The 55844-nt window shown below is 56.4% G+C and carries 57 protein-coding genes (1 of these 57 running past the window's edge); 29 read left to right on the forward strand and 28 right to left on the reverse strand.

Annotation, left to right across the window (positions count from 1 at the left end):
* The coding region (locus A3OI_RS20575) for a DUF6691 family protein (protein ID WP_018405287.1) at positions 1-307 on the reverse strand (307 nt) is incomplete at its 3' end.
* Positions 308-473: 166 nt separating this feature from the next.
* Here A3OI_RS20575 and A3OI_RS23460 point away from each other — a divergent pair.
* Positions 474-953: a type 1 glutamine amidotransferase family protein gene (locus tag A3OI_RS23460; protein ID WP_218185844.1), complete on the forward strand. Its 480-nt coding sequence runs from the start codon at positions 474-476 to the stop codon at positions 951-953.
* Positions 908-1258, forward strand: coding sequence for a helix-turn-helix domain-containing protein (locus tag A3OI_RS23465; protein ID WP_218185845.1), 351 nt, complete (start codon positions 908-910; stop codon positions 1256-1258). The genes A3OI_RS23460 and A3OI_RS23465 overlap by 46 nt, the downstream gene beginning before the upstream one ends.
* Positions 1259-1264: 6 nt before the next feature.
* Here A3OI_RS23465 and A3OI_RS0116185 read toward each other — a convergent pair whose 3' ends face one another.
* Both A3OI_RS0116185 and A3OI_RS0116190 read right to left on the reverse strand, forming a co-directional pair.
* The gene (locus tag A3OI_RS0116185; protein ID WP_018405288.1) at positions 1265-2491 is read right to left on the reverse strand and encodes a TauD/TfdA family dioxygenase; all 1227 of its coding nucleotides are present in this window, start codon (positions 2489-2491) and stop codon (positions 1265-1267) included.
* Positions 2492-2608: 117 nt separating this feature from the next.
* Positions 2609-3562, reverse strand: a complete 954-nt coding sequence (locus A3OI_RS0116190) for a GlxA family transcriptional regulator (RefSeq protein ID WP_026224253.1) — start codon at positions 3560-3562, stop codon at positions 2609-2611.
* Positions 3563-3797: 235 nt separating this feature from the next.
* Between A3OI_RS0116190 and A3OI_RS0116195 the strand changes: the two genes are divergently transcribed.
* On the forward strand, positions 3798-4754 hold the full coding sequence (locus A3OI_RS0116195; RefSeq protein ID WP_018405290.1) for a GlxA family transcriptional regulator: 957 nt from the start codon (positions 3798-3800) through the stop codon (positions 4752-4754).
* Positions 4755-4875: 121 nt separating this feature from the next.
* Here A3OI_RS0116195 and A3OI_RS0116200 read toward each other — a convergent pair whose 3' ends face one another.
* The 3 genes from A3OI_RS0116200 to A3OI_RS0116210 are packed head-to-tail and all read right to left on the reverse strand — an operon-like array spanning position 4876 to position 7210.
* Entirely contained in the window at positions 4876-5337 is a 462-nt protein-coding gene (locus A3OI_RS0116200) for a thioesterase family protein (protein WP_018405291.1), read from the reverse strand.
* The gene (locus A3OI_RS0116205) at positions 5337-6293 is read right to left on the reverse strand and encodes an L-carnitine dehydrogenase (protein ID WP_018405292.1); all 957 of its coding nucleotides are present in this window, start codon (positions 6291-6293) and stop codon (positions 5337-5339) included. Before A3OI_RS0116205 ends, A3OI_RS0116200 begins: the two co-directional genes overlap by 1 nt.
* Positions 6290-7210, reverse strand: a complete 921-nt coding sequence (locus A3OI_RS0116210) for a BKACE family enzyme (RefSeq protein WP_018405293.1) — start codon at positions 7208-7210, stop codon at positions 6290-6292. Before A3OI_RS0116210 ends, A3OI_RS0116205 begins: the two co-directional genes overlap by 4 nt.
* A gap of 191 nt (positions 7211-7401) precedes the next feature.
* Here A3OI_RS0116210 and A3OI_RS20585 point away from each other — a divergent pair, with 191 nt between their 5' ends.
* The 4 genes from A3OI_RS20585 (at position 7402) to A3OI_RS0116230 (ending at position 12507) form a co-directional block, all read left to right on the forward strand.
* Positions 7402-8286, forward strand: a complete 885-nt coding sequence (locus A3OI_RS20585; RefSeq protein ID WP_018405294.1) for a quaternary amine ABC transporter ATP-binding protein — start codon at positions 7402-7404, stop codon at positions 8284-8286.
* 10 nt (positions 8287-8296) lie between these two features.
* On the forward strand, positions 8297-9037 hold the full coding sequence (locus A3OI_RS0116220; protein ID WP_218185846.1) for an ABC transporter permease: 741 nt from the start codon (positions 8297-8299) through the stop codon (positions 9035-9037).
* 523 nt (positions 9038-9560) lie between these two features.
* Positions 9561-11162: a type I restriction-modification system subunit M gene (locus A3OI_RS0116225; protein ID WP_018405296.1), complete on the forward strand. Its 1602-nt coding sequence runs from the start codon at positions 9561-9563 to the stop codon at positions 11160-11162.
* 16 nt (positions 11163-11178) lie between these two features.
* Positions 11179-12507 (forward strand): restriction endonuclease subunit S, encoded by a 1329-nt coding sequence (locus A3OI_RS0116230; RefSeq protein ID WP_228703015.1) that lies wholly within the window; start codon positions 11179-11181, stop codon positions 12505-12507.
* An 85-nt stretch (positions 12508-12592) separates the two neighbouring features.
* Here A3OI_RS0116230 and A3OI_RS0116235 read toward each other — a convergent pair whose 3' ends face one another.
* Positions 12593-12868, reverse strand: coding sequence for a type II toxin-antitoxin system RelE/ParE family toxin (locus A3OI_RS0116235; RefSeq protein ID WP_018405298.1), 276 nt, complete (start codon positions 12866-12868; stop codon positions 12593-12595).
* Positions 12846-13046, reverse strand: coding sequence for a type II toxin-antitoxin system RelB family antitoxin (relB, locus tag A3OI_RS0116240; RefSeq protein WP_018405299.1), 201 nt, complete (start codon positions 13044-13046; stop codon positions 12846-12848). The genes A3OI_RS0116235 and relB overlap by 23 nt, the downstream gene beginning before the upstream one ends.
* A 41-nt stretch (positions 13047-13087) precedes the next feature.
* Between relB and A3OI_RS22265 the strand changes: the two genes are divergently transcribed.
* Positions 13088-13180, forward strand: a complete 93-nt coding sequence (locus tag A3OI_RS22265; protein ID WP_081622962.1) for a type II toxin-antitoxin system HigB family toxin — start codon at positions 13088-13090, stop codon at positions 13178-13180.
* Between the two features lie 154 nt (positions 13181-13334).
* Positions 13335-16574: a type I restriction endonuclease subunit R gene (locus A3OI_RS0116245; RefSeq protein WP_018405300.1), complete on the forward strand. Its 3240-nt coding sequence runs from the start codon at positions 13335-13337 to the stop codon at positions 16572-16574.
* A 72-nt stretch (positions 16575-16646) separates the two neighbouring features.
* Here A3OI_RS0116245 and A3OI_RS0116250 read toward each other — a convergent pair whose 3' ends face one another.
* The 3 genes from A3OI_RS0116250 to cobS form a co-directional block, all read right to left on the reverse strand.
* A complete protein-coding gene (locus A3OI_RS0116250; RefSeq protein WP_040475146.1) occupies positions 16647-17495 on the reverse strand; it encodes a DUF3037 domain-containing protein in 849 nt (282 codons plus the stop codon).
* Positions 17492-18244, reverse strand: a complete 753-nt coding sequence (locus A3OI_RS0116255; protein ID WP_018405302.1) for a HipA family kinase — start codon at positions 18242-18244, stop codon at positions 17492-17494. The genes A3OI_RS0116250 and A3OI_RS0116255 overlap by 4 nt, the downstream gene beginning before the upstream one ends.
* Positions 18245-18324: 80 nt before the next feature.
* Positions 18325-19110, reverse strand: a complete 786-nt coding sequence (gene cobS, locus A3OI_RS0116260) for an adenosylcobinamide-GDP ribazoletransferase (RefSeq protein ID WP_018405303.1) — start codon at positions 19108-19110, stop codon at positions 18325-18327.
* Between the two features lie 199 nt (positions 19111-19309).
* Here cobS and A3OI_RS0116265 point away from each other — a divergent pair, with 199 nt between their 5' ends.
* Positions 19310-20158, forward strand: coding sequence for a transporter substrate-binding domain-containing protein (locus A3OI_RS0116265; protein WP_018405304.1), 849 nt, complete (start codon positions 19310-19312; stop codon positions 20156-20158).
* Positions 20159-20194: 36 nt separating this feature from the next.
* Here A3OI_RS0116265 and ehuA read toward each other — a convergent pair whose 3' ends face one another.
* From ehuA to ehuC, 3 genes are all read right to left on the reverse strand, one after another.
* The gene (ehuA, locus tag A3OI_RS0116270) at positions 20195-20959 is read right to left on the reverse strand and encodes an ectoine/hydroxyectoine ABC transporter ATP-binding protein EhuA (RefSeq protein ID WP_018405305.1); all 765 of its coding nucleotides are present in this window, start codon (positions 20957-20959) and stop codon (positions 20195-20197) included.
* 62 nt (positions 20960-21021) lie between these two features.
* A complete protein-coding gene (gene ehuD, locus A3OI_RS0116275) occupies positions 21022-21693 on the reverse strand; it encodes an ectoine/hydroxyectoine ABC transporter permease subunit EhuD (RefSeq protein ID WP_018405306.1) in 672 nt (223 codons plus the stop codon).
* A gap of 3 nt (positions 21694-21696) precedes the next feature.
* Entirely contained in the window at positions 21697-22341 is a 645-nt protein-coding gene (gene ehuC / locus A3OI_RS0116280; protein WP_018405307.1) for an ectoine/hydroxyectoine ABC transporter permease subunit EhuC, read from the reverse strand.
* A gap of 269 nt (positions 22342-22610) precedes the next feature.
* On the opposite strand from ehuC, the gene A3OI_RS0116285 reads away from it, so the two are divergent.
* The 3 genes from A3OI_RS0116285 to A3OI_RS0116295 all read left to right on the forward strand — a co-directional run bounded on the left by A3OI_RS0116285 (position 22611) and on the right by A3OI_RS0116295 (position 25696).
* Entirely contained in the window at positions 22611-23483 is an 873-nt protein-coding gene (locus A3OI_RS0116285; protein ID WP_018405308.1) for an MBL fold metallo-hydrolase, read from the forward strand.
* A gap of 7 nt (positions 23484-23490) precedes the next feature.
* Positions 23491-25218, forward strand: coding sequence for a SulP family inorganic anion transporter (locus A3OI_RS0116290; protein WP_018405309.1), 1728 nt, complete (start codon positions 23491-23493; stop codon positions 25216-25218).
* A 61-nt stretch (positions 25219-25279) separates the two neighbouring features.
* Positions 25280-25696, forward strand: coding sequence for an energy-coupling factor ABC transporter permease (locus A3OI_RS0116295; protein ID WP_018405310.1), 417 nt, complete (start codon positions 25280-25282; stop codon positions 25694-25696).
* Between the two features lie 34 nt (positions 25697-25730).
* Here the strand turns inward: A3OI_RS0116295 and A3OI_RS0116300 are convergent, their stop codons facing one another.
* From A3OI_RS0116300 to A3OI_RS24070, 3 genes are all read right to left on the reverse strand, one after another.
* On the reverse strand, positions 25731-26264 hold the full coding sequence (locus A3OI_RS0116300) for a response regulator transcription factor (RefSeq protein WP_018405311.1): 534 nt from the start codon (positions 26262-26264) through the stop codon (positions 25731-25733).
* Between the two features lie 22 nt (positions 26265-26286).
* Positions 26287-27570: a sensor histidine kinase gene (locus A3OI_RS0116305; protein ID WP_018405312.1), complete on the reverse strand. Its 1284-nt coding sequence runs from the start codon at positions 27568-27570 to the stop codon at positions 26287-26289.
* A gap of 160 nt (positions 27571-27730) precedes the next feature.
* Entirely contained in the window at positions 27731-27820 is a 90-nt protein-coding gene (locus A3OI_RS24070) for a hypothetical protein (protein WP_228703016.1), read from the reverse strand.
* Positions 27821-28026: 206 nt separating this feature from the next.
* Between A3OI_RS24070 and A3OI_RS0116310 the strand changes: the two genes are divergently transcribed.
* Entirely contained in the window at positions 28027-30024 is a 1998-nt protein-coding gene (locus tag A3OI_RS0116310) for a TonB-dependent receptor domain-containing protein (protein ID WP_018405313.1), read from the forward strand.
* A gap of 25 nt (positions 30025-30049) precedes the next feature.
* On the opposite strand, the gene A3OI_RS22875 is transcribed toward A3OI_RS0116310, so the two are convergent.
* Positions 30050-30271 (reverse strand): hypothetical protein, encoded by a 222-nt coding sequence (locus tag A3OI_RS22875; RefSeq protein ID WP_018405314.1) that lies wholly within the window; start codon positions 30269-30271, stop codon positions 30050-30052.
* 118 nt (positions 30272-30389) lie between these two features.
* Between A3OI_RS22875 and A3OI_RS0116320 the strand changes: the two genes are divergently transcribed.
* From A3OI_RS0116320 to A3OI_RS0116350, 8 genes are read left to right on the forward strand one after another with little or no spacing between them, the layout of a single operon-like run.
* Positions 30390-31481: an efflux RND transporter periplasmic adaptor subunit gene (locus tag A3OI_RS0116320; protein WP_018405315.1), complete on the forward strand. Its 1092-nt coding sequence runs from the start codon at positions 30390-30392 to the stop codon at positions 31479-31481.
* Positions 31478-34843 carry an efflux RND transporter permease subunit gene (locus A3OI_RS0116325; RefSeq protein WP_018405316.1) on the forward strand — a complete coding sequence of 1122 codons (3366 nt, stop codon included), beginning with the start codon at positions 31478-31480 and terminating at the stop codon, positions 34841-34843. Before A3OI_RS0116320 ends, A3OI_RS0116325 begins: the two co-directional genes overlap by 4 nt.
* 17 nt (positions 34844-34860) lie before the next feature.
* Positions 34861-36090, forward strand: a complete 1230-nt coding sequence (locus A3OI_RS0116330; protein ID WP_018405317.1) for an efflux RND transporter periplasmic adaptor subunit — start codon at positions 34861-34863, stop codon at positions 36088-36090.
* Entirely contained in the window at positions 36087-39284 is a 3198-nt protein-coding gene (locus tag A3OI_RS0116335) for an efflux RND transporter permease subunit (protein WP_018405318.1), read from the forward strand. The genes A3OI_RS0116330 and A3OI_RS0116335 overlap by 4 nt, the downstream gene beginning before the upstream one ends.
* Positions 39281-39958 (forward strand): ABC transporter ATP-binding protein, encoded by a 678-nt coding sequence (locus A3OI_RS0116340; RefSeq protein WP_018405319.1) that lies wholly within the window; start codon positions 39281-39283, stop codon positions 39956-39958. Before A3OI_RS0116335 ends, A3OI_RS0116340 begins: the two co-directional genes overlap by 4 nt.
* A gap of 5 nt (positions 39959-39963) precedes the next feature.
* Positions 39964-41100, forward strand: coding sequence for an FtsX-like permease family protein (locus A3OI_RS24075; protein ID WP_228703017.1), 1137 nt, complete (start codon positions 39964-39966; stop codon positions 41098-41100).
* A gap of 37 nt (positions 41101-41137) precedes the next feature.
* Positions 41138-41878: an FtsX-like permease family protein gene (locus A3OI_RS24080; protein ID WP_228703018.1), complete on the forward strand. Its 741-nt coding sequence runs from the start codon at positions 41138-41140 to the stop codon at positions 41876-41878.
* A complete protein-coding gene (locus A3OI_RS0116350) occupies positions 41875-42999 on the forward strand; it encodes a lipocalin-like domain-containing protein (protein ID WP_018405320.1) in 1125 nt (374 codons plus the stop codon). The genes A3OI_RS24080 and A3OI_RS0116350 overlap by 4 nt, the downstream gene beginning before the upstream one ends.
* Positions 43000-43008: 9 nt before the next feature.
* Here A3OI_RS0116350 and A3OI_RS0116355 read toward each other — a convergent pair whose 3' ends face one another.
* The 5 genes from A3OI_RS0116355 to A3OI_RS0116375 form a co-directional block, all read right to left on the reverse strand.
* Positions 43009-43407 (reverse strand): YkvA family protein, encoded by a 399-nt coding sequence (locus A3OI_RS0116355; RefSeq protein WP_018405321.1) that lies wholly within the window; start codon positions 43405-43407, stop codon positions 43009-43011.
* A gap of 27 nt (positions 43408-43434) precedes the next feature.
* On the reverse strand, positions 43435-43728 hold the full coding sequence (locus A3OI_RS0116360) for a deoxyribodipyrimidine photo-lyase (RefSeq protein WP_018405322.1): 294 nt from the start codon (positions 43726-43728) through the stop codon (positions 43435-43437).
* A gap of 119 nt (positions 43729-43847) precedes the next feature.
* Positions 43848-44597, reverse strand: a complete 750-nt coding sequence (locus tag A3OI_RS0116365; RefSeq protein ID WP_018405323.1) for an SDR family oxidoreductase — start codon at positions 44595-44597, stop codon at positions 43848-43850.
* Between the two features lie 33 nt (positions 44598-44630).
* Positions 44631-45758, reverse strand: coding sequence for an alkene reductase (locus A3OI_RS0116370; RefSeq protein WP_018405324.1), 1128 nt, complete (start codon positions 45756-45758; stop codon positions 44631-44633).
* Positions 45759-45826: 68 nt separating this feature from the next.
* On the reverse strand, positions 45827-46414 hold the full coding sequence (locus A3OI_RS0116375; protein ID WP_018405325.1) for a TetR/AcrR family transcriptional regulator: 588 nt from the start codon (positions 46412-46414) through the stop codon (positions 45827-45829).
* Positions 46415-46528: 114 nt separating this feature from the next.
* Here A3OI_RS0116375 and A3OI_RS0116380 point away from each other — a divergent pair, with 114 nt between their 5' ends.
* A complete protein-coding gene (locus A3OI_RS0116380) occupies positions 46529-47641 on the forward strand; it encodes an S-(hydroxymethyl)glutathione dehydrogenase/class III alcohol dehydrogenase (protein ID WP_018405326.1) in 1113 nt (370 codons plus the stop codon).
* Between the two features lie 103 nt (positions 47642-47744).
* Here the strand turns inward: A3OI_RS0116380 and A3OI_RS0116385 are convergent, their stop codons facing one another.
* The 3 genes from A3OI_RS0116385 to A3OI_RS0116395 form a co-directional block, all read right to left on the reverse strand.
* Positions 47745-48791 carry a peptidoglycan -binding protein gene (locus tag A3OI_RS0116385; RefSeq protein WP_018405327.1) on the reverse strand — a complete coding sequence of 349 codons (1047 nt, stop codon included), beginning with the start codon at positions 48789-48791 and terminating at the stop codon, positions 47745-47747.
* A complete protein-coding gene (locus A3OI_RS0116390; RefSeq protein WP_018405328.1) occupies positions 48788-49516 on the reverse strand; it encodes a MotA/TolQ/ExbB proton channel family protein in 729 nt (242 codons plus the stop codon). Before A3OI_RS0116390 ends, A3OI_RS0116385 begins: the two co-directional genes overlap by 4 nt.
* Positions 49517-49655: 139 nt before the next feature.
* Entirely contained in the window at positions 49656-50339 is a 684-nt protein-coding gene (locus A3OI_RS0116395; RefSeq protein WP_018405329.1) for a type 1 glutamine amidotransferase domain-containing protein, read from the reverse strand.
* A gap of 103 nt (positions 50340-50442) precedes the next feature.
* Between A3OI_RS0116395 and A3OI_RS20600 the strand changes: the two genes are divergently transcribed.
* Positions 50443-51210, forward strand: a complete 768-nt coding sequence (locus A3OI_RS20600) for an MBL fold metallo-hydrolase RNA specificity domain-containing protein (RefSeq protein ID WP_020561380.1) — start codon at positions 50443-50445, stop codon at positions 51208-51210.
* A gap of 100 nt (positions 51211-51310) precedes the next feature.
* Positions 51311-51736, forward strand: coding sequence for a hotdog fold thioesterase (locus tag A3OI_RS0116405; RefSeq protein ID WP_007349024.1), 426 nt, complete (start codon positions 51311-51313; stop codon positions 51734-51736).
* Between the two features lie 39 nt (positions 51737-51775).
* Here A3OI_RS0116405 and A3OI_RS0116410 read toward each other — a convergent pair whose 3' ends face one another.
* A complete protein-coding gene (locus A3OI_RS0116410) occupies positions 51776-52156 on the reverse strand; it encodes a rhodanese-like domain-containing protein (protein WP_018405330.1) in 381 nt (126 codons plus the stop codon).
* Positions 52157-52466: 310 nt separating this feature from the next.
* Here A3OI_RS0116410 and A3OI_RS0116420 point away from each other — a divergent pair, with 310 nt between their 5' ends.
* The 3 genes from A3OI_RS0116420 to A3OI_RS20605 all read left to right on the forward strand — a co-directional run bounded on the left by A3OI_RS0116420 (position 52467) and on the right by A3OI_RS20605 (position 55152).
* On the forward strand, positions 52467-53189 hold the full coding sequence (locus A3OI_RS0116420) for a DUF2235 domain-containing protein (RefSeq protein WP_018405332.1): 723 nt from the start codon (positions 52467-52469) through the stop codon (positions 53187-53189).
* Positions 53190-53251: 62 nt separating this feature from the next.
* Positions 53252-54316: a TRAP transporter substrate-binding protein gene (locus A3OI_RS0116425; RefSeq protein ID WP_018405333.1), complete on the forward strand. Its 1065-nt coding sequence runs from the start codon at positions 53252-53254 to the stop codon at positions 54314-54316.
* A 146-nt stretch (positions 54317-54462) separates the two neighbouring features.
* A complete protein-coding gene (locus A3OI_RS20605) occupies positions 54463-55152 on the forward strand; it encodes a hypothetical protein (protein ID WP_018405334.1) in 690 nt (229 codons plus the stop codon).
* 53 nt (positions 55153-55205) lie between these two features.
* Here A3OI_RS20605 and A3OI_RS0116435 read toward each other — a convergent pair whose 3' ends face one another.
* Positions 55206-55673, reverse strand: a complete 468-nt coding sequence (locus tag A3OI_RS0116435; protein WP_018405335.1) for a hypothetical protein — start codon at positions 55671-55673, stop codon at positions 55206-55208.
* A 129-nt stretch (positions 55674-55802) separates the two neighbouring features.
* Here A3OI_RS0116435 and A3OI_RS0116440 point away from each other — a divergent pair, with 129 nt between their 5' ends.
* Positions 55803-55844, forward strand: the start of a protein-coding gene (locus A3OI_RS0116440; RefSeq protein ID WP_228703019.1) for an extracellular solute-binding protein. Its footprint extends 354 nt past the window's final position; 42 of the gene's 396 nt are visible here — the first part of the coding sequence; its start codon is at positions 55803-55805; its stop codon lies off the right edge, out of view.

A 55844-nucleotide genomic window follows, 5' to 3' on the forward strand; every position in this document is an offset into this window, starting at 1 on the left:
CGACAAAGACGATAGCTTTGGTTTCACCGGCCCCGAAAGCGACCAGTGCGGGGCCGGGACAAAAGCCGGCCAGCCCCCATCCAACACCGAAACCAATACTGCCAATAAACAACCGCTTGTCGATTGCGGTTGTTTTTGGCAGTTTCATATCAAAACCGAGCACAGACACAGTCTGTTTTTTGACAAAGCTGAAGGCAACCAGGCCAACCAGAATGGCGCCACCCATAACCAATGCCAGGGATGGGTCCCAGGTGCCGGCAACATCAAGAAAACCAAGTACTTTGGCTGGGTTAGCCAGCTTCGGCATGCCAAATCTCTGGTTTTATGAAGAGATGAAATTGGTGGATATGGCGAGTACACAGACAGGGGTTTGTGTCTCAGTGATCTGAGATAGTTGTTTACATGAGCCGTATACGAGGCCCGTACGTACGGTTCTGTGAGAGGGATGGGGCGGTGACGCCTCACCCTACTCGATGTTGATCATTCTGGCCATGAATGACGTTGTCGACACTCTATGGCCCTATCCGCGACCCGATTCGCCGCCGCTGCTCACTCCTGAGCAGGCGCAACACACCCTGGACGTCTGGCTGCTACCCAACTTTTCGATGTTGACTTTGTTTTGCATGCTGGAGCCGTTGCGGGTGGCCAATCGCTTCGGCAGCGATCTCTTTGCCTGGCGTCTGCGCTCGCTGGACGGTAAGGGCATAGTGGCCAGCAATGGAGTGAGTATCGAGGTGAATGCTGATCTGTCTGGAGTACCTGATGACGCCAGCCTGATGGTGGTGTCGTCCTATCAGCCAGAGGCCGACGTCAGCGCCCAGGATCATGCGGTGTTACGCCGTATTGCAGCCCATGGGGGTTGGCTGGGGGGGGCTGGAAACAGCGCCTTTCATCCTGGCGCGCGCCGGTGGATCTCGACGTGCGCTATGCCCGCCTGCCGCGCAGCGTGGTGAAGAGCTTGGCGGTGATGGAGGCTAATCTGGCCAAGGCGCTGCCGATCCCCGAGGTCTGCCGGTTGGCAGGCCAGTCCCAGCGCCAGCTCACGCGGCTGTTCACCATGCATTTCGGCGAGACCCCTAAGCAGTGCTATCTGGGGATGCGGCTGGACCGCGCCCAGCAGCTGCTCGCCGGCAGCGGCTGTCGGACTACCGAGGCGGCGCTGGCCACCGGCTTCCAGCACCTGGCGCACTTCTCGCGGGCCTATCGGGCGCGCTTTGCCGAATCCCCCCGGGAAACGGCGGCTCGAGACGCGGACTGAGCGCTATCAGGTCTCGGCAGTGAGCTGCCGCTGACGGCGCGCGCGCTGGATCATGCGATAGCGCGAACGCACCTCGTCGCGCTCCATGTAGCAGCCCTGCAGCCAGCGGTGGCCGGTGCTGTCCTCGAAGGCGTCCCGGGCATGCAGCAGACGGCGGTTGTCGAAGATCACCAAGTCGCCGGGGCGGTAAGTGAAGCGGATGGCGAAGGCCGGATCGCGCAACAGCCGCTGCAGGATCATCAGCGCCTCATAGGCCGGTTCGACGTCCTCGAAAGCGGTTTGTAGAGGGCCGCGCAGGAAGTCGGCGATGCGCACCTCGAGCAGCTCGCCCCGGGCGTCGAGGCGGATCATCGGCTCAAACCAGACGTAGTCGGTAGTGCGGGCGGTGTTGGCATAGCACCAGCGCACCCGGGTCAGCGTCGCCCAAGCCTCGGGGTGGCGGTCGCGCAGAGCCTCGGCCACGGCGAAGCCGTCCATCATCACCGCCTGGCCGTCTTCCACACTGTTCTCCAAGCAGTGAAGCATCTGCAGTCCGGGGTGGTATTCGCGAGTCGGTAGATCGACGTGGGGGGGCAGGGCGAGGGACGTATAGGCGTTGGAGTCGGGATCGGGCTTGGCCTTGACGTTGAATAGCTGGCCGAAGTTGGTGGGGCGAACGGGGCCGATGCGCCGAGCGATGCTTTCGAGCGAGCCGGGCTCGGTGGGCAGGCCGCGTAGCCGCACCAGCCCCTTGCAGAGCACGCTTTCCAATGTCGGGGCAAGGATCGCCTCCTCGGCATCGCTGTCAGGTGCGGTATCGAGCAGGCCGCTGGCATCCAGGGTGTCGGGAGCGACCTCGGGGCCGCCCAGCCAGGTATTCATCGGCACTAGCGGCGTCTCGGAGTCGGTGGCATTGTCATAGTCGTGAGCCCGCAGCCAGCCGGGATGAAAGCGCAGGCGACGGTTCTCTGGGGCGAAAGTCACGCACAGAGCGCCAGCGGCGTCGATCTTGGCGGCGTCGATTTCTGGCCAGGCTGCCAGGGTGGACAGATCCAGGATGCGCTCCCGAGTTGCCGGGTTGACGGTGGTCTCATCGGGGGCGTTCTCGCGCAGCCAGATGCTGTGGTAGCGGCTGAAGCGTCCGTCGCTCCAGCGCACCGTGACGAGGCGCGGCGTAAACGAAACGTCGGCGATGTCGGTGTCGATCGGCCAAGCATCATAATCGGGCGTAAGAGGCAGTTTGTTCAGTGACATGAGAGCTCCTGAGCGTTATGGGAAGACACTCAGAATGCCAGCGATAGGAGGCCGTCTCACTACAGAATTCGACGCTGACTGTGCATAGTTCGACAGGTGCAGCGGCGCATCGGCAAATCAGGAACGCCGACGCCATTCGCTTGGGGTGAGGCCATGCCGACGGCGGAAGGCGCGGGTGAAGCTTGACGCGGAGGCGAAACCGCAGGCCAAGGCAATATCTATCACGCTGTGGCGGGTCTCGCGCAGCAGCCGATGAGCGTGATCCAGTCGCATATCGAGATAGACGCGCTGGGGCGACATACCCATATGACGAGCGAAGAGCCTCTCCAGGCCTCTCCAGGAGAGGCTGAGCCTAGCAGCCAGTTCGCCGATACCAAACGGCGTCTCCAGGTTAGCCTCCATCAAGTCGATGATTTTTTGCAAGCCCGGTTCGTCAGGAATGACGGGATCGCGCTGACGACTGGCTGGTCGTCGCCCAGGGTCATGAATCAGCTGGTCTCGGACGCGCTTGACAAGATTATCGCCATGGCGGCGGCGGATCAGGTCGAGGCTCATATCGATGGCGGCGCTGCCTCCGGCGCATGAGAAGCCTTCGGGCGTTACTTCGTAGATCGATTCGACGGCGTCAACGCGTGGAAAACGGGAGCGAAATTCGGGTAGAGACTCCCAGTGTAGGGTTACCGTCTGGTCGTCAAGCAAACCGGCCGCGGCCAGTGCGAAGCAGCCGGTGTCTATGCCACCTAGCACGCATCCTGAGGCGGCGCGTTCGCGTAGCCAGTCGAGTAGTGAGTCATTGACGCTGTCCTCGGGGTCGAAGCTGGCACACACTGCCAGGCTCGGTACTACAGGTGCCTGGGCGATCGCGCAGGTGGCGTCCAACGTCATGCCGTTAGAGGCGTTAACCGGGCCACCGTCTTTGCTGATCACATCCCATTCGAAAAGTGAACGCCCGCTGATGCGGTTGGCAATGCGCAGCGGTTCTATGGCCGAGAAGAAAGCCATCATCGCAAAGCGCGGTAGCAGCAAGAAACCGATTCGCTCCGGAACGCGGATGGGGGGCTGGAGTCTCATGGGCTTCGGGTCGATATCGGGGAGGGGCACCGCGTCCGGTTTGGCATCGTGGTTTCGTTGTGTTGATTGTAAAGGCTGCGCGGCTGGTTACCAAGTGTCGAGGCTAAGGATAATGGAAGCCCCGCTATTGAAGTCGTGAAGGCCTATTTCGACTAACCCCCGGCATCCTTTACTTGTCGAGGCGACGAGGGTCGGCCATGATGCTTAGCCCACGTCCTTTCTGACATTTTGCCCCATGCGCCTCAACTATTCCGGCCCCACTCCCGAGCTAATCGGTTTTCTTCTGCTGCCACGCTTCTCGATGATGGCCTTCTTCTCGGCTGTCGAGCCGCTGCGAATCGCCAACCGTATCAGTGGCCGACCGCTCTTTGAATGGATGCTGATCAGCGAGAACGGAGGCTCTGTGACCGCTTCCAACGGTATGACACTGCTCGCCGATCAGACCATCGAAGCGGTGCATCATCTGCCATCGTTGGCTTTATGCAGCGGCTTCGATCCCGAACGTTATCTGAGCCCCGCCCTGGTACGCTGGCTGCGCCGACTGTCCGCTGCCGGCTGCGTGCTGGGCGGGCTCGATACCGGTTGTTTCGTGCTGGCTGCGGCGGGGCTGTTGAATGGCGAGCGAGTCACTCTTCACTGGGAGAGCCTGCCGTCATTTAAGGAACGCTTTCCAGCGATCGCCACCTCAAACGAACTTTTTGAACTCGGGGCGCGGCGTTTCTCATGTGCCGGGGGCACAGCAGCCATGGACATGGCGCTAGACGTTATCGCTCGTCGCCATGGGCAGCGTTTAGCCATCGACGTTTCCGAGCAGTTGGTCCATGAGCGTATGCGCACGCGTCACGATCAGCAGCGTATGACATTGGCACGACGGCTTGACACCCACAACGCTCGACTGGTGGAGGCTGTTGATCTGATGGAACGTCATTTGGAGACGCCGCTATCGCTTGCCGACGTTGCACGGCGCAGCGGGGTCTCGCTGCGCCAGTTGCAACGTATTTTTGAGCACGAGTTGAGAAGTTCGCCTCGCGATTGGTATCTGGGACTGCGCCTGGAACGAGCTTACCACCTGTTAACAGAAACCGATCTTGATGTGCTGGTGGTGGGCTTAGCTTGCGGCTTCGCTTCGAGCCCCAGCTTCTCAAGGGCTTTCCGCCAGCGCTATGGTAGCTCGCCCAGGCAAGTCCGATAAGTGTGAAGAATAGTCCAGTTATACGGTAAGTGAATTATACGTCTACCGCCCACACTGCCAAGCCGCAAGGCAGATGGGCGGCAGAATTCAGTTTGAGAAAGGTCTGCATTCACATGCTGCGTCAGTCCCGATTCGGCAGTCCAATGCGGCGCCCGGCAAGCTGCGGCCAAGCATTGACGGCGAGATTCGGCAGCTTGCTAATGGCTGTCGCGACGGGCGGTGGGAAGGGCGCTGGCCGGCCGGCCTCGCTGTCGATGCCCATCAGCATCTGCTCGCTGGTGGCTAGCAGACTGCGCTCGGCGTCACGCATTTCGAAAAATACATGCAAACGTTTAGCGTCGCTGTCGAGCACCGTCGCCTCGACGTTGAGCGGCTGATGCTCGTGAGCTTCGCGACGATAGCAAAGGTGGGTCTCTAACGTGTAGATGGTGTAGCCGTGGCGACGCCGTCCGGCATCGTCTAGTCCGATAGCATCTAGTAGCGCTTCGACACTCAAGGAGAATACTCGGGCATATTCGGCGTCGTTCATGTGGCCGTTGTAGTCGACCCATTCCGGGGCAACGCGGGTTTCGAGTAATGCCATCAGATGCGCCCCTTGAGCCCCTCGGCTTCGGGCCAGTACTTTTGTACCAGATCGAGCAATTCAACCAGGAAATCATCTCGACGCCGGTCGAGCTCGGCGACGGACCGGCCAGCGGCCTGGAATTCAGAGCCTTTGACGACCTTTTCGATCAGTTCATCGGTGAGCTCCGGAGCCTCGAGCTTAGTCCAGGGTAGCTTCAGTGCCGGACCGAACTGCTCAAGCATATGGCGCATACCCGACTCGCCGCCGGCCAGGTGGAAGGTCATGAAAGTGCCCATCAGTGCCCAGCGCAAGCCACATCCGTAAACCACGGCGGCGTCTATCTCCTCTGTGGTGGCTACGCCGTCGTTGACCAAGTGCAGCGCCTCGCGCCACAGCGCCTCCATCAGCCGGTCGGCAATATGCCCCTCGATTTCGCGACGCACGATCAGTGGCCGCATGGCCAGAGACTGGTAGAGTTTTTGAGCGATGCCGGTCTGTTCGGTGCTGGTGGCTTCACCGCCAACCAGCTCCACCAGCGGCAGCAGGTAAACCGGGTTGAAGGGGTGGGCGACGATCACGCGTCCCGGCGCTTGCCGGCAGTCCCGCTGTAGATCGCTGGGTTTGAAACCAGACGTGGACGAGCCAATAATCACGCTTGGTGAGGCAGCGGCATCGATCGCAGAGAGAATTTCACGTTTGAGCTCAAGACGTTCGGGGACGTTCTCCTGAATTAGGTCGGCACCCTTGACGGCCGTCTCCAGGCTGTCAGTGAAGGTCAGCCGCGCGGGATCGGCGCTCTCGGCCAGCCCCAGTTTCTCAAGCGACGGCCAGGCACTCGTGACGAAGTCGCGAGTGCGAACTTCAGCGTCTTCAGCCGGATCGAAGGCGACCACATCCCAGCCTTGGGCCAGCGCCCGGGCGATCCAGCCGTTACCGATGACGCCGGTGCCGATGACGGTTAGTTGCTGATTCATGCACCACCTCCTGCAGCTGTCTCGACGATCAAGCCGCTGGCCGGGTCGCGCAGTTTGAGATGGGCGCGGGTCTCGGCAGGCGTCATGATGCGGCCGCCGAGCGCATCGATGATGCCGCCGGCCTTCTCAACCAGACTGCCGTTGGTGGCCAGCACGCCTTTCTCAAGAAGCAGATTATCTTCTAGTCCGACCCGGACGTGGCCGCCGAGCAACATTGCTTGGGCAACCATGGGCATCTGGTGGCGGCCGATGCCGAAGGCGGCCCAATTGGCGTCTTTTGGCAGCTTGTTGCGCATTGCCAGCATGGTCTCGGTATCGGCCTCAGCGCCCCAGGGGATGCCCAGGCACAGCTGAAAGAGCGGGTCACCGTCGATCAGGCCTTCTTGCTGCAACTGGCGGGCAAACCAGACGTGGCCCAGATCGAAGCACTCCAGCTCCGGCTTGACGCCGGCGGCCTGTACCAGGCGGGCGTGCTCGCGTAGCCAGTCAGCGGTGTTGACGTAGACCATATTGTCGAAGTTGAGGCTGCCACAGTCTAGGGTGCAGAGTTCCGGAAGTAGCTCGGCCACCGGTTCGTGACGCTGGGCCGGGGTCTGCATGTCGGTGCCTGGGCCGCCGCGGGTAGGGTCCTCGACGTCCGGAATCCAGTCGCCGCCGCCGCCGGCGGTGATGTTCATGACGATGTCGGTATCCGCCTCACGAACCCGGTCCATCACCTCGCGGTAGTGCTCGAGCGAATGGCTGATGCCGCCGGTTACGGGGTCGCGCACGTGGATGTGCGCCACACTGGCACCGGCTCGAGCGGCCTCGATGCAGCTGTCGGCGATCTGTTTGGGGGTGATTGGTACGTGGGGGCTTTTGCCGGTGGTATCGCCGGCGCCAGTGATGGCGCAGGTCAGAATGACATTACGGTTCATGGGATCTCCTTGTAAAACGTTACAAGGAGTGTCACCTAAATGCGCAGCAAGAAGTGTACAAAAGGCGACAAATAGTTGTCGAAAGCCGTCAAAACAGCAGTTTCCTGAGTACGTGAGCATGAAACAGCTAGGAGTCCGACAGGCTTCTAGTCTGGTTGTCGATCAGAGCTACACGGTCCAGCAAGCCTGCAATGCAAGATGATAATAAGCGAAACGTGAAGATTCGGGTTCGTAACCTGAGCAAAGTCTTCGGCAACCGGCCCAAGCAGGCGCTGGAACTTCGTGATAATGGACTCAAACGTCCCGAAATATTCGAGAAAACGGGTCAGACACTGGCCCTGTCCAATATCAATTTCGATGTCTATGAAGGCGAATTGTTGGTCATCATGGGGCTATCCGGCTCCGGCAAGTCCACCCTGGTCCGTTGCCTCAACCGCCTGATCGAGCCTACCGAAGGCGAAATTGTCATCGATGACGAAGACATTCTGAGCCTCAGCGCCAAAGAACTGCTGGAAGCCCGTCGCCGTCATTTCTCCATGGTATTCCAGAACTTCGCTCTCTTCCCTCATCGTACCGTGCAACAAAATGCCGAATTCGGCCTCGAAATCCGCGGTGTGGCAAAGCAGCAGCGCCGCGATACTGCTCTCAAGATTCTCAAGCAGGTGGGGCTGGATGGCTGGGAAGGGGCCTATCCCAACCAGCTCTCCGGCGGCATGCAGCAGCGGGTGGGGTTGGCCCGGGCGTTGGCTAACGACGGCACGGTGCTACTGATGGACGAAGCCTTCTCGGCGCTGGACCCGCTGATCCGTGGTGACATGCAGCAGGAGCTGCAAGAATTGCAGCACCGCACACAGAAAACCACTGTTTTCATCACCCACGACCTCGACGAGGCCATCAACATCGGCGATCGTATCGTGCTGCTCAAGGACGGCGAGGTCGTACAGATCGGTACCCCAGAGGAGATTCTCACCAAGCCTGCCGACGACTATGTAAAGCGCTTCGTCGAAGGGGTAGACATGTCCAAGAATTCCGCTGGGCGACTGGATCGAGGGCGGTCTCGACTGGCTGACCAGTGAGTTTTCCAACGTGACACGCAGTATTTCGCAAGTTACACAGAACGGTATTGACGGCCTCAACGACGCCCTGATGTGGTTGCCACCCTGGGCGCTGCTATTGATCATCGTCGGCATTTGCTGGAGGGTCTCCAATTACCGTCTGGCCATCGGTGCCCTCCTGGGAATGGCACTAGTCTGGAACATGAACTTATGGAGTCCGATGATCGAGACTCTGACGCTAGTGGTGATCGCCACCCTGTTGGCCATCGTCATCGCCGCAGCACTCTCCGATCGGCTGTATCGCGTCATCATGCCGGCGCTGGACTTCATGCAGACCCTGCCGGCCTTCGTCTACCTGATTCCGGCGATTCCCTTCTTCGGCATCGGTTCGGTGTCGGCGATTTTTGCCACGGTGATTTTCTCCATGCCGCCAGCCATTCGTTTCACCACCCTGGGGATTCGACAGGTACCGGAGGAGCTGATCGAGGCGTCCGACGCCTATGGTGCCACCCGCAGCCAGAAACTGTTCAAGGTGCAACTGCCGATGTCCCTGCCCACTGTGATGGCGGGCATCAACCAAACCATCATGCTGGCGCTGTCTATGGTGGTGATTGCCGCGATGATCGGTGCCGGCGGCCTGGGAAGCGAGGTGTGGCGTGCTATTCAACGCCTGCAGCCGGGTGCCGGCTTTGAGGCTGGCATCGCCGTGGTTATCCTGGCCATGCTGTTGGATCGCATCACCCAGTCGTTGGGCAAGAGCCGTAAGTCGTAATCTACTGTTAGCCCGTGAAGTCATAAACGGATATGATCAAGATGTTAAAGTAAATTTTATGGCTTCACGCTTCCCGTATTTAGAATTTGTTGTAGAGGTTCATGTGCAGTCAGGATCTTACGGGTTAACGCACCTGCAAGTGATCGGGCTGTGCTGAATAGCCCCGCTTTTATGGTGTCGTTCTGCGGTCGCTCGCTCAATAGACATATTAGAGTATAGTTTGATTCGGCGGTACCAAACGGTCAGCCGCCTCAGCAAAAAGCTACCTGATTACTCATGTTGATCAGCCACCATCCCGCTAGCCTGGTCTATACTGATGTTATATCCAGTATTAGAGGCGGCTAAGCTATAGCGCGTAGGCAAGGCTGCGGGTGGTCTCCTCATCCGCGGACTTGTTTCTCGATTGCCAGCGGCGAGTTCAGCAGAGAGTTAGGCCAAACTCCCGGTAAGCGCTATCATATTGCCCACTATTCGAACCGTTGCTACCGGGTCCTAATACCGCGTCCGTAAATAAAGGCAGTTCATGAGCAAGCAGTCTTCCTCCGTAAAAAAGAACACCCGCACCTTCGAACAAAGCCTCTGGGACACCGCCGACAAGCTACGCGGCACGGTGGAGTCGTCGGAATACAAGCACGTAGTGCTGAGCCTGATCTTCCTCAAATTCGTCAGTGATAAGTTCGAAGCCCGCAAGCAGGCGCTGATTGCTGAGGGGCAAGAAGCCTACGTAGACATGGTGGAGTTCTACACCATGAAAAACGTGTTTTACCTGCCGGAGCACGCCCGCTGGAACACCCTGCAAAAACAGGCCAAGCAAGACGACATCGCGATAAAAATCGACACTGCGCTCTATGCGATAGAAAAGCTGAACCCGTCATTAAAAGGTGCACTGCCGGATAACTACTTTTCCCGCATGGGGCTGGAAGTCAGCAAGCTGGCGGCGCTGATTGATTCTATCAATAACATCGCCACTGTGAGTGACCAAAGCAGTGCCGGGCCAGAGGGTAATGAAGAAGACCTGGTGGGTAGGGTGTACGAATACTTCCTCGGCAAATTCGCGGCCACCGAAGGCAAGGGCGGCGGCGAATTTTATACCCCCAAGTGCATTGTTAATCTGCTGGCGGAAATGATCGAGCCTTATCAGGGCAAAATTTACGACCCCTGTTGCGGTTCCGGCGGCATGTTTGTGCAGTCCGTGAAGTTTTTGCGCAACCACGAGGGCAACCAGAAAGACATCTCCATATACGGCCAGGAATACACCGCTACTACCTACAAACTGGCGAAAATGAACCTGGCCATTCGCGGCATTGCCAGCAACCTCGGTGATGTTCCAGCGGACACCTTCTTCAAAGACCAGCACCCGGATTTAAAAGCCGACTTCATCATGGCGAACCCGCCCTTCAACATGAAAGCCTGGCGCGGCGCAGACGAGCTCAGCACCGACCCGCGCTGGGCTGGTTACGATGCGCCGCCCACGGGTAACGCCAACTACGCGTGGATACTGCACATGGTGTCCAAGTTGTCTGCCCAGGGTACCGCCGGTTTTGTGATGGCCAACGGTTCCATGTCGACCAACACCAGCGGCGAAGGCGTCATTCGCCAGAAGCTGATTGAAAACGACCTGGTGGACTGCATGATCGCCCTGCCGGGCCAACTGTTCTACACCACCCAGATTCCGGTGTGCCTGTGGTTTGTTACCAAGAACAAAAAGGCACAGACCATTGCCGGCCACAGCGACAGCAACCACCGTAACCGCGAAGGCGAAACCCTGTTCATCGACGCCCGCAATATGGGCTCTATGATTAGCCGCACCCACAAAGAACTCACTGCCGACGACATTGCTGAAATTACCCGCACTTACCACACCTGGCGCGGCGAAGCCAAAGGCGGTGGTTATGAAGACGTACCCGGTTTCTGCAAAGCCACCACTCTGGCTGACATCAAAGCTAACGATTATGTGCTCACCCCTGGCCGCTATGTGGGCGCAGCTGCGATTGAAGATGACGGCATTCCCTTTGAAGTGAAAATGACCGAGTTGAGCCAAACCCTATACCAGCAGATGGCGGAAGCGGAACGGCTGGACGCGGTGATTCGGAGTAATTTGGAGGGGTTGGGTTATGGGGAGTGAGTGGCCTGAGGTTTTGTTGGAGGACATCGCCTCTGAAGTTACGGTAGGTTTTGTTGGATCTATGACTTCCGAATATGTCGATTCGGGAGTTCCATTTTTGCGCTCGAAAAATATAGATCACCTGACCATAAACGCCGAAGACCTGAAATATATCTCTCGTGAATTTAACGAAAAGGTCAGAAAGTCTAAGCTTGCCCCGGGTGACGTAGTCATTGTGCGGACAGGGAAGCCAGGAACATGTGCTGTTATTCCTGAATGGCTTGAAGAGGCAAACTGCTCGGACCTGGTGATAGTGCGATGCGGACCAGAAGTGAACTGTCATTTTTTAGCCTACTACATCAATACATCAGCGAGTAGCCATGTTTCAGCTCATCTAGTCGGTGCGGTCCAGCAGCACTTCAATGTTGGCGCTGCGAAAAAGATGAAAGTTCTTTTGCCTTCAATAATAGAGCAAGAAGGAATTGTCGGGATTTTGGGAGCTCTCGACGACAAAATTGACCTCAACCGCCAAATGAACACCACCCTAGAAACCATGGCCCAAGCCCTGTTCAAAAGTTGGTTCGTCGATTTCGACCCGGTGATCGACAACGCCCTGGCTGCTGGCAATCCCATCCCCGAACTTCTCCACGCCCGCGCCGAGGCCCGTAAAGCTCTGGGCGACCAGCGCGAGCGCCTGCCTGTCGGTATTCAGCAGAAGTTCCCGGATCAGTTTGTGTTTACCGAGGAAATGGGATGGGTGCCTGAGGGGTGGGAGGTTAGTGCTGTCGGCGAGCAAGTCGAGATAATGGGGGGCGGCACTCCCAGCACTAAAAACCCCGTTTTCTGGGATGACGGCGTTCATGCGTTCTGCACTCCAAAAGACATGTCGAGACTCGACTCGATTGTCGTGACGCGTACAGAGCGCTATTTGACCGACGCTGGCGTTCAAAAGATCACATCTGGCCAGCTGCCCGCTGGCGTAGTGCTAATGTCGTCAAGGGCGCCTATTGGTTATTTGGCTATCAGCAATATTCCAGTTTCCGTGAATCAGGGAATTATCGCTATGTTGCCGAATGACAGTTACGGTGCCATGTATCTGCTTTCATGGGCCCATTTTAACATGGGGCAGATAACGGATCGCGCCAACGGAAGTACCTTTATGGAAATCAGCAAAAAGAACTTTCGGCCGATTCCATTTCTGGTACCGAACTCGGGAGTACTGAACACCTTTAACCAACAAGCAAAAGCGGTATATTCAAAGGTGCTGTCCGTCTCTGAGAATATCGAAAAGGTTACAAAGCTCCGCGACACCCTCCTCCCCAAACTCCTCTCCGGCGAACTCCGCATCCCCGAAGGCGAGCAGTAAATCGCCGAGGTGCTCTGATTTCATAACTAGGTTCATGGATGAGCCAAAGGGGGTGGCTTGCGAGCGCCTATAGGGCGGGGAACGCCTAAGGGTATTCCTGCCGTGCGTGCAGAATTCGCAGGATATCGACGAACTCGACGCCCGCCTGATAGACCACAAGATAATTCGGGTGGACAACCGCCTCGCGAGTGCCGGCTACTCGCCCGCCTCTGAAGATCAGAGGCGCCGCCGGAAGGCTTTCTACGGTGCGCAATATTTCAGAGTGTAAAGACAGCGCCGCAATGGGGTTACGCTGGTCGATGTAATCGATGATTTCAATAAGGTCGCTGGTGGCTTCCTCAGACCAGCGGACGGTTAGCACGGGCTTTCCTGCGTTCTTCAAGTTCAGCCCGCACCTTCGACATGGCGTCGTCATGTGCCAGTTTTGGCTTTGTGCTGCTCATCGCTTCCTGCACTTTGGCGCGGAACCAGAGATCATAGCTGGCCGCTTGTTCCTCGGTCTCGAATTCGGACACGATCGGTGATAATTGAGCGCTCATGTTTTGTCTCCTCTTCTCAAAGCAGTATACAGTATCGGTTGATGGTTTGGATTAACTACCCATATCGAGTGGTTTACATCCGTTTTGTCGGTACCCATCGGCAGTACGACGAAATCGATGTACAGACAATCTGAGGTGAATTATGGACATTCGTCCCATTAAATCGGACACAGACTATAGTGAGACGCTTAAAGAAATTGAGTCTCTGATGATGGCGGAGGCAAACTCGCCGAAAGCCTGATAAAACACTCGACTCATCGCAACGGCCAAACAGCGTAGGGGCAAATAATGAGCTTTAATGAGGCACGGCTGGAACAGGCCATCATCGAACTGCTGCAGGCTCAGGGTTACCCCTATTGCCCCGGCCCTTCGCTGGTGCGTGAACCCTCCGATGTGCTGATTAAAGCCGATTTAACGGTGTTTCTGACACAGCGTTACGCAGCCGATCACATTACCGGGGCGGAGGTCGCTTCTATCATTCGCCGGCTGGAAAGCCTGCCTGCGCTGGACTTGTACGAATCCAACAAAGCCATTCACAAGATGGTCGCCGACGGCTTCTTGTTGAAACGGGAAGACCGCAGCCGCAAAGATCTGTATATCCAGTTGATTGATTACCAGGGCCTGGCCGAGATGCGCCTGCCCCGTGAGGGGGAAGTGCTCACGCTGGCGGCGGAAGTGCCGGAAAACTACGGTGGCCCGCGGAATATTTACAAGCTGGTGAATCAAATGGAGATCACCGGCAGCGAGAAGCGCATTCCCGATGCGGTTCTTTACATTAACGGCCTGCCGCTGGTGGTGTTCGAGTTCAAGAGCGCGGTGCGGGAAGAAGCCACCCTTCACGACGCCTACGTGCAGCTGACCACCCGCTACACCCGGGATATTCCCCAGTTGATGCAATACAACGCCCTGTGCGTGATCAGCGACGGGGTTAACAGCAAAATGGGCTCGTTGTTTGCGCCTTATGAGTTTTTCTATACCTGGCGCAAGGTAACCGGCAACGAAACCATTGGGCAGGATGGCATCAATAGCCTGCACACCATGATTGAGGGCTTGTTCAATCAGGATCGGCTGCGCCAGGTGATTCGTCACTTTATCTACTTTCCGGATGTGTCCAAGCAGGAAGTAAAAGTGGTGTGCCGTTACCCGCAGTTTTACGCCGCGAATAAGCTGTATGCCAATATCCTGCAACACCGAAAGCCCGAAGGCGACGGCAAGGGCGGCACCTATTTTGGTGCAACCGGTTGCGGCAAAAGCTTTACCATGCTGTTTCTGGCGCGCTTGTTGATGAAGAGTCTGGCCTTTGAAAGCCCCACGCTTGTGCTGATTACCGACCGCACCGATTTGGACGACCAGCTGTCCCGCGAGTTTATCAACGCCAAAAACTACGTTGGCGACCAAGCCGTTGTGAGTGTGGAAAGTCGCGCCAATTTGCGCGAGCTGCTTGGGGGCCGCAGCAGTGGCGGGGTGTTTCTGACCACCATTCATAAATTTACCGAAGATACCCAATTACTCACGGATCGCACCAACGTTATTGTGATTTCCGACGAGGCTCACCGCAGCCAGATCAACCTGGATCAGAAAGTACGCGTAACCGAGAAAGGCGTGCAGCGTACCTACGGCTTCGCCAAATATCTGCACGACTCTTTGCCCAACGCGACCTACGTGGGGTTCACCGGCACTCCCATTGACGCCACCCTGGACGTGTTCGGCGAGGTAGTGGACAGCTACACCATGACCGAGTCGGTACACGACGAGATCACCGTGCGCATTGTGTACGAAGGCCGTGCGGCCAAGGTGATTCTGGATAACAGCAAGCTGGAAGAAATCGAAGCCTATTACGCGCGCTGTGCCGACGACGGCGCCAGTGATTATCAGATCGAGGAAAGCAAGAAGGCCAGCGCGCAGATGAACGCCATTCTGGGCGACCCGGACCGGCTGCGGGCCTTGGCACGGGATTTTGTGAGCCATTATGATAGGCGAGTGGAAGAAGGGTCATCGGTCAAGGGCAAGGCGATGTTTGTGTGCAGCAAACGGGGTATTGCCTGGGCGTTGTTTCAGGAAGTGATTGCCTTACGGCCCCATTGGAACGATGTACTGGTGTGTGAAGCTGGAGCAGATTTGAGTGACCAGGCAAGAAAAGCGCTCAAACCTCTGGAGCGGGTCAAAATGATCATGACTCGGGGCCAGGATGACGAAAAAGAGCTTTACGACCTGCTGGGGAGCAAAGACTACCGCAAGGATCTGGCCACTCAGTTCAAAGACGCCAAATCCAACTTCAAAATCGCCATTGTGGTGGATATGTGGCTGACCGGGTTCGATGTGCCGTTTCTGGACACCTTGTACATTGATAAGCCCATTCAACGCCACAACCTGATCCAGACTATCTCCAGGGTGAACCGCAAGTTTGAGGGCAAGGATAAGGGCCTGGTGGTGGATTACATTGGCATCAAAAAGCAGATGAATCTGGCACTGGCGCACTACAACAAAGCGGATCAGCAGAATATCGAAGAGATCAACCAGTCCATTGTGGTGGTGAAAGACCATCTCGATCTACTCAACAAACTGTTTCACTCGTTCGACAGTCAGCCTTATTACAACGGCAGCCCGGTGGCGCAGCTTCACTGCCTGAACAGGGCGGCCGAGTTTGCCCAGGGCACAGACAAGTTTGAAAAACGCTTTATGCACTTGGTGAAGCGCCTGAAAGCAGCCTACGATATTTGCAGCGGCTCGGAAGGTATCAGCCAGGGTGAGCGTGACCAGATTCATTTTTACCTGGCGGTGCGTGCCATTGTGTTCAAACTGACCCGTGGCAATGCGCCGGACAGCGCTCAGATGAATGCCAAAGTGCGGCAGATGGTCGCCGAAGCGCTGAAAAGTGACGGTGTGGAAGAAATCTTCAAAATGGGCAGTGAGAGCGAGGGCGAGACCGATATTTTTGATGACGATTACCTGGCCAAGATCGACAAGATCAAACTGCCAAATACCAAGATCAAGTTGCTGCAACAGTTGTTGGCGAAAGCCATTGATGACTTCAAAAAGGTAAACAAAACCAAAGGCGTAGATTTCTCCAAGAAGCTTAAGGCGTTGGTGGAGCACTATAACGAACGCAAGGAAGACGATGTGTTAGTCAGCACTGTGCTGGACGATTTCACCGATAACATCATCGACCGCTACATGGATTTGATTCAGGCGCTGAAGCAGGAACTCGGTTCTTTTGAGGAACTGGGCATTGATCTTGAAGAGAAAGCCTTTTACGACATTTTGAAAGATCTGGCCATCAAGTACGACTTCAGCTATGCCGAAGACAAGCTGTTACCCTTGGCGAAAGCGGTGAAAGTGGTGGTGCAGGAAAAGGTGAAGTACACCGATTGGAACCAGCGCGAGGACATCAAGGCGGAATTGAAAGTTGGCTTGATTCTGCTGCTGGCAAAACACGGCTACCCGCCGGTGGATCGTGACGAGGTGTACAAAGAGATTTTTGAGCAGGCGGAAAATTTCAAGCAGCACCAGGCCAGCGGCGGATCTTGAAGTGAGTGAATGCTGGAGCTGCCGGTTGCAGCTGCGGGCATACCGTTGAGTGGTTGAAGTGGCGCTTAACGACTAATGAGCGGCGAACTCCAGAATTCTGGCTTTTTCAGTGTATAGCACCACCTCAATGGCATCGTCCGCCAGAGAATCCCGTGCTTCTTCGAATGCCTGAAACCTGATGTCTGAAGGGGGAACGTCTTCAGGCCCTTTAACCGGGAATAAAACCGGGCCATGAAGCAAGTTACGCTTCCTCAGCTGGTTTACCTTTAGCTTCCAGTGCCCGCCGTGCTCGATAATTGCTGTAGAGTCCGCCTGCCCGAGAAACAGCGGTTTTATAACCTTAATCGCTTTATCGTCGTCTTGTTCGACAAAGGGGAATGTGACGCTGTACAGACGATCTTCAACTTTCCGTTTTGAAAAGTGGCGAGCCAGGTTGCTTTGTTCAAGTAGTTTTTTGATACCTTTTTCCAGAATAGTTTCCTGGTATTCCCTGGTTACAAAGTTCCGGCCAACGTAATAGTCGAATAACTCTTGCAGGGTTTTTTGTGGATCTTCAGAAAGAATGCTACGCCGCTCGCTGAATCGCGCGATGGTTTCTCTGGGGCGAATCAGCTCGTCGAATATGCCGTTATGGAAGCCGTATTCCATGCCGTCACCACTAAATTCGGTGGTTTTTTTGTGAAACAGCATGCTTTGAACTCTAAGCAGTTCTGCCTCTATATTAGCCATGGTTTTCAGGTAAACGGCTTTGTCCAACTCTTCAAAAAACTGGGTAATCCGGGCGTATTTTCGACGCAATAACTTGAAGCTCAAGTGACGTGTTTTTGGTATCCACAACAATACACCGACATTGGCAAACTCGCCGGTTTCGATGTAAGGCATAAATCGCACTATGGCGTATTGACACGCGAACCTAGTCATTTCCTGCTCCAGAAGTCCCCGTTGTTGAAGCGTTGAAGGTTTTCAAGCAGTGAGTCCAGATTCAGGTTGGTTTTCATCGTCATTTCCTGGTCGCTATAGAGCCATTCTTCTGGAATACGATTCACAATAGACTGCCAGTTGTGAAGAGCCTGCTCTGCTCTCAAAGTATAGTGGTCTCGTTCTAATAAGTCATCGAAGATACCCGGTGCGCAATCTTTAAATATATGAAGTTTAAAGAAATCTTCGTTAGAGAACTCTGAATCAAAAGCTTGGTTATGATCAATGACCACTAAGCGCTGGGTATCGGGCCCCCAAAAAAGGTTCGGATTTCCCCCGCTCTCTGTCAGCATGCGATCTGCATTGAAAATCCACCAGTCAAAAAACAGGACGGCGCGCCTAACCTCCGGGCAGATGCTGCTAATTTGAGAGTACGACAATTCCGTCACCATTTGCTCAACTGAGCCGAAAGCTGGCCCAGTACCAAGATCACGAGCATGTTCGACTGAAAGTAATTCGATTAATTCTTCAGACACGTAAACGATGCTAAATGGCGCTACGGGTATACCAAAGGTTAGCGCAAGATTGCCCGCGATCCATTCCTTGATCTGACTGTCTCTGCCTGCACCAACCCCTTTTACGAAATACGAATTATCGTCGTCACCCCGACAAATAAATGGATGAGTCACACCTTGCTCTGAGCGACGGATAACCTCGACTATCTCGACGACGGATTTTTCTGGAGGCGACACAGGTTAGTTGATTCCTTTCTCTTGTCCCTGTTAAAAGTCATTCTACTATAAGGGCGTGATATTGGGAGTCAATGCGGTGTTCACATCCCCAATAGCAACACCAGCTCACAAAATACCACGCTGGCCCCCAGCGCATCGCCGGTGTAGCCGCCTAGCTGGCGCTTCAGATACCAACCCCACAGCAGAGCAACCCCAACCACCGCAACCGGTGCCAGCAGCCATAAGCCTGGCAGCCAGGCGCTGAACACCAATGCCACCAGCAGGGTAAACCCACTGCTGTACCAGAGCCGTCGGCGGGAAAAGCCTTCGGCCACCGGTTTGCTTTTGCTTTTGTCGGGATCGGTCACGTAATTCAGGAATGACATCAACAAAAGTGGCGTTTGCCGGCTGATAGCCGGTGCCAGAAGCAGCGCCAGCATGATGTGATGGCTTTCCACCAGCAGGGCGACCTTAAGCGCTAACGCCAGCACCAGTGCTACCGTGCCATAGGTGCCAATGCGGCTGTCTTTCATGATGTCCAGGCGCTTTGCAACGGTATAGCCGCCGCCAAATGCATCCACGCTATCCGCCAGCCCGTCTTCGTGAAACGCGCCGGTAATGAACAGATGAAAACACAGCACCAGCAGAATGCTGACCAGCGGGCTGCAGAGCAGCCCCAGTAGCGCAAACAACCCGGCGTATAAGGCGCCCAGCAACAAACCGACGAGTGGAAAGTACACGCTGCACTGGTTCATCAGTTTCTGGGAATAATCAATCGATACCAGCATCGGTATACGGGTGAGGAATCCAACGGCCAGCCAGAATGCCTGCCACTCGCGGGCAGCGGCGGTTGTGGTTTGTTTATGTGTGGGATCTGGGCCTGTCAAAGCGAACTCCGTATGTGAATCAGTCCGGGAATAATACCGGATTGGCTGCGCCGGGTGTGGCGTAACGCCAGTTGCGGCTGATGAATTGCCCCCAGCTTGAGCAGTGCAGCCTGTGCTGGCGGTGGTTAATAAATGTAGGTGCCTATATCTATGTCATAATCATCAAACTCATTAATGAGATAAAAAACGAGGCAACCCGATGATATTATTTAACAACCGATGGACAAAAACCCTGGCTTTGGCACTGGGGGTTATTGTTTCAGCCGGTTTGGCTCAGGCCGACACGCTTGAAGAACGGATCTCGGAAGGTGAGTCGATCCGCCTGGGCTTTTCTGCAGCACCGCCCTGGGCTTACGCCGGTAATGACGGCACGGCCAAAGGTTTCGTTAACGGCATCGCCATCGACGTACTCAAGCGCATGGGCTACACCAACATTGAACCTGTTCTGACCAACTGGTCCAGCCTGATTCCTAGCCTGAAAGCTGGCCGCGTGGACATAGTGACTGGCGGGATGTACATCGTTAAGGCGCGCTGTGAAAACATGGATTTTTCGGACCCGATTGGCGCTTTTGGAGATACCTTTGTGGTGCCTAAGGGCAACCCCAAAAATCTTGAAACCTATCAGGATTTGATTGATCAGAACCTGACTATGGTAGCGCCGTCCGGTTACAACACACTGGCGGATGCCAGAGACGCTGGCGTTCCCAAAAACAGCATCACGGAAGTACCGGGTACCACGGAAGCCCTGGCTGCACTGCGCACCGGCCGCACCGACGCCGTTCCTATTAACGTGCTGGAAGCAAAGCACGCCGCAGACCTGGATGAAAGCTTTGATATCTCTGACCCAGAGGTCTTTGTAGGGCGTGCAAGGCAGGTTGTTGGTATTGGTTTCCGCCCTGAAGACAGCGCTTTCCGCGCCGAATTTAACAAGGCACTCAAGGACTACATGGGTTCTGATGAAATGATGGCAACCGTAACGCCTGACGAATACATCAAGGCGTTTTTACCCGGCGCCATGACAATGGAAGACGCCTGTAAGTCTAACTAGAGCTTGGTTAGAGCATGGTGAATGTTTGGTGCCGGGTTAGTTCGCTTCTAACACAGCACTCAGGAACTGCTGGGTGCGTTCGTTCTGGGGGTTGTCCAATAGCATTTCTGGCGACCCCTGCTCTTCAATCTTCCCATCAAAGAACAGGCAGATCCGGTCCGAGATTTCCCGGGCAAAGCCAATCTGGTGCGTTACCATCAGCATGGTCAGGTTGTGCTGATCGACCAGGCCGCGTATTACGCCGGTAACTTCGCTGATAACCTCTGGGTCCAGTGCAGAAGTCACTTCGTCAAACAACATCACTTTCGGCCGCATGGCCAGCGCGCGGGCGATGGCGACACGCTGCTGTTGTCCGCCCGACAGCCGCGACGGGTGCTGGTCGCGTTTGTCAGCCATACCCACCAAATCCAGCAGTTCCAGTGCGCGCTCTTCCGCTTCCTGTTTCGACAGACCCAGAACTTGCATCGGCCCCTCAATGCAGTTGCCAAGCGCTGTCATGTGCGGGAACAGGTTGAAATGTTGGAAGCACATGCCGATTTTAGAACGGATTAACCGCAGGTGGGCCGCGTTGGCGCGTACCAGGCGACCGTTCTTTTCCATGTGGGTCAGCGGTTCGCCGTCGACATAGATCACGCCGCTGTCGATGGTTTCCAGCGTCATCAGCATCCGCAGCACGGTGGTTTTGCCCGAACCGGAAGGGCCGATGATGGTGACCATTTCGCCTTCTGCAACATCCAGATTCAGGCCGTCGAGCACGGTCAGGCTGCCATACCTTTTTGTCACATTCTGAAACCGCACCATGGGCACGTTGTCACCCTCTAGTCTTAGTGGGTATTGGCTTAGATCGTGTCTCTTGTCGTGTTTCATCTAGTCAGTCCCATTTTGCGGCGTAATGCCGTCTCGAATCGGCGGATGAGCCAGGCGGTTGGCAGTGAAATAGCCAGAAAGATAAGGCCGACGATGGTGTAAGGCTCCAGGTAGCGGAAGTTCTCCGCACCAATGGAATTGGCGGTGTGCATCAGCTCTGCCACCCCGATCACGGACAGCATTGGGGTGTCTTTGAAGATACCAACCAGATAGTTGCCCATGCCCGCAAGCGCCGGCGGCAGTGCCTGCGGAATGATGATGCGTCGATAGGTTGTGACGGTTGACAGGTTAATAGCCCTGGCAGCTTCCCACTGACCTTTTGGCACGTTTTCAATGCCGCCCCGATACACTTCGGAAAGGTAGGCGGCGTAATGCAGGCCGATAGCGATTAGCCCTGCGGCCCAGGGTGACAGGCGCAGGCCGAACTGCGGGCCCACGTAAAAGATGAAGAAGATCTGCAACAGCAATGGCGTCGAGCGGATAAACTCTACCAGCTCGCGTACGATGAAGGTCAGTGTGCGGGAACGTGTGCGTTGGGCCAGCGCAAACACCAGCCCCAGCACGACCGCCACAGCGTAACCGCCACCCGCTGCCAGCATGGTGTTGCCCGCTGCGAGTAGCAAGCGGGGCAGAATTTCCCAAGTAAAGTCCATTTTCCAGTCAAGCATGATTTACGTTCGTCCGATTTTGCGGGCCATCACCCGTTCCAGCCAGCGCATGATGGGTGTCACCATAAATCGCGCAAAAATATAGTAAATGATAAGCGCGGTACCAAAGGCTTGGGCTGACAGGTAGGTATTGTTGTTGACCTGGCGTGTTTCAAACATCAGGTCGGCGACTGAAATCAATGCCACCAGCGCGGTGCCCTTCAGGATCTCGATCATCAGGTTGCCCCAGGGTGGAAGTATGGCCACCAGCGCCTGCGGCAATATAATGCGTTGCATGCGCTTTGCCGGTGACATATTCAGTGCCAGTGCGGCTTCCCATTGGCCCCGTGGAACCGACTGGATTGCGCCGCGCACCAGTTCGGCACCGTAGGCCCCATAACACAGCCCAACGGTAAGAAAGCCTACGGTGAACTTTTCCAAGGTGAAACCGAACAGCGGCAGCACGAAATAAAACCAATAAAGCTGCACCAGAAGCGACGTGCCGCGGAAAATCTCGATATAAATAATAGCGATAGCACGCATGGTTTTTGAATGCGCCATTTTCATTAGTCCCGAAATCAATGCGGCGACAATGGCGACCAAAGCGGCTAGCCCAAACTGACCCAGTGTGATCAGCGTACCGTCGATGAAACGGCTGCTGTAGGTCATGAGAAAATCTAGATAGGGCATCGTTAGATATGGCCTCGGGCACGTTGCGGGCTGAATGTGGGGTAGGGGTTAGGGAATTATTGTTACACAGATTCGGTGGTGGTGGTTATTGCTCTAATAATTTGATGTCAAAGTTTATAGCGCAACAACATTCTTCTGTCAGCTCGACTGCTTAGAAGAAAACAGCACTTCATTATATATTCCATCGTAGTATATGCTTAGAGCCTATTTAGAGGTTCGATATCTGCGGATTCGAAAGGAGTTTAGTAATGACCACGACCAATCCAACCGTTCAGCATTTTTTTGACGAGCCCACCAATACCTTCAGTTATGTGGTGCAAGACCCGGCGTCTAAGGCCTGTGCCATTATCGATTCGGTATTGGATTTTGATTACGCCGCGGGCAGCACTAGCACGGCCAGTGCAGACGCTATTATTGCCTATGTGCGCGAGCACAATTTACAGGTGGCGTGGATTCTGGAAACCCACGTGCACGCAGACCATTTGTCGGCGGCACCTTATCTGCACGCGCACTTGGGCGGGCAAACCGGCATTGGCGCACATATTTGCCAGGTGCAGGAGATTTTCGGCAAGGCGTTTAACGCCGGATCGGAATTCGCCCGTGACGGCAGTCAGTTCGACAGGCTGTTTAAAGACAACGACAGTTTCGCTATTGGTGGGTTGCAGGCTCAGGTCATGCACACACCCGGCCATACGCCCGCCTGCCTGACGTATGTTGTTGGCAATGCGGCGTTTGTGGGGGATACGCTGTTCATGCCGGACTACGGTACGGCGCGCTGCGATTTTCCCGGTGGCGATGCCCGCGTATTGTATCGCTCAATCCGCCGGGTTCTGGCCTTGCCAGACACAACCCGTCTGTTCCTGTGCCATGATTACACGGCGCCCGGCCGAGACAGCTACGCTCATGAAACCTCTGTTGTGGAACAGCGCGAGCACAACATCCACGTGCACGACGGGATCGGCGAAGACGCCTTCGCAACCATGCGCAACGAACGTGACGCCACCCTGGATATGCCACGGCTGATTCTGCCTTCGGTGCAGATTAATATGCGCGCCGGCGAATTGCCCCCAGCGGAAGAAAACGGCCAGGCCTACGTGAAAATCCCTTTAAATCTGTTCTGAGCCGCTGATGAACCTGTCCCGTTACCTGCCCGTATTACAGTGGAGCAGACAGTATAACCGCCAGCAAGCGGGCAGCGATCTGGTGGCCGCGCTGATTGTGACGGTAATGCTGATACCGCAGTCGTTGGCCTACGCTTTGTTGGCCGGTTTGCCCGCTCATATCGGCTTGTACGCCAGCATATTGCCGCTGGTGATATATGCGCTTTTTGGTACCAGCCGCACCCTGTCGGTAGGGCCGGTCGCCGTTGCGTCGCTGATGACGGCGGCGGCGCTTGCGCCTCTGGCGCAGGCCGGTAGTGCTGAATACATAATGGGCGCCGTTGTGCTGGCGTTGATGTCGGGGTTGATGCTGGTTTTAATGGGTGTGTTACGCCTGGGTTTTCTGGCCAACTTTCTTAGCCACCCGGTTATCTCGGGCTTTATCACGGCTTCCGGCATTGTGATCGCGGCGAGCCAGCTCAAGCACGTATTCGGGATAACCGGGTCAGGCCATAACCTGTTTGATATAGGCCGTTCGCTTTGGGCATCGGCAAGTGACATCAATCTGGCTACGTTGGCAGTGGGTGTTAGCACTCTGGTGTTTTTGGTGTTGGCGCGTACTCGCCTTAAACCTGGCCTGCTGGCGTTAGGGGTGGCACCGCGGCTGGCCGATGTGGCCACCAAAACTGCGCCCATTCTGGCGGTAGTGTTGACTACCCTGGCGGCCTGGTTCTGGCAATTGCAGCTTCAGGGCGTAAAACTTGTGGGGCATGTTCCTTCTGGGCTGCCACAGTTAACCTGGCCACAGGCCGACTGGGCGCTTTGGCAGCAGTTGGCGGTGAGCGCATTGTTGATCAGCGTGGTGGGATTTGTGGAATCGGTGTCGGTAGGCCAGACCTTGGCGGCCAAACGCCGCCAACGAATTGACCCCGACCAGGAACTGATCGGGCTAGGCGCAGCCAATCTGGGTTCGGGTATCTCCGGTGGCATGCCGGTAACCGGCGGGTTTTCACGCTCGGTGGTGAATTTTGACGCCGGTGCCGAAACGCCAGCGGCGGGAGTCTATACGGCGGTGGGTATTGCGGTGGCTACCCTGTTTCTGACCCCGGCTATTGCCTGGTTGCCGCAGGCCACGCTGGCTGCAACTATTATAGTGGCGGTGTCGACGCTGATTGATATTCCGGCGCTGCGACGCACCTTCCGCTATTCGCGCGCTGATTTCGGTGCCATGCTGACCACCATTGTGCTGACTCTGGGGCACAGCGTAGAGGCTGGTATTATCACCGGGGTGGCCTTGTCTCTGGGGCTGTTTCTGTATCGTACCAGCCGGCCCCACTGTGCCGTGGTTGGACGGGTGCCAGGCAGCGAGCATTTTCGTAATGTGCTGCGCCATAAAGTAGACGTATGCCCGACGGTGACATTTTTGCGGGTAGACGAGAGCCTGTATTTTGCCAACGCCCGATTCCTGGAAGAAACGGTGCTAGACATTGTGAACCGCGAACCACAGCTGACGGATCTGGTGTTGGTGTGCCCGGCCGTGAATTTGGTGGACGCATCGGCGCTTGAAAGCCTGGAGGCGATTAATGAACGCCTGAAAGATGCTGGTGTGCGCCTGCACATGTCAGATGTGAAGGGGCCGGTGATGGACCGGCTCAAACGCACGGAGTTTTGTCAGCACTTGAGTGGTGGCGTATTTTTGAGCGCCCATGAGGGCTGGAAAGCGCTGGTGACTGGCGCCAAAAACGATGATTCATAGCCGATAGAGATCAGCACGGCGGGTATCCGATCGCTGCTGACTACGCAGACGGGCCAGACATATGGGCATGACCGAAAACCTGCTTTCCACTACCCAATGGGTGATTACGGCCTTACTGTTCGCCGTTATTTTGCTGGCGGCTGTGCGCAGTGTTGATTGGCATAAGTTACGGCAAGACACCTCGTTGCAGCACACCTTTTTTGGCGCTGCCGTGGCGCTTGGGTTTTTGTGGCAGTTGCGCGCCGGTATCTCACCGGGGCTGTCCATTCACGTCTTTGGCATCACCCTTGTTACGCTGATGTTAGGCTGGGGGCTGGCCGTATTGGCCGGCTTGCTGGCACTGGTGATTACGGTGATTACCGGCCGTGAACCGCTGATGATGTTTGCGGAGGGCTTTGCCAATGGTGCGTTTGTAACCGGGATGATGGTGTTTAACCCAGACCGCCTGACCACCCTGGACCAGCGTCGTTACCGCTAGGTCGCGGCAAGGCGTGTAGAGAGAAAACCTGTGCTCAGTTGCGCCAATGGGAGTGCTTCTGCAGCTTGCGCTGCAGTGTCCGGCGATGCATATGCAACGCTCTTGCCGTGGCGGATATGTTGCCGTCGTGCTCGTCAAGAACACGCTGAATGTGTTCGCGCTCCATTTCCTCCACCGAAGGCGGTTCCGACCGTACCTCCGGCGCTTTGTTCAAGAATTCAAAACCGGCGATCAGCTGGTTCACCGTTACCGGTTTGCACAGATAATTCACGGCGCCGCGGCGCATCGCCTCAACCGAGGTTGCAATACTGCCGTAACCGGTTAACACCAGGACCGCCAAGTCTGGTGCGTAGCTTAGCAGTTCGGGCAGCAACTGCAATCCACTTTCGCCAGCCAGGTTAAGGTCTAGAACGCAGTGACTGAAGTGGTGGTCGGCGAGCGCTGCGATTGCTTGTTGGGCCGTTTGTGCGGTTGTGGCTTTGATATTCTGGCGTAACAGCGAGCGCTGCAGAATCTGTAAAAACGCTTCGTCGTCGTCGATTAATAACCACAGTGGCTGGCTGCTCATGACGGCTTACTCATCCGATTGCTCATAAAGAATACTCCGCGGCCGGCAACTCAATGATCATGGTGGTGCCGCGTCCATCGGCGCCGTTTGGGCGCGCCTTCAGCTTGCCACCAAGGCGGCCGATGGTGGCGTTAGACAAAAACAACCCAACGCCCATGCCGGTTTCCGAATTTACGATGCTGGCGCCGGGTGAATCCAGCAGTGCCGATGCCAGGCCGGCACCCTGATCTTCCACAATGATTTCTACGCAGTTTGCGCCGGGGGCCCGTGCGCTGACGGCAACCCACTGCGGGCTGGCAGAAATGGCATTGGCCAGCAGGTTCAGCACGGCCTGGTCCAGAGTGGCGTCTATCTGCACGTTAAGCGGCGGAAACGGTCGTTGCCATTGTATGTTTGCCTCTGGCCAAAGCAAGGTTGTGGATTCCTGCAGGCGTTGCAGCCACTGCTCCAGGCTCAGAGTTTCCAGCTGCGACAGTTTGGCCTGCATGGCGGATGCAGATAACTGTTGCAAATGCTGGCCACAGAGCGCTAGCTGCGACGACATCAGTTCCAGATCGGCACTGATATCAGCGTCGGGTGGCAGGGTTTTAAGCTCCTCTACCAGCAGTGTTAGCGTGTTCATCGGGGTACCCAGGCGGTGGGCAATAGCGGCGGATGACAGCCCCAGCGAAATAATCTGTTCATCTCGCAGGCGGGTCTCGCGGCTTTGGGATAGCCGCAGTTGCTGGCGTCGCAACTGGTGCGCCAGGGTGCCGACCGCCAGCACAAGAATAACCGCTGTCAGCACAAACGTGACCCACATGCCTATCAGGTGGAGCTGGGCCAGGTTTGCACCGTGACCGTGGGTCATGCCGGAAACGGCGCTGGCGCCGGAGCTGATGGGCTGGTGCCACAGCATTAGCAGGGTGTACATCAGCACACTGCCTATTGTCAGGCCAATGGCGTGATTCAGGGGCACCAATACCAGGGCGATAGCCAGTGGCAACAACAGTAATGACACCAGCGGGTTGGTGTAGCCCCCGGTGTTATAAAGCCAGCAGCCTATCAACAACAGATCGAGCCCCAGCGTCATGGTGACCGGCAGTATGGATTGTGGCGGGCGACGGGTGAACCACAGCCAGGCCAGGGTGGCCAACACGCCATAGGCCAGGCACAGCAGCAGGGCCTCGGCGCGGTGGCTCAAGGTTAGGAAGGCATCAGTGACCGCAATGGCCAGTAACATGATGGTGACTATAGCCAGACGCATACCCAGCAAATAGCGGGCGGCACCTTGAAAGCCGGTTTGGGAGAGTGTTAGCCATTCCATAGGGCGTTGGTTACCCGTTAGCGCGTTGAGTCATTCTTGGCGGTAGCATACCAGAGCTTGGTTGAGCAGATCGCTTGCCAGTTTTCGCAGCGGTCTCATAGCAGCTCTTGTGGATTTCGATCATGATTTCTTCTAGGTGCTTCTGGGTGTAATCGAAGGTTCAGGAATCGCGATTGGCGCTCTGCTGCATCTCCAGCCCGAAGGTGGCAACCCCGCCGGCGTTAGCCGCTTTGCCCGGGCCGTGCTCCAAAGAACATGAAGAAATAGAGAGCAGATTTCATCCCAGCCCACTGGCTATGGCAAGAAAATACATATGGAGTTTTCTCGGATATGTGTTCGCTGCACTCACAAGGGTTGCCTCTTTTGAGCTGCGGCAACGTGCCACAGGCGGGCTACCGCTCAGGTGGTTACCATTGGCCGTAAATTTTTAACACGTGCTGATGTAAAGGACGAAAAATGAGAAAAAAACCACTACCACGTCTCGTTATATGCTCACTGGGCGGTCTGACCCTGTTACCACTGTATGCACACAGCCAGCAGGCTGATCCGGTTGACCCGTTGCTGATTCAGGTCACCGAGGGTCAGCGTGTTGAGGTCGGCACCAACAGCATGGCGAGTGAACCTGTACAGCGTTTAACCAGTGATCCGGCGGTTTCTCTTTCACGCATGGGTGGCCGTGGGCTGGAACCGATTATACGGGGCCAAAGCCAAGAAAGAGTGGATGTGCTGCTGGATGGCATTCGGGTGGAAGGCGCCTGCCCCAACCGGATGGATCCGCCGACCAGCCGCCTGAGCAGTGCGTTGGCACCGGCTCTGGAAGTAAGAACCAATAACCGCACCCTGCGGTGGGGTCCTATTGCCGGCGGGCAGGTGATTGCCACTACTGCTGATCCGCAGTTCAATGGTAATGCGACCACTGGGCAGGTGACTATTGGTGCCTCAGACAATGGCAACGGAAAACTGGTCAATGCTGCAGCAGCCGTAGGTAGTGAAGAAGCCTGGTTGAGGCTATCTGGCGGCTACGACGAAGCAAACGATTACGAAGACGGCGATGGCAACAAGGTTCGCAGCGCCTATGAAAACGCCGAAGGCCGGGTTGACGCCGCCTGGACGGCAGAGAGTGGCTTTTTCATAAAGGGCATGGTCAGTCGCCAGGAAGAAAGTGATGTGAAATACGCCGGTTCCGGTATGGATGCGCCGCAAACCGATACCGATCTGTATCGCCTGGAACTGGGTGCGCCCTTGGCCAAGGGTGAATGGTCACTGCTGGCCTGGCAGGCCGACGTGGATCACATCATGGATAACTTCAGCCTGCGGCAGCTGCCCGCAGATAAGAAAAAAATGCAGACAGATTCCACCACCCAAACCCGCGGTTTGCGTTTCATTTTGGACCAGAGTCCTACCAGCCTTACTGACTGGGCCGCCGGGGTAGACGTGGAAACCAACGATTGGGACGCCACTCTATTGAATGTGGACGGGGCCATGCCAAAGGCCGTGTCGCTGATGTGGCCAGGCGTCGAGCGCGAGCGCGTGGGCGTGTTCGCCGAGGCTTTTTTGCGCCTGGGCTCGGCGGCCAAAGTGGGTGCCGGGTTGCGTTATGATCGGGTGGAAATGGATGCCACCAAAGCGGATCAGGCGGTTGGTATGGGCCCCACCAGCCCGCTGGCGCTCTACGGAGTAAGCAATGCTAAGGTGAATGATGACAATGTCAGTGGCTTTGCCAGCGCCGAATGGCGCCTACCTCGCCAGCAGGGGCTAACATTGACGGCCAGCCGCAGCGTGCGCAGCCCTGGTGTTACCGAGCGCTATATCGCCCGTAACACCATGAGCGACAGCTGGATTGGTAATCCGCAGCTGGACACCGAGAAGCATCATAAGCTGGAGCTGGAACTCAGTGGTCAGAGCGGCCAGTGGAATTGGAAGCCGGTGGTATGGGCTGATCAGGTCGACGATTTTGTGCTGCGTTACCTAGCCACGCCGAAAGATACCCGTTATAAAAACATCGACGCCCGCCTGTTGGGCGTGGAAGCCAACCTGGGCTGGAGCGACGGCACCTGGAGCAGCAACAGTGCCCTGGCCGCCGTTCGTGGCGAAAATCGCGACGATAATAAAGCTCTGGCGCAAATTCCGCCGCTGCAGTTTGTCCAGACTCTGGGCTGGCAGCAGCAAGGCCACAGCATCGAAGCCCAATGGCAGCTAGCCCGCCGCCAGGATCGCATTGATCTGGCTTCCGGCCTGGACGCAGGAACCTCACCCGGTTACGGCGTGTTCAATCTGTCAGGCAGCCATCCGTTGACCGGATACCTGACCTTTAACTGGGCGTTGGACAACCTGTTTGACAACACCTGGGCGCCCCACGTTAGCCGCCGTAACAGTGATCCGTTCAATACCGAGGCAGTTCGTGTAAATGAGCCAGGCCGCACGGTTCGGGCAGCGCTAACGGCACGCTGGTAGTTCATAAAATTGGGGGTTGTCCGCTTTAATAGCCGGTGGATGACCATTTTACCCCGTGCCGGTGCGAAACGCCGTGCACGGGTTTTTTTATGGCCGGCCGTGTGCCGTTGTTGCTGGCGCCATGGGCTATGCTTTTGTTAGCCATAGCCATAGCCATAGCCATAGCCATAGCCATAGCCATAGCCATAGCCATAGCCATAGCCATAGCCATAGCCATAGTCATAGTCATAGTCATAGTCATAGTCATAGTTGTGCCGGGTTGCGGTGTCCTCACAAGCCGTATTCTGATAACCTGAGGCTATTAGCTAATAACTTTTACAGTTTGGCGTTCGCGGTTGAACAAGCTGCGAAACAAGGAGTATCCGGTGGTGAACAATCAGCTGATCAGCCGCCCGTTGCGGGCTTATGTGGGCGCTGTTGTCGGCGTGCTGTTATGGGGTTTTACGTGCAGCGCGCAAGCGCAGTCTGTGCCTGGCGAACTGGCAACAGTGGCGGTCGAAAGCCGTGTTTTGGCCGACACCGTATTGCTGGATGGCGTGATTGAAGCTGTGCAACAAAGTACCGTGTCGGCCCAGACCAGCGGCAAGGTGCTGCAATTGCCGTTCGATGTGGATGATTCGGTTCGCCCCGGTGATCTGATTGTGCAGCTGGAAGACAGCGAGCAGCGGGCGCGGGTCAGCCAGGCTCGGGCGGCAGTCAACGAGGCTCAGGCAGCGCTGGCGGATGCCAGGCAAAGTTTTGCCCGGATTGAAAGCGTACACAAACGAGGTTTGGTATCGGGCCAGGAGTTTGACCAGGCCCGCAATAATCTGGCCGGCGCCCAGGCCCGCGCGGAGCGTGCCGATGCGGGTATGGTCGAGGTCCGCGAACAGCTCAGTTACACCCGTATTGAAGCGCCTTACGGCGGTATTCTGACCGAGCGCCACGTGGAAATCGGGGAATCGGTCAGTCCCGGTCAGGCCCTGTTAAGCGGTTTATCGCTGGAGCAGCTGCGGGTGGTGGTGGACTTGCCTCAACGCTATGCGGCCAGTGCCCGCGCCGAGCGCCAGGCCACTGTTACCCTGGCTGACGGCCGGGTACTGAAAACCGGCGAAATGACCTTCTACCCCTACGCCAATGCAAAAACCCACACCTTTCGCTTACGCATGGCACTCACCGAACCGAATGGCTCGCTGTTTCCCGGCATGCTAGTAAAAGTGGGGGTGCCGGTGAGCCGGTCGGAAACACTTTTGGTGCCTGCCAGCAGTCTGGTGCAACGTAGTGAACTGCGCGCTGTGTATGTTTTGGATAGCAACGGCAATCCGCGACTGCGTCAGGTGCGCACGGGCAAAATAGCTGACGGCCAGATTGAAATTCTAGCGGGCGTCAGCGTTGGCGAGCAAGTGGTGCTCAATGCCACCGAATTACTGGGTAGCGTACTCCTTTCAATCCCGCCAGCGCAGGAGCAAGCGCTGTGAGCCAGTCGCTGCCACCGACGTCACCTTCGGGCTCTTCCTCGCAGCCTGCTCCCGCTGCGTCATCAACCCCTTCAGCAGGGGTTGGCCTATCTGGCGCCATAGCGAGACTGTTTCAGGACAATCACCTGACCCCGCTGATTATGCTGTTGTCCATTATCCTGGGTGTTCTGGCAGTGGTGGTCACACCAAAAGAAGAAGAGCCGCAAATTGGTGTCACCATGGCCGATATCATGGTGGAGTTTCCTGGCGCCAGCGCCCGCGAAGTGGAAAGCGCCATTGTCACCCCGGCCGAACAGGTAATGAGTGAAATTGTCGGCGTTGAGCATGTGTATTCGGTATCGCGCCAGGGCCAAGCGGTGATTACCGTGCAGTTCAAAGTGGGCATACCGCGCCAGAAAGCCTTGGTGCGGCTTTACAATCAGGTGTATTCCAATCAGGACTGGCTACCCGCCAACCTGGGTGCCAGCCAGCCCTTGGTCAAACCCAAAGGCATTGACGACGTACCGATAATGACGCTCACCCTGTACGACCCACAACACGGTCACAGCGGCGAAGAACTCACTCGCCTTGCGCACATGTTGGAAGTGGCCTTGAAGCGGGTGCCCGGCACCCGCGATGTCTACACCGTGGGCGGCATACCCGACCGGGTGGATATCCATTTTGATCCGGCCCTGCTGGCCGGTTTTGGCCTGACCGTTGACGATCTGCAACAGGCACTGCTGGCTGCGAACAGCAGCTCCCAGGAAGTTCGAATCACCCGTAACAACCTGTCGATTCCGATTCAGGCCGGCACATTGCTAACCCAGGTAGGCGAAGTGCGCCGCCTGGTGGTGGGTATGGATCAGGGCGCGGCGGTTTATCTGGAGGATGTCGCCAGCGTTAGCCGCGGTAATACGGTTGCTGACCAAAGCGTGATGACGGGCTTTGGTCCGGCTCATCAGAGCACTCGCCAGAATGCTCTTCAGAATAGTACCGACTCAACATTTATTGGCCAGCCCGGGCAAGTATTCCCGGCCGTTACCCTTGCCATCGCCAAAAAGCCTGGCGAAAACGCAGTGGACATCACTCGCGCCATTCAGCAACGTATCGAATTGCTGCGCAACCGCGCCCTGCCGGCGGATGTGCAGGTGCTGGTAACCCGGGATTACGGCGAAACCGCCTCGCAAAAAGCCCGTAAACTGATTTCTGACCTGATATCGGCCACCCTGTGCGTGGTGCTGCTGGTAATGGTCGCCATGGGCTGGCGCCAGGCGTTGATTGTGGGTGTCGCGGTATTGATTACCCTGCTGCTAACCCTGGTGTTTTCCTGGGCTTGGGGCTTTACCCTGAACCGGGTGTCGCTGTTTGCGCTGATTTTCTCCATCGGAATATTGGTGGACGATGGCATCGTTATTACCGAAAACATCAACCGCCGTATCCAGAACTCGCGCCGCCCGATCAAAGAGATTATTCCGCTGGCGGTGGACGAAGTGGGTACGCCCACCATTATGGCCAGCCTGACGATTATGGCGGCCTTGCTGCCTATGGCGTTTGTCAGCGGCTTGATGGGGCCCTACATGAGCCCGATTCCCATTAACGCCTCGGCCGGTATGGTGCTGTCGCAGATTGTGGCCTTTATAGTGGTGCCCTGGCTGGCCCTGCGCCTGCTGCGCCACAAAAAAGGCGATCTTGCGCGGCCGGAAAACGAATCTGAAAGCTCTTCTGACAGTTCTTTTGAAGGCTCTTCCGAAAGCTCGGCCGAAGGCGTGAACCCCCGCATGCTGGGCCTGTTCAGCCGCGTACTGGTGCCGTTTTTAGGGGACCATCGCCTGCGCCGTGGCCTGCTGGCATCGGTGGTTATCCTGCTGACCCTGGGTGCGGCCGCACTGCCGGTGTTTCAGGCGGTGATTCTGAAAATGCTGCCGTTTGATGACAAATCTGAACTGCAGGTGGTCGTGGATATGCCCGAAGACACACCCGTTGAAGTGACTGCGCGAGTATTGATGGAAATGGGCCACTATCTGGAAACGGTAGAAGACGTCGACAACTGGCAGACTTACGCCGGCACCGCGGCACCGATCAACTTCAACGGTCTGATTCGCCAGTACTATCTTCGCTCTGAACCTTACCAGGGCGATATTCAGGTCAACTTCAGTAGCGGTGACCGGCGTGACCAGCCATCTCACACTATTGCCCAATCGCTGCGCCAGCCGCTGACCGCCATTGGCGAGCGTTATGGCGCCAGTGTGAAAATTGTGGAAGTGCCGCCGGGGCCGCCGGTATTGTCGCCGCTGGTGGCAGAAATTTATGCGGTAGATCCGCAGCTGCGAGCTGCATTGGCGCGATCTGTGGCCGCCGGTATGCAGGATGTGACAGGTCTGGTAGACATAGACACCACCCTTGAAGCGCCGATCCGCCAGTGGGAAGTGGTGATCGATCGTGACCGCGCCGCACGCCTGGGTGTATCGCAGCAGCAGGTGGTAATGGCGCTGCAAACTGCTCTGGGTGGTAGTGGTGTGAGTTATCTGCACGACGATCACGCCAAATATCCGGTGCCCATCCGGGTGATTCTGTCGGACGCCGACAAAGCCCGTCCCCCGGCTTTGCTGTCGTTGAATCTGCGCAGCCGCGACGGCGGGCTGGTGCCGCTGGCCAGCATTGCGGACATCCGTGAGGCAGACTGGCAGGGTGCGATTTATCACAAGAACCTGTTGCCGGTTACCTACGTGACCGCGGACATGGCAGGCGCTATTGATTCACCGCTCTACGGTATGTTTGCCATGGTCGACCAGCTGGAGCAACGAGCAGACGCGCCCGAGCAGTTTTTCATTCGCCAGCCGGACTTGCCCGGAGCCGGCGCCCTGAAATGGGGCGGCGAGTGGCAGATTACCTACGAGACTTTCCGCGATATGGGCATAGCCTACAGCGTGGGTATTTTTATGATTTTTGTGCTGCTGGTGGCGCAGTTTCGTTCCTATCTGCTGCCGCTGGCGATCATGGCGCCCATACCTCTGACGCTGATGGGCATTATGCCGGGCCACGCTCTTTTGGGGCGGGAATTCACCGCCACCAGCATGATTGGCATGATCGCGCTGGCCGGCATTATCGTACGTAACTCCATACTGCTGGTGGTGTTTATTCGCCAGCTGCTGGACGAAGGCATGAGTTTGGAAGACGCTGTAGTACAGGCCGGTGCGGTGCGGATCAAGCCGATTGCGCTGACCGCAGTGTCGGCGATGGTCGGCGCCTACTTTATATTGAACGATCCGATCTTTAATGGCTTGGCTATATCACTGGTGTTCGGCCTTGCTGTGTCTACCCTTCTGACCGTGGTTGTGGTGCCTTTGTCGTACTATGTGATGGCACGGCGGCGGTGGATTTGAACAGGAAATTTTACCCGATGATAAAACGATTTTTGCCCTGGCTTGTTCTGCTGCTGGCCATTGTTGTGTTTATGGTATTGCGAATGACCCGCCCGGAGCTCGTTCAGGCCGAAGCCCAGGAACGCGCCTGGCTGGTGGCCGTGCAACCTGCGGAACTAATAAACGCTACGCCGCTGTTGCCGTTGTACGGCCAGGTAGTTGCCCCGCAGCAGCTGACCGTAACAGCGGCTTTGCCCGGGCAGATCGCCCAGCGCCCGGTGTCTGAAGGCCAGGCGGTTGCCGCTGGCACTCTGCTGGTGGCCCTGGATGATGCCGATGTGGCGCCAGCCCTTGCCCAGGCGCAAGCCGAAGTGGCGGACTTGCAAGCGCAGATTGACGCCGAACAGCTGCGCCACGGCAACGATCAGCGTGCACTGAAAAGCGAACAGTCCATTCTGGCCAGCGCTCAACGTCAACTGGAACGCAACCAGTCGTTGCTCAAGCGCAACCTCACCTCCCGCGAAGCCCTGGACGCCGTTACCGACGCTTATGCCCGCGCTGAACTGACTGTCAGCACGCGCCAGCGCGCGTTGAGCGAGCATCCAGCGCGCCTGGCCAGCCTGCAGGCACGGCTGGCCAATGCCAAGGCGAACCTGCAAGGTATTGAGCGTGATGCCGGCAGGGCGCGGGTTATTGCGCCGTTTGACGGTGTGATTACGGATGTGCAGGTTGCCGCTGGCGACCGCGTTAGCAAAAATCAGGCGTTACTGAGTTTATACCCGCGCCAGGGGCTTGAGTTGCGGGCAAGGGTGCCTGACGTGTTTGTTGGGGAGTTGCAGCAAGCCCTGAACCGCGGTGAGCAGCTCAGGGCGACGACCGAAGACGATCGCTACGAATTTGTTCTGGTGCGCTTTGCCGGTATTGGCAGTGCTGCCGGCACCGAAGCGATACTGGTGGCTGAGGGCGTGGTGGACGGCCTGCGCCCGGGCAGTTTGCTGCCAGTGACTTTGCAGCGCCCCGAGCAAGAACAGGTGATAAGTGTGCCTTACAGCGCACTTTACGGTGCCGATACCTTGTACGCGGTGGATGATGATTCACGCCTACAGCGCTTGCGGGTGGAACGGGTAGGTGAAGCCCGTGCCGGTGCCGATCGTAACCTCTTGGTACGCGGTGATGGGCTGAAGCCCGGCCTGCGTATTATTACGACGCACCTGCCTAACGCTATGAGCGGGCTGAAAGTGGACATCGCTGGAGTGCAGAGCGAGTGACCGACCAGCCCGCCACTGAAAAGCCTGAAACCAACGGCTCCGGTACCCCACCACCGCGCCGCGGCGTGATCGGGTTTTTCGTGCATCACAAACTGGCGGCCAATCTGGTGATGCTGGTGATGCTGCTGGGCGGCGTGCTGGCACTGACTCGCATGAATGTGCAGTTCTTTCCTACCTTTGCACTGGATGTGGTCAGCGTGCGCGTGGTGTGGAGCGGCGCCTCCGCGGAAGACATCGAGCAGGGTATTACCAACCCTCTGGAGCAGCGCTTACGCAGCGTACAGAGTCTGAAAAAGATGACTTCCACCTCGGCCCAGGGAGTGTCGTCCATCACACTGGAGTTTCAGGAGGGCAGCGACCCGATTCAGACGCTCGACGACACCCGCCAGCGGGTGGACGAATTCAATAATTTGCCGGCCGACGCCGAAGAACCGCGAGTCTCGCGAATTGAACGCTATGAGCCGGTGGCGCGCTTGCTGTTGTACGGCGATGTGGACGCCGATGAGCTGCGCCATCTGACCTACCGTTTTGAAGACGAATTGCTGCAACGCGGGATCGATAAAGTATCGATTCGCGGCCTGCCGGAACAGCAGATCAGCATCGATGTACCGGTGGAGCGACTGGAAACCCTGGGTCTGTCGCTGGAGCAAATTGCCGATCGCGTGGCGGCCGTATCGCGGGATTTACCCGCCGGTCTGCTGGGCCAGCAAGACGCCACCCGGGAATTGCGCGCGGTAGAGCAGGCCCGCAGCCCACAGCAGTTCGGCGAAATTCCGTTGCTCAGTGGTGATCGTATCCAGTTGCGCCTGGGGGACATTGCCAGTATCCGCCAGGAATCCCGCGACAGCCCGCTCACGCTAACCCGCGATGATTTTCCCGCCGTCGAGCTACAGCTGCAGCGGGCCGAGGACGGCGATTCCCTGGCAGCCGCTAAAGTGCTGGAAGACTGGCTGGCGGATACCCGCGCCACCTTGCCCCCGAATCTGCAACTGGAAGTGTACGACGAAACCTGGCAACTGCTGGATGATCGCATTTCGCTGCTGATAACCAACGGCCTGGGCGGTTTATTGCTGGTGGTACTGTTGTTGTATCTGTTTCTGCCCGGGCGGGTTGCCTTGTGGGTGGCTGTCGGTATTCCCACGGCTTTTCTGGCGGCTTTGGCTATTTTGTGGCTGGTGGGTGGCTCCATTAACATGATCTCGCTATTTGCGTTGATTATGGCGCTGGGTGTGATTGTGGACGACGCCATTGTGGTAGGCGAAGACGCCGATGCCCACGCCCGGCTGGGGCAGCCATCAATGGCCGCAGCCGAAGGTGCGGCAAAGCGCATGGTGTGGCCGGTTCTGGCGTCGTCACTGACCACGGTTGCGGCGTTTACGCCCCTGCTGATTGTGGGTGGGGTGATTGGTAATATCCTGGGCGACATTCCGCTGGTAATGATCTGTGTGCTAATCGCTTCGCTGCTGGAATGTTTTGTGGTGTTGCCGGCGCACTTGCGTCACGCCTTTGTGCCGCGCAAAGTCAAAGCTGTCAGCAATAGCGCCGGGGCCAGGCTGGTGCAGGCGCCAGCGGCGGGTATCAGGCGCCTGCGGTCTGGCTTTGAACAGGGCTTCGATCGATTTCGCGAAGGCCGCTTCCGGCGTTTCTCCCGCTACAGCCTGCACCATCGGGGGCTTACGCTTGCCGTTGCATTGGGCCTCGCTATTATGACCGTCGGGCTGCTCAGCGGAGGCCGTATTGGCTTCAACTTTTTCCCCACGCCCGAACCCTCGGTGCTCTATGCCAACGCCAGCTTTGTTGCCGGCACGGACAGCCGCCGGGTAGACCAGTTTATGGCCACCATGGCGAAAAGCTTGAACGCTAACGAGGAGGCCCTGGGTGGCAATCTGCTGTTACACGCGGTTACCACGCGCGGCGGTACCTTGGGCGCGGGTGGCAGTTCCCGCAATGGCGAAGAGCTGGGCTCGATGATGATCGAGATGGTGCCGTCCGACGAGCGCAGCGTGCGCAACGCAGAATTTATCAGCGAACTGCGCGCGCGCCTGCCATTGCCAGCGGGGCTGGAGAATCTGAGCATTACCGAACGTGAAGCTGGCCCTCCTGGCAGCGACATTAACGTGCGCCTGACCGGCCCGGATGCGACCAATCTGAAGCGTGCCGCTGAAGAAGTGGTGCAGGCCCTGGCCGTGTTACCGGGGGTGCTGGACGCAGAAGACGATATGCCGTGGGGTCGCGAACAGTTGATCTATCAGGTCAGCCCTTGGGGCGAAGCCCTGGGCTTGACCACCACCGATTTAGGGCGCCAACTGAGAGCAGCGTTTGATGGCCGCGTAGCGCAAATTTATCAGGATGGCCGCGATGAAATGGAAGTGCGGGTGCAACTGCCCCGCCATCAGCGCGAGCGCCTGGCGACTCTGTCGCAAGTGACCATTCGGGTGCCAGACGGCCGCTTCGTGCCGCTTTCCCAAGTGGTGTTGCTGGACCACCGCCAGGGCTTCGAAGCCCTGCGCCACGCCGATGGCCAGCTGGCGGTGGAAGTGTCGGCGTCGCTGAACACAGATGTCAGCACTACAAGCGACATCATTGAAAGCCTGGAAGCCGAAGCCTTGCCGGCGATCAGCAGCCGCTTCAACGTGCGCTACAGCTTTGAAGGCCGCTCCGCCGACCAGCGCGAAACCATCGACGATATGAAAACCGGCCTGATCATTGGCTTGGCGCTGATGTATGTGGTGCTGGCCTGGGTGTTTGCGTCCTGGAGCCTGCCGCTGATCGTAATGGCTATTATTCCTTTTGCTCTGGTGGGCGCCATTCTGGGCCACTGGTTGATGGGAATGCAGTTAACGGTACTGTCGCTGTTTGGGCTATTTGGCCTGTCGGGCATTGTGGTGAACAACGCCATCATACTGGTGTCGTTTTACAATCAGCAGCGGGAAGCAGGGCTGGGCGTTGACGCAGCCCTGAACGAAGCCGTGGTGCAGCGGGTGCGTGCGGTATTGCTGACGTCGCTGACCACTATTGGTGGGCTGTTGCCACTGCTGTTTGAGACCTCTTTGCAGGCCCAGTTCCTGATTCCCATGGCGACCTCCATTGCCTTTGGCTTGGGCTTATCCACCTTGCTGGTGCTGTTGGTGATTCCAGCGCTGCTGTCTTACCTTGATCAACTGAGGGCCTGGTGGGCCAGGGAGCCGGCGTGACTGAACCCTTACTGAAAGTACGCGGCCTGGGTAAGCACTTTGCCAGCGCCGGGCAAACGGTAAATGTGCTGTCTGGGCTTGAGCTGACTTTGGCGCCGGGCGAATCCCTGGCGCTGATGGGCCGCTCCGGCTCTGGCAAAAGCACCCTGTTGAACATTCTGTGCGGCTTGGAGCAGCCCGACGCCGGCTTTGTGAGCATTGCGGGTGAACACTTTGCGGCAGATTCGAGCGCAAGCGGGCCAAACCAGCAACGCTGGGCCATGCTGCGGCGCCAGCGTATTGGCGTGGTGTTTCAGGAAGCTAACTTGATGCCAGCATTGTCGTTGCTGGACAATGTGCGCCTGCGGGCCAGTCTTGCAGGGCAAAGCGATCAGTATTGCGGCGACTGGCTAAAGCGCCTGGGCATTGGCGGGTTGGCGCAGCGCTACCCGGACCAGGTATCCGGCGGCCAGCGCCAGCGCGCGGCTTTGGCCATGGTGTTTGCCATGCGCCCGTCACTGATACTGGCAGACGAGCCTACCGGCAGTCTGGACGCCCGCACCGCCCTTGAGGTGGCAGGTGAACTGTTTTACCAGCAAGCCGCCAGCGGCTGCGCGCTGGTGCTTGCCACCCACGATTCGGCATTGGCCGCGCGCTGTGGCCAACGCCTGGACCTCGCTCAACTGGGGGCTTAGCTTCCATGTCCCTGATTCCAAAGTCCCTGATTCCAGCGTCCCAGTTTTCAAACCTTTTCTCTGCCCTGTTCAGCCATTATCGCCGCCACCCGCTGCAACTGCTGGCATTGGCGTTGATGATTATGCTGGCCACCATGTTGTGGGCCGGCGTGAACCACCTGACGACTCAGGCGCGAGCCAGTCTGGGCCAGAGCGAGCAGGCCGTGGCCGCACGCAGTCAGGTAGAGCGCGTTGATGGCCAGGCGCTGGCGGTAGCTGATTTTGTAACTCTGCGCCGCGCCGGCCTGTGCGTAATACCCTGGCTGGAAGTAGAGCGCCCGGGGCAGGCCGGTCGGCTGGTGGGTATAGACCCGCTGGCCGCTGATTGCTTTGCGCAAACCGCCCCTGCCGCCGGCAATAACAGCCCTGAACTAATAGACAGCCCTGAGCCATCAAAAAAATCTGAGCCGGCCTGGACCCCGACGCTAAACGGTGAGCCCTTTATCGACATCAGCGAAGCCGCCGCGCTGGCGCAAAACGTCGCCTCGCGTAACGTAAGGTTTAGCCTGTTAATCGTGCCGCCCGAGCCGGCATCCGCTTTGCTCGCAGATTATCGGATGACGGGTTTCTCATTAGGCCCGGACACCGGCGAGTTGGGCGACAGCTTTCTGCTGAATCTGGACGCTCTGGGATTTTTGGTGCTGTTGATTACGGCCTTGCTGCTGCGCAGCGTGTACCAATTGGGCATGGCCCAGCGCCGTGACAGCTTTGCCCTGCTGCAGCGGTTTGGCGTTATGCCGTCAGCCATTAACCGGGTATTACTGGTCGAAATTCTGCTGCTGGCGCTGCTGAGCGTGGTGCCGGGTGTGTGGCTTGGGCGCCTTCTGGCGGGCACTGTGGGCGGTGGTTTTGGTCAGGCTTTGGACAGCCTTTTCGATACGCCGCTGTACGCCGGCCAGTCAGAAAACTGGCTGACGCCGATAGTGACCATGATGGCCATCGTGCTGGCGGTGTGCCTGGCGCAGAACGTGCGGGCGCTGCTGCTGCGCATGGCGGCCGTGTGGCCGTTTGCTCTACCGGCGAAGCTTTTGACTGGGTTTGGATTTGGAATGAGGCCGTGGCCTTGGTTGGCGATGCCTTTGGCTGCGGCAGGCCGCCGGTGACCAGCCCTGGCAGGGTTTTGCCGCAGGTGAAGGCGTTATGGTGAACGAGCAGCTGGCGCGTCGTTACCCGCTGGCGGTAGGAGATCCCCTGGTGCTGACATTGGCGGACACCCGGCTTGAACTGCCGGTGCTGGCGATTTATGCGGATTATGGCCGCCCGGCCGGGGAAGTGTTGATCAATCTTGAACTCTTGCCGGACGAGTTTGTGCCGGCGTTTGAAAGTTTTTCGATCAGCCCAGGCGCAAGCGACATTACGATGATAACCGATGGCCTTCAACGGCTGTGGCAGGTAAAAAGCGTGCGGGTGCGTGATAACAAGCGAATCCGCGAGTTGGCCGATGCGGTGTTTGACCAGACGTTTTTGCTGACCCGCGCCATGACCTTTGTCACTCTGGTGCTGGCGGCGGTTGCCTTACTGATTATGGGCTGGGTGTTTTTCAGCACCCGGGCCTGGTATTTCCGCTTGCTTCAGGTGTGGGGACTCACCAGGCGCCAGGTTCTGGCGCAGCTGGGCCGGCTGGCGCTTACTCTGACCCTGTCGATTACCCTGTTGGCATTGCCCCTGGGCGTTTGGTTGACCTGGGTTCTGGTGCACCGAATTAATCCATTGGCCTTTGGCTGGTCATTACCCATGGCGATCTATCCCGGGTTCTGGCTTCAGCTGGGGGTTGTGAGTGTGTTGATCGGGCTCAGCATTACGCTGCTGATGCGTAGCCAGCTCGGCGGTAGCGGCCCAAAACCGGTTTCCGCCGCCAGCCTGCGGGGTGATGAACGATGATAAAAACTCAAAAATGGCCCACAGGCCTGTATCAGACAGCCGCGAGTGTTTTGCTGCTGTTCGCCACCGTGCTGGTGGCCGGGTGTTCGCAAGAGCCAGATACGGGTGGTTTCGCCGGCTTGGCGCAGGCCGTCGATAGCGGTCAAAGTGAAGCCTTCTTGCAGCTTGGGCCGGGGGATCGGTTGCATTTTCCCGATGACTGGGGCCAGCATCCGCAACATCGCATTGAATGGTGGTATTTAACGGCCAATCTGAAAACCGCAGACGGCGAGCCGGTGGGCGTACAGTGGACCCAGTTTCGCCAGGCTATTGAGCCGCGCCCTGCGTCAGAAGAGCCGCCGGCAGCAGAACTGTGGCCGTTGCAGGCAGCCTGGATGGCCCACGCGGCGGTCAGTCTTGAAGGTGAACACAGGTTTGCCGAAAAATTCGCCCGCGGCGACATTGGCCAGGCCGGAGCTGTGGCAAACCCGCTAGATGTCTGGCTTGATGACTGGCAGCTGACCCAACAGCCTGACGGCGCCTTTCGCCTGCAGGTGAATACGCCCGAGTGGGGCTACGATCTGTTATTGCGAGTTCAGGGCGAGCCGGTGGCCCATGGCGATCAGGGCTTCAGCGCGAAGTCCGCAAGCGGCGAGGGCTCAATGTATTTTAGCCTGGTCGACATCGCCATCAGCGGTGATCTGACCCTCAAGGGCGAAACCCAAACGGTGACTGGCAGGGGCTGGTTTGATCGGGAGTGGAGCAGCCAGTTTCTGAAAGCCGGGCAGCAGGGCTGGGATTGGTTTGCTCTGCACCTGGATTCTGGCGATAAGGTAATGGCGTTTCAGTTACGGCAGCAGAACGGTGGGTTTCTGTCGGGCACCTGGATTCCAGAGTCCGGCGAGCCGGTGGCATTGCCGCCTGATGCGCTCAGCCTGACACCGCTGGGTTTCAGTGGTGCTACGCCCAATCTATGGCGCCTGCAGATACCGCAATATCAAGTGGATATCAACTTGGCGGCGCCCTCTGGCCGCTATATCAACAATGGGCTCTTTCTCTATTGGGAAAGCCCGGTGAGCGTTTCTGGCAGCCACAGTGGTGAAGGGTATATGGAGCTGACCGGGTACGGCGGTGCGCCGTGATTGGCCTTGTCAACCTGCGTCTTGCAGTTCTTTCCATGCGGCATAACGGTGCAGGTCTGACTCCACCAGTTTCAGGCATAAGGCAACTACGCCCACATCATCCACAAAGCCGATGGACAGAATAAGGTCTGGAATCAGGTCCAGTGGGTTTAATACGTAAACCAATGCGCCAACAATGGCGGCGATGCTTTTCCACGGTATGCTGCGATAACGACCATTATAGTAGTCTCGCACCAATGAAAACATCAGTTTTATGTCTGTCGTGAACCGGTCGAGCTTACCACTGTTTTTGACCTTTTCCTCTACCGCTTGCTGCTTTTCTAACAGGCGCTGAAGATCCGCTTGTTTGACCTTGTCAGACTCCGATTCCAGCTGCCTGCGGGCGGTGCGTTCACTGATAAATGCCATAGCGTGTCCCGGTTGAAGGCCGATGGGTCAGGGAAGCGGCCAGTCAGCCGCATCAACGGTGTGTAGGCCCACGGGCTGCTCGGCGTGGCCGTTCCAGCGGTCAATAAAGGTACCGTTGGGGTCGTATTGCTGGGCTTGCTTGTCCAGATTGAGCCGCCGCAGGCCGCGGGGATCGGCGCCCACGCCCGCCAGATACTGCCAGTTCCCGTAATTGCTGGCTACAACGTAAACGCACAGCAGCATGTCCGACTTGGACGCTGCCAGCAAGGCGGCGTTGTCGTGTAAGCGAAGATCTCTGGTAAACCAGTAAAGCGTGCGCAACGTAAATTTCTCATTAAGCCCCGTATGGTTATAACACTACGCTTCTGCGGGTTAAAAGGATTATCCACAAGGGCTTTGTGAGGGGTCGCGCCCGGAACTTCACCAGCTCGAAAGCGGGTTTACATCTCTTGAGCCGTAGGGCGCAGGATGATCTCGTTGATATCTACGTCATGGGGTTGCTCAATCGCGTAGACAATGGCGCGGGCAACCGAATCGGCGCTGATCGCGACCTTGTAAAGATCTTCCGCTGCCTTGGCTGCATCGGGGTCGGTAATAGTGCTGGTCAGCTCGGTGGCTACTGCACCCGGTGAAATGTTGGTGCTGCGAATCTCGTCACCGGCTTCCATGCGCAAGCCTTCAGACAGGGCTTTGACTGCGTATTTGGTCGCGCAGTAAACCGCACCGCCCGGGAATACTTTGTGCCCGGCTACCGAGGACAAGTTGATCACGTGTCCGCTGTGTTGCTCGCGCATGGTGGGCAGCACGGCCGCAATACCATACAAGACGCCCTTGATATTGACGTCTATCATCTGTTCCCACTCGTCTACCTTCAGGGCGTCCAGCGGCGCCAGGGGCATAAGGCCAGCGTTGTTGATCAGAACATCAATACGGCCAAATTTCTTTTTGGTTGCTGCAGCCAAGCTTTCGACCTGTTTGCGATCGGTAACATCGGTGACCTGCCACAAAGCTTCTGCACCTTTTGCTTCCAGCTCTTCGGCCAAAGACTTCAGACGGTCTTCCCTGCGGGCTGCCAGTACCAGTTTGGCACCACGGTCGGCCAGGTGGCGGGCGGTGGACTCGCCCAAACCGCTGCTGGCGCCTGTGATGATGACAATCTTGCCATTAATCGGATCGTTCGTGTTGCTCATAGTTTTTCTCCTGTTTTGATCAGAAAATTCTGATCAGGCACTAATATTGAGTTCTTGCAGTGTTGGGTAATCGGTATAGCCGTGCTCATCGCCACCGTAGAATGTGCTGTCATCCCAGCCGTTGAGCGGGGCATTCTGGCGTAATCGCTCGGGCAGGTCCGGGTTGGCAATAAACGGGCGGCCGAAGGTCACCAGGTCGCAACGGCCTTCGCTGATGCGCGTGCGGGCTTCTTCGGCTGTGTAGGCGCCGTTGGCGATGTAGGTGCCTTTATAAACAGCTCGAATCGCGTCGATGATGTCTTCCGGGCGACCGCTGGCGTGATTACCCTGAAATGAGTCTTCTACCACCTCAAGATAAGCGATCCCCAAGTCGTTCAGGTGTTTGGCAAAGGCCGTAAAGGTTTCGATGGGGTTGTCATCGTGCATGCCGTTAAAGCTGCCGGTCGGGCCAACACGAACACCCACTTTGTCTTTGCCCCACACATCGATGACGGCTTCAATCACCATTAGCGGCAGGCGCAGGCGATTTTCCAAAGAGCCACCGTATGCGTCGGTGCGGTGGTTGCTGCCGCTTTTTATGAATTGCTCCAACAGATAACCATTGGCGGCGTGAACCTCAACGCCGTCAAACCCTGCCTTTTGCGCGTTCAGTGCGCCCTGGCGATACTGCTCGACAATGCCGGCCATCTCGTGGGTTTCCAGCGCCCGTGGCTCAAGCACATCCACCATGCCGGAATCGGCACTGATATACGTTTTGGCGCCTTCAGGCTTGATGGCAGAAGGTGCGACCGGTAACTGACCATTCGGTTGTAGTTCGGGGCGGGAGATGCGACCTACATGCCACAGCTGCATGTGGATACGACCGTCGGCCAGGTGCACCGCGTCGGTTATCTTTTTCCAGCCATCAATCTGTTCCTGAGAATGAATTCCCGGCGTGAAGGCGTAGCCCTTGCCTTGGGGAGAAATCTGAGTGGCTTCACTCAGGATCAGCCCAGCACTCGCTCGCTGCTGGTAATACTGCGTGTTCATGTCGTTCGGAACATCGCCCGGTTGGCTCGCACGTGAACGGGTTAGCGGTGACATCAAAACCCGGTTGGGCAATGTAAGGTTGCCCATAGTCAATGGCTGAAACAGCGGATCATTCAGTTGTTGGTTGCTCATAAAATATACTCTTGTCAGGTTAACCAATATTAATTAGACCAGTCTACTATCGGATGTCCCAAAAAAAATCAGCCAATGCCGAGGCACTGGGTGAAAAATACGCGAACAAATCGTTCCATCGGCTCTGTCGATTTCACAACTTTGGATCTCAGAATCGCGCCTTCCCAGCCAGACAGCAAAACACGGGCAGCATCTGAAGGATCAATGCTCGCATCAATGTCACCGGCAGTTTGCGCTTCGGCAATGCAGCGTTCAAAACGCTTTTCCCAAGCGCAGAACACCTTGTCCAGTCGAACACGGAATATCTCGTCTTGCCCCGCAAGCTCCTGTCCCAGATTGCCAATAAGGCAACCACGGGTGCAGTCGCAACTCGTCATGTTGTCAAAGCCGGTATCAAAGTAGGCACGCAGGCGGTCAACGCAGGAACGACTACTGTCGTTGAGAATCTGGTCTAGCTTTTCATCGTATTCCTCGGCGAAGGTGTCAATGATCGCAAGGCCGAAGTCATTTTTACTGCTAAAATAGTGATAGAACGAGCCTTTCGGCACGCCAGCAACCGTCAGGATGCCATTGATGCCGGTCGCACCAAAGCCCTTGGTGCCGATAAGGTCAGCGCCGGTTTGAATAATAAGATTGCGTGTGTCGTTCGTCGTCATGGCATCTATACTAGACCGGTCGTCTATAATCCGTCAAACTCTCAGTATCCGGAATAACCGTAACTCTCTATTTTTAACTCTCTAACGTTAACTCTGCCTGCAAGGAGATATCCCGTGATTAAATCCCGTGCCGCCGTGGCCTTCGCTGCCAATCAGCCGCTGGAAATTGTAGAAGTGGATGTCGCACCGCCCCAGGAAGGCGAAGTTCTGGTGCGTATTGTGGCCACCGGTGTGTGTCATACTGATGCCTACACCCTGTCGGGCGCCGACCCCGAAGGCCTGTTCCCGATCATTCTGGGCCACGAGGGTGGCGGCATTGTTGAAGCTGTGGGTCCGGGTGTGAAAAATCTGGAAGTGGGCGACCATGTTATCCCGCTGTACACCGCCGAATGCGGCGAGTGCAAATTCTGTACCTCGGGTAAAACCAACCTGTGTGGCGCTGTGCGCGCAACCCAGGGTAAAGGTGTGATGCCAGATGGCACCTCGCGCTTCAGCTACAAGGGCGAGCCTATTTACCACTACATGGGCTGCTCAACCTTCTCTGAATACACCGTGCTGCCGGAAATCTCGCTGGCAAAAATCCCCAAAGAAGCACCTCTGGATAAAGTGTGCCTGCTCGGTTGTGGCGTAACCACTGGTATTGGTGCCGTGCTGAATACTGCGAAGGTTGAAGAAGGCGCAACGGTTGCGATCTTTGGCTTGGGTGGCATCGGCCTGGCGGCGATTATCGGTGCCAAAATGGCCAAAGCCGAGCGCATTATTGCTGTTGACATTAACCCCGACAAATTCGACATCGCCAAGCAGTTGGGCGCCACCGATGTGGTCAACCCGAAAGATCATGACAAGCCGATTCAGGACGTGATCATCGAAATGACCGATGGTGGCGTGGACTATTCCTTTGAATGCGTGGGTAACGTGCAGCTAATGCGCGCTGCGCTGGAGTGCTGTCACAAGGGCTGGGGTGAATCCATCATCATTGGCGTAGCAGGCGCCGGTCAGGAAATCAGCACCCGCCCGTTCCAGCTGGTTACCGGCCGAGTCTGGAAAGGCTCTGCTTTTGGCGGCGTAAAAGGCCGCACCGAACTGCCGGGCTACGTGGCAAAAGCCGAGAGCGGTGACATTCCACTGGACGTGTTTATTACCCACAATATGCCGCTGGAAGACATCAATAAAGCGTTTGATTTGATGCATGAAGGCAAGAGCATTCGGACAGTGATTCACTTTTAAGCTTCTTCTCAGGACCGGGGACAGATTTGAAATCTGTCCCCAAGGCCAAGAAGCAGGATAGGGGACAGACTTTAAGTCTGTCCCCGGTCAAGTTTGTCCCCGGTCATCGGTCGGTCAGCTTTATTTCGATGCGCCGGTTTTCCTGTAAGGCTTCTGGTGTGGTTCCATCAGCAACCGGGAAGAACTCACCAAAACCCGCCGCGACCATGCGGTTTTGCGGCACGCTCTGATCGGCCAGGTAGCGCACTACCGAGACAGCGCGTGCGGTTGAAAGCTCCCAGTTGGAAGGGAACTGCGGTGTATTGATGGGAATCCGATCGGTATGGCCATCAATGCGCAGAATCCACTCTAGGTCTGCGGGGATGGTTTCAACCACATCCAGCAGCACTCCGGCAAGCTTGTCGAGTTCGCGTTTGCCTTCTGCGCCGAGAAGGGCCGAACCGGAAGCGAACAGCAACTCGGATGGCAGCAGGAAGCGATCGCCAACAATGCGGATGTTTTCATTGGCGGCCAGAATGTTCCTCAACCGGGCGAAAAACTCAGACTGGTACTGCTCCAGCTGGTTGATCCGCTCCGCCAGCAGTGTGTTCAGGCGCCGGCTGACACTTTTCAGCTCGTCTTCTTTACCGACGGTCATTTCTTTTTGCAGTTTAAGCGCAGTGGTTATCTGTCGTAGCTGGTTCTGCAGCGATGCAATCTGGTTGGATAGCCGCATGATCATATTTTGTTGGCTGTTGGAAAGCTCATCCTTGTTATCCAGCTCCTGGTTCATACCCGCCAGATCTTCAGCCCGGGCTTCCGCGTCGGCGGTTTGCCGCATTAATTGATCGCGGGACGCTTCCAGCCGTTGCTGCAGGTCTTCATTCTGGGCAAGACTGTCGCTGAAGCTGTCTTGAACCATGAGCATTTGCTGCTCTAGAGCAGCCGTAGTGTCCTGCTCCAGCCCCAACAACTGAGATATTTCGTTTAGCCGCTGGTTCAGCTGGGCCAGTTCGGAATTGCGGTCAGAAAGCGTCTGCGATAGAAAAAGCTGGCTTACCACGTAAACCAGCAACATGAATATCACCAGCATCAGCAGGGCCGAAAGGGCGTCTACATACCCTGGCCAAACATTGGTGGTGCTTCGGCTTCGGCGTCTGGACCCAATCATGGCTGGCGTTCATTGCTGGTGAACGGGTCCAGAAGGTTGGTGACGCCGGTCAGCCATTCTTCCAGCCCGTCATAGAAACGGTTTTGGGCATGGCCGGCCTGAATATCAAGAAAACCGAGTATCAGGGAGCCACCCAGGCCAAACAGCGACGAGCTGAACGCCGTGCCCATACCCTGCAAGGGTGTTAGCAGGCCGGCCTGGAGGTCTGCAAACACCTTGCTGAAATCACCCTGGCCCATGTCCAGGTTGGTAATCACCGCACCCACCGCATTGATGGTCCCCAGCAAGCCCCAAAAGGTGCCAAGAAGCCCCAGAAAAACCAACAGGTTGATAAAGTAGCGGGTGATCTCGCGCTGCTCATCCATGCGGGAATGAATGCCATCCAGAACCGTACGCAGTGACATGGTAGAGAGCGTAAAACGGTCACGTTTTGAATCTTCGCCCAGTTGCCTGGCCAGCGGCTTGAGCAGGCGGGGTTCTTCCAGCACTGACAGGCCTGATTGGCCAGTGCGGAACTGGGAAATCCAGCGCAGCTCGGGAAACAATACGAACACCTGACGATAGGTGAGGCCGATGCCAACAATGAGTACGCAAAGAATCAACAGGTTGAAAACCCAGTTGGCCATAAAGGCGGTTATCAGCGGTTGGTGAATCAATACGCCGACGACGGCAACAATCGCCAGAAAAAACGTCATCCAGAAAAGGGTATGCTTTGGATTGCTCATAAAAAAGTCACCCTGTTGAGATTTTCGTCAAAACGTTAGCACAGACTGGCGGATGTTAATGCTTAATTGGCGGGAAATTATGGGAGTGAGGGTTCCCCAGCGAGGCAAAATGCCAAGCCAGGGTTGGGCATTACGAACTTTAGCCTTCGAGCAGGGTCTGTACCACAGCCTTGGCCGCGCCCTCGGAGGAAGCCGGGTTCTGGCCGGTAATCAGTTTGCTGTCAACCACCACATAAGGTGCCCAGTCGTCGCCACAGCTGTAATCGCCGGTGTTTTCTTTCAACATGTCTTCCACCAGGAAAGGCACCAGTTTGGTTAGCTGAACCGCTTCTTCTTCGGAATTGGAGAAGCCGGTGACTTTACGGCCGCCGACGATATTCTGGTTGGGCTTCACTTCTACGTTTTTGAACACGCCAGGCGCATGGCAAACCGCGCTGATGACTTTATCCTGCTCGTAGGCGCGTTTGATCAGCGCTATGGAATGCTTGTCGTTGGCCAAATCCCAAAGCGGGCCGTGGCCGCCGGGGTAAAAGATGGCGTCGTAGTCGTTCATGTCCACGTCGGCGAGTTTTCGGGTGCTGGCCAGGGACTCTTTACCGTGTGCATCTTCTGAAAAGCGCTTTGTGGTGTCTGTTAAGGCACCTTCGGCTTCACTGGCCGGGTCGACTGGCGGCTTGCCGCCTTTGGGCGAGGCAATGGTGATGTGAGCACCAGCGTCTTTGAATACGTAATAAGGTGCGGTGAATTCTTCCAGCCAAAAACCGGTTTTTTTGCCGGTGTCGCCGAGTTGATCGTGAGACGTCAAAACCATCAGGATCTTCATAAAAATCCGCCCTTTTTAAGCAATTAGTGAGTTACGGTGTGTTGTCCGTACAATAATAGCTTGTGCCATAGCGGCGAAAATTCAACCTGAGAGAGTTTTAATCATGACGCCGGATTCCAATGACCTGTGGTTTTTACCCCTTGGTGGCACCGGCGAGATAGGCATGAACCTGAATTTGTATGGCCACGATGGCCGTTGGCTAATGGTGGACTGCGGCGTAACCTTCCCAAAACCGGGCCGTTTGGCGGCAGACGGCAGCATGCACCATCACGGCGAACCGCCGGTACAGATGGCAGACCCCGCATTTATTGCCGATCGCCGCGAAACGCTCTGTGGCCTGGTGATTACCCACGCCCACGAAGACCATGTGGGTGGCGCTGACCCATTCCATACCCGATCCCAACGCGCTGATGATCCGCACGCCGGTAGGCAATATTTTCCACAGCGGCGACTGGAAGCTGGACGACCAGCCGCTGATTGGCCATGGCTAATTCCAAACAGACATTCACGGATTTGGCGCTTGAGGGCAGAGTTGATCGCCGCGTTGATCGGCCAACTGCAGGGAATGGGGGTTAAGGTTATTACCGCCGAGCAGAGCGACTTGCCGATACACGCGTCCGGCCACCCGGCGCAGGAAGAACTTGAGGCCATGTATCGCTGGGTTCAGCCAGCCGTTGCCATTCCCGTTCATGGGGAAGAAGAGCATATGGCCGTACATGCCCGGCTGGCAAAGCAAACCGGGGTGCCCAAAACCCTGGTGGGCCGCAACGGCGACTTGTTCATGATTCGCCCGGTGCCCGGTATGCGCCGTCAAATTACCGAAACAGGGCGCCTTGGTTGGTTCAAGGAGGCGTTGGTGCGGGTGGTTTAAGCGCGTTGGCGGCCGCAGTCTGGCTGTTCGCTTGCTATCTGGATAGACTACTTCCAAACCCTGCAAACGTAAAAATACTCACTCATACAAGGCTCAAACCGTGGCGATATGGACTCGAATTCCGACCAAAGAAGATCTGCTCAAGAGCTGTCAGAACACCGCTGTCAGCCACCTGGGTATCGAATTTCTGGAAGTGGGTGACAACTTCCTAAAGGGCCGTATGCCCGTTGACAAGCGCACTGTTCAGCCATTTGGCGTTCTGCACGGTGGCTCCTCGGTTCTGCTGGCCGAGACCTTGGGTAGCATGGCTGCTAACCACTGCCTGCGCGATCAGGGTACCGTGGCGGTGGGCCTTGAAATCAATGCGAACCATCTTCGCCCCGTCACCAACGGCTGGGTTTACGGCACTGCGACAGCGATTCATCTTGGCAGCACTACCCAGGTGTGGGACATAGTGATTGAAAACGAACAAGGTAAAAAAACCTGCGTTTCCCGCCTGACCATGGCCGTTACCAAGGCTCGCTAGGCCTGCCTGTTATACCCTGCCATTGCCTGCACCCGGCTGCTAATCGAAGCTGGGCATTTCTGGCTTGGCCTGCGGCTTGTCCGCTGCCTGCCAGGCTTCAAAGCCGCCTTCTATAATCTGTACATTCCTATAGCCCAATTCTTGTAATGCCTTGGCTGCCAAAGCCGAGCGTCCTGAGTTCTTGCAGTAAAGCACAATGCCCAGGCCACGGTTATCCAGTGTGGGGTCGTTGCTGAATTTGAACTCGAGCAAACCGCGGGAAATATTCATGGCGTGAGGAATGTGGCTTTGGCGGTACTCGTCGCCGTCGCGGACGTCAATCAGCAAATCTGCATTCTGGATAGCATCATCGGCATTGGCCAGTGGCGTTTCCTGAATGTGTAATTTGGCCTCGGCGACCAAGTCGTGAACGGTTTTCATGGTGAATCCTCGCTTTGAAATAAGGTTATTCTAAAATTGAATAAAATAGCATTGTGCCACTTTTAACCTTTGACTCAAAGAGCACCCGGCTCTAGTTTACTCCGCTGGTTCCGAAAAATTTGTGGCCGTCACATAGTTGTTGCGGCCGGCGTGTTTGGCCTGGTGCTGGCTGCGAAATACTTCGCCGCTGTCCAAAACACTCAGTATCGGGCAGCGCTCTTGCGGGTCGAGATCCGCGCTACGGCGAAAACGCAGAGCCTGACTATACTAAATAACAGGTATACGCCGTGTGGCTAACGAGGACAGCACTATGGCCAAACGGATTGTTATTTGCGCAGACGGCACCTGGAACAGGCCAGAAGAAGACCTGCAGAGGGATTTCCCAACCAACGTTTTGCGGTTGGCCAGAGCGATAACGCCTATCGCAGCGGACGGCCTGCCACAGCAGGTGTTTTATGACTGGGGCATAGGTTCGTATCATAACGCACTAATTGGCGGAGTAACGGGCCAGGGCCTGCACAAGAACATTCTGGATGGCTATCGCTACCTGGTTCAGAACTACGCACCGGGTGACGAAATCTATTTGTTCGGTTTCAGTCGCGGGGCCTACACCGTGCGGGCGCTGTGTGGGTTGATCAACAACTGCGGCATTCTCAAACGGGTAGACGCAGCGCGCATTCAGCAGGGATTTGAACACTACAAAAAGTCAGGAAGAGACTACGCACCTGAAGGCGCGCAGTCTCTGGCTTTTCGCGCAGCGCACAGCCATCCGTCCCGGCAGGTTCGTTTTGTTGGCGTGTGGGATACGGTTGGTGCCCTGGGTGTGCCTTTTTCCCTGATGGGCCTGTTTGACAGCAAAGGCGAATTCTACGACACCAAACTGGGTAGTAACGTGAGTTTTGCCCGACCATTAATTCGGCCTTTGCAGGTGTCAGACATCGAAACCCGGCTTCACGAGTCGGTTGGCAAACGCTGGCGTCGCGATCCGGATTATCGCCCGCCCAACCTGAAAACGGTTGGCTTTGATGGCTAAGCATCTTATGGTGAAGTGGAAATTCCACGATTGAACCGCAACTACAAAAAGGCGAAACAGTAATGCGCAAATTGTATATGGCCACTTTGGCCCTGGCCGCAACCCTGGCGACATCTTCAGCATTGGCTGAGGAAACTTATAACCTGCGACTGGCGGAAACCTGGGGCCCCAACTCGCCCATATTGGGGGACACCACCAAACACATGGCAGAGATGGCAGAAACCATGTCGGGCGGACGGCTGAAGATCCGTATTGACTCGTCCAACAAGCATAAAGCGCCTTTTGGCATTTTCGATATGGTGCGCAACGGTCAATACGACATGGGCCACACGGCCTCTTATTACTATAAGGGCAGCATTCCTAACGCCATGTACTTCACCACCACGCCTTTTGGCATGATTGCGCCAGAGCAGTACGCCTGGTTCTATCACGGTGGCGGCATGGAGCTGGCACAGAAGGTTTACCAGCCTTTTGGCCTGCTGTCGTTTCCCGGTGGCAACACCGGCAACCAGATGGGCGGCTGGTTTCGTGAGGAAATCACCTCATTGGATGACCTGAAGGGCATTAAAATGCGCACCCCGGGGTTCGCGGGTGAAGTGATGTCAGAGCTGGGTGTTGCGGTAACCAACATTCCGCCGGGCGAACTCTATAGCGCCCTTGAGCGCGGTACCATCGACGCCGTTGAGTGGGTAGGCCCGGCTCTGGATTTGCAGATGGGCTTTCACCAGATTGCCAAATACTATTATTCCGGCTGGCAGGAACCCGGCGCTGAAACCCAGTTTCTGATTAACGAGAAAACCTGGAACAAGCTGCCAGAAGACCTGCAGGAAATTCTGCGTGTGGCCATGCGCACTGCGGCCTATGACATGTACATCCAGAGCACCCATGAAAGCGGCGTGGCCTGGAGCCGTATGCAGCAGGATTACCCGGACGTTACCCACAAAATCTTCCCGCCGGAAGTCATCAGCGCTCTGCGCGATGTTACCGAAAGACTGTTGAAAGAGGCCAGCGACGCAGACCCGCTAGCAAAAGAAATCATTACTTCCCAGCAGGAGTACCTAAAGCAGGTGCGCCAGTGGACTAACATTTCTGATAAGGCGTATCTGAACTCGGTTGTTAACGAATAAACAGGCGGAACACCAGGATTTGGCAGAGTCAAAAACGGGTTAGCGGGCAAAAAGAATGAATATATTCGTCGATGAATCGGGATCATTCGTAGACGCCCCAACCGTTGGTGCGTTCAATGCTGTAGCCGCATACATGAGCCCCGAACGTGACCGGCGCCAGCTATCGAGAGATACTTGCATCCCTAAAACGTTCAGCCGGCGCCCCTGCAAACTCCGAGATCAAGCTCAAAAATTTAAGCGAGCAGCAATATTTCAGTTTTTTGCACCAGCTATTTGGGTTGGCTGGTGCGCTTTATGCCGTGGCAACTGATGCGGGGCTGAACCAAGCTGCTGCAGTAGCAGAACATCAATTTGAACAGGCTGCCAGGGTGGTCGTTCACAAAGAAAAAATGGTGCATAAGACTGGGCAAAATAGCTTGCAGGCTCTGTCAGAACGTGTGGCCTCGTTGGCACCCCAGTTGTATGTTCAACTTCATTGCCAAGTGAACCTTTTCGAAGCCATTTTAAGAAACGGAGTCCTATGTTTTGTTCAACGCACGCCGAGGAGCTTGGGGACTTTTCGGTGGAGGATTGATCAGAAAAATTCCACTAGAACTGAATACGAGACGGCGTTTACGCAGTCTATTTCTCTGGATGACCCAATGCCAATGTTAAAAGGTGCAGATTATTCTGCGTTTAGTCGTTTTGATTGGAGTCCGGAGGAAAAGCCAACTTATCTGCGAGATGCTTATGGCATTGATATTGACAACAAAGAGCTGGCCACAAATATTGGAATGTTAGAGCCAATTGCAAAACTCTCGGATAGTACAGGCCTAACAAGGCCACAGGTAATATAAATGAGATAAATTCCCAGTTAAAGCTTTAAGCCGGGGCTATTACATCAATCTGCTCAAATATTGCTCAATATCTGTTTTTCCGCACAAAGGAATCGTCGGCTAGTCACTTCTGCCAGTGGAATGGCGACCTGGCTGTCATGCAGTGAGGCTGAGGTCAGCAGGCAGCTAATCGGAATGCCACCATCGCTGGCATCAATGTGAAGTTTGTAACCAATCCAACTCGTTTTGTATCCCTTACTATTCCGTTTGCTACCCACATTACAGGCGCTTGGTAAATCAGCCTTCCGGTTATAGACGGCCTTGGCGACAAAAGCGCGAGCGATTGCACACCTGCTTTCTAGCGGTCGTCCCGGAACTCGACCCACATACGGCAGGTGTGTTTCAACTTGAATCAGTTCCAAAGCTTCAACCAGTTGTTTTTGTTTATCGGTTAGCTCGCCTAGATCTTCTTCTAGCCATGAGAAAAGAGTGCTTTGAAAGTGGTTCCAAATACTGGATAATCCAATGCGTGTCTGGTTCATTAAAGTCTGACCCAAGTGGTGGGTTTTTTTGCTGTTTTGTCGCTGCTCATTTTAACAAATGAGGGCCAGATATTCTTCTTTCTTTAGCGTTGTTTAGCTATTAAACCCACTCGTTTCCAGGGTTTTGCAATTACCTCTTCGGTAAGAACCTTCAATTCTGATGCCCCGCGC

The sequence above is a fragment of the Marinobacter gelidimuriae genome, from assembly GCF_000372805.1.
Classification (GTDB): Bacteria; Pseudomonadota; Gammaproteobacteria; order Pseudomonadales; family Oleiphilaceae; genus Marinobacter; species Marinobacter gelidimuriae.

Bases quoted from the DNA above. Each gene is read 5' to 3' on its own strand.
- A3OI_RS23460 (WP_218185844.1), top strand. From the start codon at position 474: ATGTTGATCATTCTGGCCATGAATGACGTTGTCGACACTCTATGGCCC.
- A3OI_RS0116185 (WP_018405288.1), bottom strand. From the start codon at position 2,491: ATGTCACTGAACAAACTGCCTCTTACGCCCGATTATGATGCTTGGCCG.
- A3OI_RS0116190 (WP_026224253.1), bottom strand. From the start codon at position 3,562: ATGAGACTCCAGCCCCCCATCCGCGTTCCGGAGCGAATCGGTTTCTTG.
- A3OI_RS0116195 (WP_018405290.1), top strand. From the start codon at position 3,798: ATGCGCCTCAACTATTCCGGCCCCACTCCCGAGCTAATCGGTTTTCTT.
- A3OI_RS0116200 (WP_018405291.1), bottom strand. From the start codon at position 5,337: ATGGCATTACTCGAAACCCGCGTTGCCCCGGAATGGGTCGACTACAAC.
- A3OI_RS0116205 (WP_018405292.1), bottom strand. From the start codon at position 6,293: ATGAATCAGCAACTAACCGTCATCGGCACCGGCGTCATCGGTAACGGC.
- A3OI_RS0116210 (WP_018405293.1), bottom strand. From the start codon at position 7,210: ATGAACCGTAATGTCATTCTGACCTGCGCCATCACTGGCGCCGGCGAT.
- A3OI_RS20585 (WP_018405294.1), top strand. From the start codon at position 7,402: ATGCAAGATGATAATAAGCGAAACGTGAAGATTCGGGTTCGTAACCTG.
- A3OI_RS0116225 (WP_018405296.1), top strand. From the start codon at position 9,561: ATGAGCAAGCAGTCTTCCTCCGTAAAAAAGAACACCCGCACCTTCGAA.
- relB (WP_018405299.1), bottom strand. From the start codon at position 13,046: ATGAGCGCTCAATTATCACCGATCGTGTCCGAATTCGAGACCGAGGAA.
- A3OI_RS22265 (WP_081622962.1), top strand. From the start codon at position 13,088: ATGGTTTGGATTAACTACCCATATCGAGTGGTTTACATCCGTTTTGTC.
- A3OI_RS0116245 (WP_018405300.1), top strand. From the start codon at position 13,335: ATGAGCTTTAATGAGGCACGGCTGGAACAGGCCATCATCGAACTGCTG.
- A3OI_RS0116250 (WP_040475146.1), bottom strand. From the start codon at position 17,495: ATGACTAGGTTCGCGTGTCAATACGCCATAGTGCGATTTATGCCTTAC.
- A3OI_RS0116265 (WP_018405304.1), top strand. From the start codon at position 19,310: ATGATATTATTTAACAACCGATGGACAAAAACCCTGGCTTTGGCACTG.
- ehuA (WP_018405305.1), bottom strand. From the start codon at position 20,959: ATGGTGCGGTTTCAGAATGTGACAAAAAGGTATGGCAGCCTGACCGTG.
- ehuD (WP_018405306.1), bottom strand. From the start codon at position 21,693: ATGCTTGACTGGAAAATGGACTTTACTTGGGAAATTCTGCCCCGCTTG.
- ehuC (WP_018405307.1), bottom strand. From the start codon at position 22,341: ATGACCTACAGCAGCCGTTTCATCGACGGTACGCTGATCACACTGGGT.
- A3OI_RS0116285 (WP_018405308.1), top strand. From the start codon at position 22,611: ATGACCACGACCAATCCAACCGTTCAGCATTTTTTTGACGAGCCCACC.
- A3OI_RS0116290 (WP_018405309.1), top strand. From the start codon at position 23,491: ATGAACCTGTCCCGTTACCTGCCCGTATTACAGTGGAGCAGACAGTAT.
- A3OI_RS0116295 (WP_018405310.1), top strand. From the start codon at position 25,280: ATGGGCATGACCGAAAACCTGCTTTCCACTACCCAATGGGTGATTACG.
- A3OI_RS0116300 (WP_018405311.1), bottom strand. From the start codon at position 26,264: ATGAGCAGCCAGCCACTGTGGTTATTAATCGACGACGACGAAGCGTTT.
- A3OI_RS0116305 (WP_018405312.1), bottom strand. From the start codon at position 27,570: ATGGAATGGCTAACACTCTCCCAAACCGGCTTTCAAGGTGCCGCCCGC.
- A3OI_RS0116310 (WP_018405313.1), top strand. From the start codon at position 28,027: ATGAGAAAAAAACCACTACCACGTCTCGTTATATGCTCACTGGGCGGT.
- A3OI_RS22875 (WP_018405314.1), bottom strand. From the start codon at position 30,271: ATGACTATGACTATGACTATGACTATGACTATGGCTATGGCTATGGCT.
- A3OI_RS0116330 (WP_018405317.1), top strand. From the start codon at position 34,861: ATGATAAAACGATTTTTGCCCTGGCTTGTTCTGCTGCTGGCCATTGTT.
- A3OI_RS24075 (WP_228703017.1), top strand. From the start codon at position 39,964: ATGTCCCTGATTCCAAAGTCCCTGATTCCAGCGTCCCAGTTTTCAAAC.
- A3OI_RS24080 (WP_228703018.1), top strand. From the start codon at position 41,138: ATGGTGAACGAGCAGCTGGCGCGTCGTTACCCGCTGGCGGTAGGAGAT.
- A3OI_RS0116350 (WP_018405320.1), top strand. From the start codon at position 41,875: ATGATAAAAACTCAAAAATGGCCCACAGGCCTGTATCAGACAGCCGCG.
- A3OI_RS0116355 (WP_018405321.1), bottom strand. From the start codon at position 43,407: ATGGCATTTATCAGTGAACGCACCGCCCGCAGGCAGCTGGAATCGGAG.
- A3OI_RS0116365 (WP_018405323.1), bottom strand. From the start codon at position 44,597: ATGAGCAACACGAACGATCCGATTAATGGCAAGATTGTCATCATCACA.
- A3OI_RS0116370 (WP_018405324.1), bottom strand. From the start codon at position 45,758: ATGAGCAACCAACAACTGAATGATCCGCTGTTTCAGCCATTGACTATG.
- A3OI_RS0116375 (WP_018405325.1), bottom strand. From the start codon at position 46,414: ATGACGACGAACGACACACGCAATCTTATTATTCAAACCGGCGCTGAC.
- A3OI_RS0116385 (WP_018405327.1), bottom strand. From the start codon at position 48,791: ATGATTGGGTCCAGACGCCGAAGCCGAAGCACCACCAATGTTTGGCCA.
- A3OI_RS0116390 (WP_018405328.1), bottom strand. From the start codon at position 49,516: ATGAGCAATCCAAAGCATACCCTTTTCTGGATGACGTTTTTTCTGGCG.
- A3OI_RS0116395 (WP_018405329.1), bottom strand. From the start codon at position 50,339: ATGAAGATCCTGATGGTTTTGACGTCTCACGATCAACTCGGCGACACC.
- A3OI_RS20600 (WP_020561380.1), top strand. From the start codon at position 50,443: ATGACGCCGGATTCCAATGACCTGTGGTTTTTACCCCTTGGTGGCACC.
- A3OI_RS0116410 (WP_018405330.1), bottom strand. From the start codon at position 52,156: ATGAAAACCGTTCACGACTTGGTCGCCGAGGCCAAATTACACATTCAG.
- A3OI_RS0116420 (WP_018405332.1), top strand. From the start codon at position 52,467: ATGGCCAAACGGATTGTTATTTGCGCAGACGGCACCTGGAACAGGCCA.
- A3OI_RS0116425 (WP_018405333.1), top strand. From the start codon at position 53,252: ATGCGCAAATTGTATATGGCCACTTTGGCCCTGGCCGCAACCCTGGCG.
- A3OI_RS0116435 (WP_018405335.1), bottom strand. From the start codon at position 55,673: ATGAACCAGACACGCATTGGATTATCCAGTATTTGGAACCACTTTCAA.